We start from the raw sequence: 56,543 nt of genomic DNA, 5'->3' as shown, positions 1-56,543 counted from the left end.
GTCCGTTCGCCCCGACGAACCAGACCTCCATGCTGCCCGGGATCCGCGACACCGCCGTGACCGAACCGGTCGTCGACGCACTGCCCGCAGGAGCCAGCTCGAAGCGCTGCCAGTTGGCACCCTCGTACCAGTAGGCGCTCTGCACAGACCCGTCAGCGCCGATCCACCAGATCTCCATGCTGCCCGGGATCCGCGACACCGCCGCAATCGAACCGGTCGTCGACGCACTGCCCGCAGGAGCCAGCTCGAAGCCCTGCCAGTTGGCACCCTCGTACCAGAACCGGTCCTGCACCGAACCGTTCGCCCCGACGAAGAACGTCTCCATGCTGGCCGGAATCCGCGACACCGCCGCAACCGAACCACTCGTCGACGCACTACCCCCTGGGGCCAGCTCGAAGCCCTGCCAGTTGGCACCCTCGTACCAGAACCGGTCCTGCACCGAACCGTTCGCCCCGACGAAGAACGTCTCCATGCTGGCCGGAATCCGCGACACCGCCGCAACCGAACCACTCGTCGACGCACTACCCCCAGGGGCCAGCTCGAAGCCCTGCCAGCCGGGATTGCGGGCCTCGAAGGTGAGTTCGTAGCGGCCACCGTCGCCGCTGATGTCGACCGAGGCCCGGATAGCCTCGCCGGCCTCTGCTCGCCGCAGCTCGTCGGCCGAGAACCGCAGCTCCCGTATCCCGACCCTGTCATCGAAGTTCGGCGCGCCGGTGGGCGTGCCCATCGCAGAGTCGATGTCACGGATCAGCGCCGCGACCTTGTCCGCACGGCTGGCGGTGAGGCTGCCGAGCACCGACCCGCCGACCACGCCCTTGACGACCCCGCGCAGGGCCTCTGGGTCGCCGTCGTCGTTCTCCATCAAGCCGACGACGAAGATGGCACTGTCCGGGTCGGTCAGCGGGGCCGGCTGCCCGTTGATCCCCCAAAATGACAGCGCCGCGCCTGGGGCGTCATGCGTCTCCTCGTCGTCCACATCGCCGAACCCGTAGCGGACCACGTCAAAGGCCGGCAGCGGGACCGCGAACCCTTCGACGTTGACGGAGGACGCGAGGTTGACAGCTGTGACGAGCGCGTACGGCTCGTCGGCGCCGACCTCGTCTGTCTCCTCATGGCAATGGATGCTGCGCAGATACGCCTGGATCATCTTTCTGCCCTTTCGTTCCTCGGTGGACAACCTCGCGGCCCATGGGCGAAGCGGGAGAGTGCGAAGTGCGGCGAGGGCCTGATCCGCGCGGGTCAGCCGGACAGTGAGCCCCTCGGGTTTCAACGTTCTACCGGAGTCCGATGACGGACCCCACGTCGACGCGTCCCCTTCGCCCAGAAGCGTTCTTGATTGATTGCGGCTCTATTCCGTCGCCGACGTCACCGTCGCGTAGTAAATCGAAACACGCGGAGACATTCTGCTGGCACCGGGAACCGAACACTTCATCATCATGCGCTTCTCCCGCAGGCGGCGCACCTGGGTGAATCGTCGACTGAACTTGCCCACTCAATAGGGTAGTTCGGCGATAAATAATTGGCGCTTCATTAATTTATGTAACCCTCAGCTTAGTTCAAACCCAAACGGATCTCGTGACGCACACCGAGGGTCGTTCCGGTGCACACAAGGCCGAACTCGCCGTCGTTTACTACTCGCAGAGTGGAGTGGCCGCCAACCCATCTGCCCTGAAAGCGTTTTCTCACCTGGAGGAGAACCGTCCACTCTCTCAATCGTGATTTCCAGGTCATACACGCCCGTCGCGGAGCGGCTACTCTCGAACCGGCCCTTTCACATGCTCACGTCCGGACCGGTCACCACGTGGCCGGCCGTCGCTCAGAGGTACGGGCCCGCGAGGAGCGTCAGCGGAACGCCCACGGCGAACGGCGTCAGGCTCAGGACCCACCACGGCTGGTGCCGGGGTTGGCGGGAGAAGGCGAACGACAGCGCGCCCGCGCCGGCGGCCAGCACCGCGTAGCCCACGTACCACCCGCGCTCCATCGCGTCGCGCCCCCAGAGGCTGATCCCCGCGCTCCTCAGTTCCGCGTCGATCGCCGCCCCGGTGAACTGGTCGCCCCACGCCGCCGTCACGGACGCCACCTGGCAGATCGCCAAGCCCGCCAGCGAGAGGAGCAGGGGCGTGGGGAAGCGCTCCTCCATCGCGTGCCGCGTGCGCCAGACCAGGTAGATCACCACGGCTACGACCGCCGGTGCGACCGAGACGAGGCAGGCCGCCGTATAGAGCGTCGAGTACGCCGCGTCTCCGGCCGCGGAGGGCGCGCCGCTGGTCGCTGCCGCACCGAGAGCCTCGGCGCGGTCGAGGAGCCGCCAGGTCTCGGGGATCACCGCGAACAGGAGCAGCAGCCATACTCCGACCGCCGCGGCGACGAGCCATCGTTGCGCGGGAGCAGTGAAACGACGGAGGTCGAGCACCTGGTCAGGCGTGGTCATGAGCGGATGATAGCCACACGCTCCGGGCCACGACCGAGCTCCGTCCACCGGCCTCGGCAGCGGGATCCTGGCATCGGCAGCGGCAGCCCGGCCTCGTCAGCGGGAGCCTGCCCTACGTTGCCGGGGCCGGGTCGCCCTCCAGTCTGCGGAGGCGTTCCTTGTCGCAGGTGCGGGGGCAGGTGATGCATGCCTCCGCGGGGCGGATCGTGTAGTAGAGGCAGCACCCGAGCCTGGTGCGTGTCGGGTGACGGGCGCCGTCCCTGGTCGTGAGGTGGCGGAAGGCCGCGCCGGCCGGGAAGGGGGCGAGGGGGCCGGGCAGGAGGGTCTCCGTCGCCTGTAGGGCCTCCGTCTCCCGGCCGAGCATTCGGCCGAGGTACCAGATCGCGGAGACGAGGTCGTCGCCTGCCATGCCCCACAGAGCCCGGGGTCCCCGGCGCAGCCGGGGCGCCATCGCGGTCAGCAGGGGGCCCACGTGGTCGGCGACCGCGGTGCGGAGTTCGGTGCGGAGCTCCTCCTCGTCCGCCACGACCCGGGTGCCGGGGAGGCCTGCGGCCGGGTCGCCGGGGAGGCAGGAGAACGTGCCCGGCGTGATGTGCAACACGCCTGCGAGCAGGTCGACTTGGACGTCACGCGGGTCGACGTGCGGCACGCGGCGGTCCAGGTGCCAGGCGCCGCCCATCAACAGGCCGGTGGTCCAGAGGTAGTCGTGCAGGGCCCGGGACGCGGCCACGTCGGGGCGGGGGTCGTGGTCGTGGCGGGCGCGGATGCGTGACGCCTCCGCCTCGACGAATGCGGCGAGGTGGTGCGGGTCCGCCGCCAACTGGTTCGCGGTGGGGCCAAGTTGCGGAGAGTGGGCGCCCGGCCGGGCGAGGGATACTCGCAACGCATCGCAGTGGGCGACGAGGCGCAGGTAGGTCTCGGCGAGCGGGGGCGCACTCTGCGCGGCGGGGCCGGTCGGTGGGGCGGCCGGGGCCACGGTCATCGGCACTCCTTGAACGACAACACACGATCTTCGAGGAAGGTAAGGCTCACCTTATCCAGGATTTCGCAGCTCGCGACCACGCGGCGCGGCGGACGCGGCGCCCAGGTCGGGCCGGGCGGGCCGATCGACACGGTTAGGCTTGCCTAACCTGCGGCGATGGCCGTCGGCGTCGGGCTGCCGAAGCAACAGCAGCGAAGCGGTAGTAACAGAAGTCACCACGGGGGTGGGCCGACGCCCGCGCCGACGGCCCGCCCCCGTCGTCTCCGCGCCCTCGGTCGTCCTTCGGAAGTGGTCCCCATGCGGTTGTACGTCCTCGCCCTCAATCCCACCGACTCGGTCACCGAAGGCTTCCTCCCAGCGGCACGCCGGCTCGGCCTCGGCGTCACTCTGCTCACCGACCGGCCCGAGCCCCACCTGCTCGCCCACCCGGACATCGAGACCCTCCCGTGCGACGTACGCGACTTCCGCGCCGTCATCACCCGCATCGCGACGCACCACGAGCCGGCCGCCGTCTTCACCAACAGCGACCACCTCCAGACCCAGGCCGCGCTGGCGGCCGACTTCTTCGGCCTGCCGGGCAAGGACTGGCGCGCCACCCTGCGCGCCAAGGACAAGGCGCAGATGCGCCGCCACCTCGCAGCGGCCGGAGCCGACGCCGTGTGGTCGGCCGAGCTGCCGCCGGGCACGCCCGCCGACGCCCTGGCCGCCGCTGCCCCGTACCCCTGTGTGGTGAAACCCCGGGAGGGGGTGGCCAGCGAGGACGTCGTGCTCGTCACCGGCCCCGAGGAACTGGCGCTGCGCTGCGAGGAGATCCGGGCGCGGCGGCCGGACGGGGCGCTGGTCGTCGAGGAGTACCTCGCCGGGGAGCTGTACACCCTCGAGACGCTCGGCGACGGGCACGTGCGCCACGTCCTGGGCGGCTTCCACACCGAGCTGTCCGCGCCCCCGTTCTTCATCGAGGAGCGCATGACGTTCGTGCCCTCGCATCCTGCGGCGATCCTCCGGCAGGTACTGACCCAGCTGGACGTCCTCGGCGTCGGGTTCGGCGCCTGCCACACCGAGTTCGTCGTGCGCGAGGGGAGGGCCAGGATCATCGAGGTCAACTACCGGGCGATCGGCGACCAGTGCGACCTGCTGCTGGAGCAGCTGCTCGGCATCCCCCTCTTCGAACACATCCTGCGTACGCACCTGGGTGAGCCGCTTCCCGCCTCGCTCGGCGCCCGTACCGACGGCCGCGCCCTGATCGACTACCCGTGCGCCGGGCACGCCGGCACGCTCACGTCGGCGCCCGGGGCGACGGACCTGCGCAGCGACGGTGTGGCCCTGACGTACCGGCCGCTGCGTGGCACCGGGGAGCGGCACGAGCTGTACGGCACCAACCGGGACTACCTCGGGGTCGTCCGCGCCACCGGCAGCGACCAGGGCGCCGTGGACCGGGTCGTGGCGGACTTCCTCGCCGCGCGGCGCTGGGAGATAACGCCGTGACGGCCCCGGCGACGACGGAGCACGGAAGCGCCGAGGGAGAGCTCGTCCTGCGCGTACTCAGCGCGCTCCTGCGCGAGGACGTGGCCGGGCTGCGCACCCGCAGCACGGTCGTGGAGGCGCCGGACGGCCGCTGGCTGCGCCTGCCGGCAGGCGCCCCGGACGCTGACCGGCCGGCCCACGACGCTCTGTTGCTGCCTGTCGGCGACGACGGCTACCAGTGCGAACTGGCCGCCCGGCTCCCCCTGCTGAGACGCGAGTCCGACGGGATCCGGCTGCACACGTCCGACGCGATCCTCACCGCGCTCGCGCAGCTCGCCGACCCCGCCGACCGGGCCGGCTTCGCCGCCTTCGCCGAGGAGTGCCGCCAGACGCTCGCCACCGTGCGACTGCACGACGCGACCCGCGACGAGGTCGCCACCGCTCTCACCGCCCGCTACGGCAGCGGTCCGGCCGCCTGGACGGGGCCGGCCGGCGGCCTGGCGCACGACACGCTCGCCGCCCGCCTCGACCACCCCGTGTACCCGACGGGCCGCGGCCGGTCGGGTCTCACCGTCGGGCAGCTACGCCGGTACGCACCCGAGTTCCATCCCGCCTTCGCCCTGCGGACGCTCGCCCTGCTCCGGGACGCCGTCACCGTGCGGGGGCCGGACTCCTGGCTCTCACCGTCGGCGGCCGGACTGCCTGAGCTGGAAGGCACCCATCTCGCCCTGCCCGTACACCCGCTGACGTTCGGCGCCCCGCTGCTGGAAGCCCTGCGCGCCACCGGCCTCGAACGGAAGGCGGTCCTGGCCGAGCGGGCCGGCCCGGAGGTCGTACCGACCCTGTCGATGCGCACCGTCGCCCTCACATCCGACCCCACCCTCCACCTCAAACTGCCGCTGGCCACCGCCACCCTCGGCCTGCGCAACCGGCGCACCATCAAGCCGGGCACGCTGGTCGACGGCGCCGCGGGTCAGCGGCTGGTCGAGACGGTGACCGGCCGCGAACCACGCTTTCGCGATTCGATCCTGCACGCCGACGAGACGCGGTACGCGCACGCCGGGCACGAACTGTTCGCCGTCCTCCTGCGCCGCTGTCCGGCCGGACTCGACGATGCCGTCGTCCTGCCGATGGCGGCGCTCCTGAGCCGGGCCCCCGACGGCCGACTGCTCTGCGACCACCTCGCCGACCGCTTCTACGCCGGCCGGACGACCGATCTCCTCGACGCCGTCCTGACTCTGCTCTTCGACTGGCAGACCACCCTCTTCGGATACGGCATCGCCCTGGAGTCCCACCAGCAGAACATCTCCCTGGTATTCGACCGGCACGACCACGGGCAGGCACAACGCCCCCGTCTGCGGCTGTTGTTCAAGGACAACGACGGGCCCCGCGTCAACGCGTCCCGGATGCGCGACGCACTGGGCGAACAGGCGCCTTCTGAAAGCGACTTCGCCGACCCGAGGATCTTCTGTGAAGGCGACGGCCCGGTCGTCGACCTGTTCACCACCATCACCGTCCACCTGTGCGCGGGCGCGTACGCCTTCGGGCTCGCCCGGCACGGCCGCGCCCCGCTCGACGTGCTGCTGCGGCTCGTACGCGACCGGCTGGGCGAGGCCGTCGACCGCCTCGGTACGGCCCCGGGTGAGCCCGGGAACGTACTGCGCAGGCAGGTCCTCGACGCGCCGCGGCTGCCGGTCAAGGCCATGGTCAGCGCAGGGACGCTGCTCACCAAGGAGCGTTCCGGCGCGGCCGACATCAACAAGCACTACACGACCGGGCCCAACTACCTGCTGCGCGGGGCGTGAGGCGTGATGAGGTCGGGGACCGGAACGACTGCGGGGATCAGGACGACGGCGGGGGCTGCCAGGCAGAAGCGGGCGGCCACGGCGCGCGCCGGGCGGCGGCCGAACGCGGGCCGGACGCCCGCAGCGCTGAAGAGACCGGCGCCGTCCAGGGCCCTCGCCCCGACACAGGCGGCGGCGCGGGCGGCCCAAGCCCCGACACGCGCAGCGCTCCTCCTCGCTCCGACCGCCTTCGCCCCGCCGGCCCCGCCGACCCTCCTCGCCCCGCCGGCCCCGCCGCAGCCCGCACCAGCGCGTTCGGGCCGGCCGCCCCCTGCTCGTCGGTACCGCCGTGCCCGTGGGGAGAGCGGTGCCGACCACCGCTCTCCCCACCCCGGTACGCCGCTCCCCCGCATCCGCACCCACACCCGCTGGAGCCGTTGATGTCACTGCCCACCGGCACCGCCCGCGCACACCTCTCGTCACCGGCGGATCTCCCCGGCGCCGACCAGGCCGTGGCGCACACCCTGCTGAACTGTCTGCTCCGTGAGGTCTCGGGGCCCGAGCACCAGACGGCCGTCGTCGACCGCCATCTCCTGCTGCGGCTGCCCCGGCGCGGCGTGCTGCTGCGCGTGGCCCTGCGCCGCACCTCGCTCCTGGGATCCCACCGCTTCCGCGGCCCGGTCTCCGAACGGCACGAGGACGGCTGGAAGGAGGTGGACTGGCTCCGCCTCGCCGAGCACACGCACGCCGAACTCTCCCTGCGTACGGGGGTGGCCAACGACGAGTTCCTTGCACAGGTCCGCTCCAGCCACGAGGGGGTGTCCGCCGCCCTCGCCGCGCCCCGGCCCCCTTCGGCCGCCACGAGCAGCGCCCTCGCCACGTATCTGGCCTCCGAGCAGTCCCTCCTGTTCGGTCACCGCTTCCACCCCACGCCGAAGGCCCGGACCGGCGACCCGGCCGCGTGGTCCTCGTACGCCCCCGAGGCCGCCGCCTCCTTCCCGCTGCGGATGCTCGCCGTGCGCGACCATCTGATCGCCGAGGAATCGGCCGGCGCCGGGGCCACCGACCCGCTCGACCGGCTCCACCCGGTACCCCAGGGCTACCGGCTGCTGCCCGTGCACCCCTGGCAGTACGAGCTGCTGCGCGAACACCCCGCGCTCCGCGAACGCCTCGGCCGTGGCGACCTCCTCGACCTCGGCCCCGGATCGGAACCCTTCACGGCCACGGCGTCCGTCCGCACCCTGTACAACGGCGACACCTTCCTCAAGTTCAGCCTCAACATCCGCATCACCAACTGCCTGCGCAAGAACTCCAGTTACGAGCTCTCCGGCGCCGTGGCCCTGACCCGCGTCCTGGCGCCGGCCCTCGACGGGCTCGCCACGCGCTTCCCCGGCAGCGCGATGCTCCGCGAGCCCGCGTACCGCAGCCTGGCGCTGCCGGGACCGGACGGGCGGCCCGACCTCGGACTCCTGGAGGGCTTCGGCGTCATCGTCCGCGAAGGGCTGGCCGAACGCCTGCTGCCCGGGGCGACTCCGCTGCTCGCGGGGGCCGTCGCCGACGAGTTCCCGACCGGCCCCGGCCACATCTCCCGGCTGCTCGACGGCGGCGGGCCGCAGGCCGCGCTCGGCTGGTGGGCGGCCTACCTCCGGCTGCTGCTGCCGCCCGTCCTGGCCGCGTACTTCGACCACGGCCTCGTACTGGAACCGCACCTCCAGAACGTCCTCGTCTGCGTCGACGCCGACGGACTCCCCGTCCAGGTGCTCTTCCGCGATCTGGAGGGCACCAAGCTCCTGCCCGAGTTCCACGCCGGAACGCTCGCATCGCTCCCGCCCGAGGTCGCGGGCCCGCTCACGTACGACGCGCAGCGCGGCTGGGACCGGGTCGTCTACTGCCTGCTCGTCAACCACGTCTCCGAGCTGCTGGCCGCCCTCGCCGACCTCCACCCGGAGACCGAGACGGCGCTCTGGGCCCAGGTGCGCACCACCCTCCGGGAGTACGCCGACGAGCACGGCTGCCCGCCCCGCCTGAGCGCCCTGCTGGCCGGTGTGCCGCTGCCCGCCAAGGCCAACCTGCTCACCCGCTGGGGGCGCCGGGCCGACCGCGAGGCCCCCTACGTCCGTCTCCCCTCGCCCCTCGGGCCCGTCCGGCAGACCCTGGCCCCGGAGCAGCTCTCCACAACCACCCGTCCCGACTGCCTCGCCGCCCCCAGGAGTGACCGATGACGCCACCCACCCCCGCCGTTCGCGCCCACTCCCTGGCCCTCGCCGGGGACGAGCTGCCCGCCTACCTCTATGACCTGGCCGCCCTGCGCGCCCACGCGGCGGAGGTACGGGCGGCGCTGCCCGAGCGCGTCGAGCTGTACTACGCGGCGAAGGCCAACCCCGAGCCCGAGGTCCTGGTGGCCCTGCGGCCCTACGTGGACGGGTACGAGGTCTCGTCCGGCGGCGAGCTGGCCCATGTGCGCGAGGCCGTTCCCGGGCGGCCACTGGCCTTCGGCGGACCCGGCAAGACACCGGCGGAGATCGCCGCGGCCCTGGATCTCGGCGTGGAGCGCTTCCACGTGGAGAGCGAGCACGAACTGCACCTGCTGGCGCACCTCGCACGGCTGCGAGCGCCCGACGCCCGGATCGCGGTCCTCCTGCGCTTCAACCTGCCGCTAGCGGCCGGGACGCTGGAGGGCAGCGCGCTGGCCATGGGCGGCCGTCCGACCCCCTTCGGCCTCGACCCCGGCCAGGCGGACACCGCCGTCCGTCTGCTCACCGACGGCACCTACCCGCACCTCGAACTGCGCGGGGTTCACGCCCACCTGGCGAGCGGCCTCGACGCACCCGAACAGCTCGCGGTGGCCGATTCGGTCGTCTCCTGGGCGCTCGCCCTGGCGGGGCGTCACGGCGTCCCCCTGCCCGAGGTGAACGTCGGCGGCGGCATGAACGTCGACTACACCCGCCCCGGCGACCGCTTCGACTGGGCCACGTACGGCAAGGGCCTCGGCGCCCTCACCGAGGCCCACCCGGGGCTGCTGCTGCGGATCGAGCCGGGCCGGGCCCTCACCGCCTACTGCGGCTGGTACGCCACCGAGGTGCTGGACGTGAAGCGGAGCCACGGCGAGGAGTTCGCGGTCGTACGCGGCGGCACGCACCACCTGCGCACCCCGGCCGCCAAGAGCCACGACCAGCCGTGCGCCGTGCTCCCCGTGGACACCTGGCCCCATCCCTGGCCTCGCCCCGAGGCGCGGCAGGGCACCGTGACGCTGGCCGGCCAGCTCTGCACCCCGAAGGACGTGCTGTCCCGCTCCGTCCCCGCGCCCGGGCTCCGGGCCGGCGACCGGGTCGCCTTCGCGCTCACCGGCGCGTACGCCTGGAACATCTCGCACCACGACTTCCTGATGCACCCCCGGCCAGGCTTCCACTTCCTGGGGTAGCGCCGACGCCCGGCCGGCCCCCGCCGATCACCGCCGTACCGCTACTGCCCCGCACCCGTGCCCGGCTACGGTGAGCGCATGACCACAACTGTCGCGGCCGACACGGGAGTAGGGCCTCTGCTGCGGGGCTGGCGCGAACGCCGCCGTCTCAGCCAACTGGAGCTCGCACTGCGCGCGGACTCCTCGGCCCGGCACATCAGCTTCGTCGAGACGGGCCGCTCGCGCCCCAGCCAGGAGATGATCCTGCGGCTGGCCGAGCACCTGGACGTCCCGGTCCGCGAGCGCAACTCCCTGCTGCTGGCGGCGGGATACGCACCCACCTACCCGGAGACCCCGCTCGACGACCCGGCGCTGGACACCCTGCGCGCCGGTCTGCTGCGGCTGCTCACCGGATACGAGCCGTACCCGGCGCTCGTGGTGGACGCCACGTACAACGTGGTCGCCGCCAACAACGGCATGGCGATGATCCTGGAGGGCGTCCCGGAGCGGCTGCTCGCCCCGCCGCTCAACGCGATGCGCCTGACCCTCCACCCGGAGGGCCTGGCGCCGAGGATTCGCAATCTGCGGGAGTGGCGTGGCCACCTCCTCGCCCAGATGGAGCGTCAGATCGCCCTGGCCCGCTCCGACGCGCTGCGCGAGTTGTACGAGGAGGTGTCGGCGTATCCGGTGCGGGACGCCGGCGTGGAGCCGGCGGAGCCGGTCCCGTACTTCGCACTGCCGCTCCGGATCGAGCACGACGGCCGGGTGCTGTCGTTCATCTCGTCGATCTCGACGTTCAACACACCCATGGACGTGACGGTGGCCGAGCTGGCCATCGAGACGTTCCTGCCGGCGGACCGGGAAACGGCCGCGTACCTCCGCTCGCTCAGCGCCTGAGCCGCAGGGCGCCGAACTGCAGGGCCGCGAACCCTCCGACGGTGGCCGCCTGCATCAGCCCCCACACCGCACCGGCCGTGGTCGGCGTGAGCCAGAGGGCGAGTGCGGCGATGCTCGCCACGGCCCAGACGAGGTTCGCCTCGATCACGAGGCGGGTGAGGAAGGCGGAGGGCTCGCGCCGGGTGGCGAGCCGGCCGACGGCGGCGGCGAAGGCCAGGAGGAAGGCGCCGAGCAGGAGCAGCAGCGTCCGGTCGACGCCCAGCAGGCGGCCGAGCGGCCCGGACGCGGCCACGTAGGCGAGGCCGTTGACTCCGGTGACCACTGCGTCGAGCGCGAGGAACCGGCGGAGCATCGTGAGCGGCTCGGCTGTGCGGGCCAGGCCGGAGAGGGTGGTCACGGACATGGGAATCAGGCCTCCATCGGGGACGTACACGCTGGTCGGGGGCCGGATCCCGAGGCGGGGTAAGCCGCCTCGGAACCCGGTGTGACCACCATGCCGCTCGCCTCGGAACGGGTCGATTACCCCGGAGGTAATGAGCGCCTCAGCGGTCCGCGGCCTCCTGCGCACCCTCGTCGGCCTCGGCCTCCGTCGCCGTCTCCGCCTCCGCCTCCCACCGCAGCAGGTCTCCCGGCTGGCAGTCGAGCACCTCGCAGAGCGCGGCGAGTGTCGCGAAGCGCACGGCCTTGGCACGGCCGTTCTTGAGCACCGCCAGGTTGGCCGGGGTGATCCCGACGCGGTCGGCCAGCTCACCGACGGACAGCTTCCGACGGGCCAGCATCACGTCGATGTCGACGACGATCGGCATCAGATCACCTCGTCCAGCTCGGCCTTCATCCGGGCCGCCTCGACATCGCGCGCGACCGCCTGCGCGAGCAGCATCCGCAGGACGAGCACGATGAGCGCCACCCCGAGGACCGCCAGCCCGGCCCCGCCGAGCAGCAGGACGATTCCGGGCGCCACGGCCTCACCCGGGGCCAGCACGACTCCGAGCGTGAACACCAGGAGGGCGGCCGCCACGAAGGCGCCGATGATGACGTGTACGTACCGGAAGGCGGCATCGGAGAACACCGTCCCGAGCCGCACCATCGTCACCAGCCGCCACACGCAGACCAGGACGACCTGGGCCGTCAAGACACCCAGCACCACGATCACCAGGAACGGCGCGCGCAGGTACGCGTAGTCCTCGTTCAGCCCGTCCAGGTCGGCGGCGAGCAGCGGCACCATCACCGCCTCAACGAACACCGAACCGGCGAGCAGCACCACGAGCACCGCCCGCAGTGCGAGCACAGTCAGCTTCCCCATCACGTCTCCCTCGATCGACCCACGATCGAAATCTATCGAGAAACGATAGGTTCGGCAAGGTGAGATCCGAGAGCGGGCTCCGGCCGCACAGGCCGGAAGCAGGAGTCACCGAGAGACGGGAACCGTTCAGAGGCAGGAACCGCTCAGAGACAGGCGACCTTCAGCTGGGCGGCCGCGTGATGCGCTCCGGCCAGTTCCTCGTCGCCCCAGTCGCGGCCCCGGTCGATCAACTGCACAGCGATGACGGGCCCCTTCACCGGGTAGCTCCCCACGTCGACCGGTGTGCCTCGGTGCTCGGTCTGGCGCACGGCGAAGCCCGTGTAGGCGGAGTCCGTGTCCTCGGGGTCGGAGAGCACCCGGTAGAAGGTGGGGGCGCCCGCCACATCGCGCTCCCGGTCGCTGCTCGGGACGAAGACGGTCAGCGCGCACTCCTGGAAGCCCTTGCCCAGGTGCCAGGACCAGAGGGCGGTGCCGCCCCTGTCCTCGTCGGGGCTGCCGGACATCGGGACCGCGGTGAACCGCCCGTCGCAGGAACCGTCCTCGGAGCCGCCGGAGTCGACGGTGTACCAGCCCGCGTCCCCGTTCTCGAAGCGTCCGTATTCGCGGTACACCCCCGTCGAGCAGCCGGGACCCGCCCACGCCGTGTAGCGGTAACGGGGGCTCTCCGGCGGCGGCTCCGTACCGTCGGGCGGCACCTCGGTGCCCTGTTCGATCAGGCTCGGCGCACCGCCCACGGGATCGGGCAGGGCATCGGCCCGGCCGGCCGTGTCCGGGCGGCCCCCACCGAGCTCCGCGCGGTCCGCCGACGCGAGGAACGAGACGACGGTGACCAGACCGCCCGCCGCCACCACGATCCCCGCCGCCAGCAGCACCTTGCGCCGCACCGGCAGGGTGGACACCCGGCCGGTCATCGTCTCTCGCGCGATCCACGAACCGTCCCCGGCCGTGGAGCGGGCCACGGATCCGCAGCCGGTACAGACCATCCCCGGCAACGCGCCCCGCCGTTCACTGCCGCAGTGTTGGCACCTCATGGCATGACACCTTGCCAGGGGCGTGGGCCCGGAGGGAGACATCGTGCGCAATTTACTTGCCCGAGCTGCATCACGCGGCCCGGGTCACCGCACGGGCGGACCGCCTCAGCCCAGTTCCTCGGGGCACGGCGTGCCTGGCCGGAACTGGTACGGGGCGGCCAGCCGGTACACACCCGGCCCGGGCGCGAGCAGTTCGGTCCACTCGTCGCCCTCCAGGTCCTCCTCCACCTTGATCAGGCAGCCGTGCAGGTTCTCGAAGGACTTCTCGGCGTCCCCGTCCTGCTCCGAACGGCGCTTGGACTCCTCGGTCTCCTGCGGGCGCTCGACGCTCCGGCCCTCGTCGTCGACCAGGGCCAGCCAGGGCGAGTACGGGATCCGGATCAGCACCCTGCCCGCCGCCTGCACGCGGATGGTCAGCTTGTCGGCCCCCGCCCGCTCCACCGTGGCGGGCGGATCGGCCATCGGCGCCGGGTCGAGGACGCGGTAGAGCGTCCAGTTGGCGTCGCCCCAGATCTCCTTCAGATACGGCTGGCCCTTCGCCACCAGCGCCGCCTCCTGCACCGCCCCGCTGGAGTCCGGTGAACCCTCGGGCAGCACGACGTAGTGCACGGCCCAGCGGTCCAGCCACTGGCGGTAGTTCACGGCGTTCAGCGTGTCGTCGTAGAAGATCGGGTTGCGTTTCATGTCGGCCTGACGGTTCCAGCCGCGGGCCAGATTGACATAGGGCGCGAGCGCGGACGCCTCCCGGTGGCTGCTCGCCGGCACCACTTCGACCCGGCCCCGTTCGGCCCGCGCCCGCTGGAGCTGATTGACCAGCGGGGCCAGTTCCCGGCTCCAGGAGGCGGTGGGGGCGGTACGCACTATGTCGTCGACGCCCTTGAAGCCGATCCAGAAGTTCAGCCCCACGAAGGCCAGCACGAGGGCGTACCAGCGGCGGCTGCGCGGCGCCGTGTACGGCAGCGCCGCGAGCAGGACGACCCCGGCGAAGAGCATCGCCATGCGCGACACGTTCGAGCCGATCTGGGAGTCGACCACGTACGTCAGGAGGGTCCCCACGCCGTACACGGCGGCGGCGGTGCGGACCGAGGCCCAGTCCTTCGGCACCAGTACGAAGACGAGGACCGAGAAGAGGAACGGCAGCGACAGCGTCCCGACCGACATCGGCTGCGTACCGGAGAACGGGAACAGCCACGAGGACAGCGCCACCACGAGGACCGGCGCGAGCCCCAGTGCGTACGCGCCCGGCCGCCGCTTGTTCAGGAACAGGGCGGCCGCCACCACTCCGAGGAACAGCCCGGCGACGGGGCTGCCAGCGGTGGCCAGCCCGGCCAGGGGCGCGGCGACGGCCGCCTTCGCCCAGCGCCTGTAACGCCAGCGGTGCGGCCAGCAGAAGACGGCGGCGACCGCTCCCAGCGCGAACATCATGCCGAGGCCGAACGTCACACGCCCCGAGAGGGCGTTGCACAGGTACGCGAAGGCCCCGGCGAGCGAACAGGCCACGGGATTGCGGACGGCCCGCACCCGCACCAGGATCAGCGCGGTGAGCGCCGCCGACACCGTGCCGACGATCATCATCGTCGTCCGGACGCCGAGGAGGGACATGAGGTAGGGAGACACCACGCTGTACGAGACGGGGTGCATACCCCCGTACCAGGCGAGGTTGTACGCGGTGCCGGGATGACGGCCCACAAACTCGGCCCAGGCGTCCTGCGCGGCGATGTCGCCGCCACTGTTCGCGAAGAAGAAGAACCACAGGACGTGGGTGACCGCGGCGGCAGCCGTCGCGATCGTCACAGGGTGACGGAGCAGGCGCTGCCGGCGGGTCAGGAGTGGCGGGGCGGCCACGGGCTCGGGGGTGCGCGGAGGAGGAAGCGGTATTCGCGTGGCACCACTGCTGCTCGTAACGCTTCCCTCGCCACCGTTCACTCCGGTGACACGGTCCGTCGCACGGCCGGGTCTCGGCTCCGCGGTGGTCACTACGGCTCTCTCCCCGTCCTCCGCCGGCCCCGTACTTCCTCAAGGACGCCGTCCAGGGGCCTTGAGTTGCCTGGGGACGCTAACACGTACCCCGGGCGGGCAGGAGGCGCCGGTGGCGGCGCCTCCTCCTCCACTTCGTCCGCGCCGCGCGGCGGACGGCGAGCGTCAGCCGATGCGCGTCAGCTTGTCGGCGAAGGCCGGCTCCGTGAGATCGCCCTGGAGGGCGACGGGCGCACTGACCTTGCCGACACCGGTGCCGACGGTCACCATGCCGACCTCCGTACCGGCCGCCGCGGTGTGGGAGATCCCCTTGCCGCTGTCCGTGACCGACAGTTCGACCTCCAGGCCCGACCAGCCGACGGCCTTCAGGTTCTTGGTGGCGACGACGGGCGTGCTGCGGCCGAAGCCGTCGTCCACGTACCCGACGACGTCACCCTTCTTCACGACGGTGGCCGAGGTGACGGCCTCCTGCGAGTCCTGGATCAGCTTGAGCCCGTTGGTCAGTGACAGCGCGAGGCTGTCGTAGAGCCGGCCCGTGCCCGCCTGCTGGCCCATGACGACGCCGTAGATCCGGTGCGTCTTGCCGTCCACGACCGTGTTCGCGGACCACAGCAGGCATCCGCCGGCAGGGGTGGAGGAACCCGTCTTGATGCCGCTCACGCCCGGCTCCAGCAGGAGCGTGTTGTTGTTGTAGATCTTGGTGTCGATGCCCTCGATGTCGACCTCGGGCATGTCCACGATCTTGCGGAACACCTCGTTCTGCATGACCGCCTGGGCCAGCTTCAGCTGGTCGTCCGCGGTGGAGACGGTGGTCTTCTCCAGCCCGCTCGGGTCCGTGTACGTGGTCCCGGTCATCCCCAGGTCCTTGGCCGCGTCGTTCATCTTGGCGACGAACTCGGCCTCGGTCGGGGAGTCCCAGCGTGCGAACAGGCGGGCGGCGTTGTTGCCCGACGGGATCATCAGGAGCTGGAGCAGGTCGCGCTGGCTGAGCTGCTGCCCCTTCTTGAGCGGGGCCGTCGACTCGTCCGTCAGCTTGGACTCGTCCTCGGCGCGCTGGTCCACGGTGATGGTCTCACCGGGCTCGTCACCCTTGAGCGGGTGCTCGCGCAGGACGACGTACGCGGTCATGACCTTCGCGACGCTGGCGATCGGGGCGGGCTTCTGCGCCCCTTCGGAACCGAGCGAGCCCACACCGTCGACGATCACCGCGGACTGCCCCTGGCCGGGCCAGGCGAGATCCAGCGCGTCACCCTTGAAGGTGTACGCCGACTCCGCCGTCAGCCTCAGTTCGGGCGTCGGCAGCGGGCGCACCATCTGCGCGATCGCAAAGATGATCACCGCGAGCAGAAGCAGCGGTGTCCAGATCTTGACCCTGCGGACCGCGGTGCGGACCGGGGTCTCCTCCGGCGGAGGAGTGTTCGTCAGTTCGGCGAGGAGGTCGAGCGGCGGCTTGGGCGGCAACGGCTGCTGCCGGGTCCGCTCGGCGCCGCCGAGCGCCGGGGCGGGTGCCTCGGCGGCCGTCGGCGAGGCGGCCCAGCTCGGGGCCGCGGGACGACCGGGGCCGTCCTTCCTGCCCGGCGTGACGTCCGGGGTGACCGTGGGCCCGATGGCGGAAGCGGCGGCCGGACGCACGTCGTCGGAGCGCAGCGGCACGAAGGTGCTGGTGCGCTCGGCGGCCGACTCGGGCTTCGACGCGTCGGGCTTCGACGCGTCGGGCTTCGACGCGTCGGGCTTCGACGCGTCGGGCTTCGACGTCTCCGGCTTCGACGTCTCCGGCTTCGACGTCTCCGGCTTCGACGTCTCCGGCTTCGACGTCTCGGGCTTCGACGTCTCGGGCTTCGGCGGGAGGATCTTCAGCGCGGTGGTCGGCTGGTCGACCCGCGGAGGCTTGACCGCCTTGAAGACCGCCGTCGGCTGATCGACGCCCCGCCGCTCCTCCACGGGGCCGGCGGGCTCGGCGGGCTCGGCGTCGTCGCCGGACTTCGCAGACTCCGCGGACGCTGCCGGCCTGGGCAGCCTGGCGGGCTCGGCGTCGTCGGCCGGATCGTCGTCCGCGGGCTCAGCGGGCACGGCGGCCTCAGCCGGCTCGGGAGCCTCGTCGGCGTCGGCATCCGCATCGTCGTCGTCGGCGGCGGACTCATCGGAGTCGGCAGGGGTGTCGTCGGCGTCGTCGCCGGACGTGGCCGGATCCGTCGGCTCGTCGGCATCCCCGGACACGTCCGGCTCCGTGAGCTCGTCGCGACTCCTGGGCACCCGGGGCTCGTCCGGATCGGCGTCCGCGTCCGAAGGCGCGTCCGCAACCGGAGCCTTCGACTCACCGTCGTCCTCGCCGCCGCTCGCGACCCACGCGGCGACCGCCGCGCGCAACCGCGAGTCGTCAGGTTCGGGGCCGGCGTCCGGCTCTGCGTCCGGCTCAGCCGTCACCGCAGCCTCAGCGGCCTCGTCGGCGTCCGAAGGCGCCCCGGGCTCACCTGACGGCGTGGAGCCCGCCTCGGGGCCGTCCACGGCGCCTCCCGAACCCACGGAACCTTCCGCACGGCTCTCCGCGTCTTCGTCCGCGGCCGCCTTGGGGGTCTGCGTACGGAACACCGCCGTCGCGTCGTCCGCCGGAGCGGCCGGTTCACGGAACACGGCGAGTCGCGGATCACGTTCCTCCGGAGCCGTCCCCGAAGACGTCCGCTGCTCCGATTTGTCGGGGGACTCGCCCGCCACCGATGCCTCCTCCATGCGCTGCGGGAGCAACCCCGCGCTGTCCGAACCATCTACCAGTGTCCTGTGTGAACCCCTGGCCGGACTGCTAGACGAGAACGACATACCTACTGGTTCCCGTACATAGCACCCAGGCGCTCTCGACAGACCAATGTGAGAGGGGTCACCCTGTCACTCATCCACGCGGGGAGGCATGGATGGGCAGGAGCCGCAGAACAATTCCGGAGGAGCTTCTGCTGCTCGCTCTGGACCCGACCACGGGTACCACAGCGCAGCCGCAGTCGCTCGACCTCGGCCTGGCCGGGGCACAGCTAGTAGAGCTGGCTCTGGCAGGACGGATAGCCCCTGACGGGGATCGTATCGCCGTGGTGATGCCACGGCCGACAGGAGATCCGACTCTGGACTCCGCACTGGAACTGCTGCGCCGTCGCGGCAGCCCGGTCCGGGCCGTCCACTGGATTGGCGGGCCCCGGCTGGGGCTGCGCCAGATCTACCTCGCTCATCTGGAGCGGTGCGGCATGGTTCATGCCGTGGCGGGCCAGATGTGCGGAGTGCTGCCGACGACTCGCTACCAGGCGACGGACACGGCAATCAGCCGGGACATCAGAAACCGGCTGGACAGCGCGATCCGCACCGGCGTACCGCCGGACCCGCGGACCGCGGCGCTCGCCGCTCTGGCCCACGCGGTCGGACTCGGCAAGCACCTGTACCCCGGGAACGAGGGGCGCTCATCGCGCTCCCGGCTCCGGGACCTGATCAGGCACGACCCCATGGGCGGACTCGTGGCACATGCCGTGATGGACGTCCAGAACGGGGTGGCCGTACAGCCACGCCGTACCCAGCAGGCGGCAGGCGTGCCGTTGCAGCCAGGGGCGCAAGCGCGCCGCGGCAGCATGGCGCACACCTCCGTCCACTGACCGCGCAGACGACCGCGCGGACAACCGAATACCGCCGCACCGACGTCCCCACAGACCCGGTTCGGGAGCCGCACCACGCGCGGGGCAGCCGGTCCACCGGCTGCCCCGCGCGCCTGCGTGTGGCCATTTCCCAGCGCGCCCGTGGTCATGGGTGGCAATCTGCTGAGCAGTAGATACGCACAGCTACATAGCCGGAGGTGCACTTTCCGTGCCTGCCAACGTCAATCCCACCGTCAGGCGACGCCGGTTGGGCCAGGAACTGCGCCGCCTGCGCGAGATCAAGGGCATGACGGCCGAGGAGGTGGCGGAGCGCCTGCTGGTCTCGCAGTCGAAGATCAGCCGCCTGGAGAACGGCCGCCGCTCCATCAGCCAGCGAGACGTCCGCGACCTCTGCGGGGTGTACGAGGTCGAGGACCACCGCGTCGTCGACTCGCTCATGCAGATGGCCAAGGACTCCCGCCAGCAGGGCTGGTGGCACGCGTTCGGGGACATCCCGTACAGCGTGTACATCGGCCTGGAGACCGACGCGGAGTCCTTGCGGGTGTACGAGCCCCAGGTCGTACCGGGCCTGCTGCAGACCCGGCAGTACGCCGAGGCGCTGATCAACGGCGCCCTGCCGGAGTCCGCGCCCACCGACATCGAGAAGCGGGTCAGCGTCCGGGCCCGCCGGCAGGACCGGATCAACGCGCCGGAGCAGCCGCTGCGTCTCTGGGCCGTCATCGACGAGTCCGCGCTGCGCCGGATGGTCGGCGGCAAGCAGGTGATGATCGACCAGCTGGAGCACCTCATCGAGCAGTCCAGCCTGCCCCATGTGACCGTGCAGGTACTGCCGTTCAGCATGGGCGCGCACCCCGGCATCAACGGGCAGTACGCCATTCTGGAATTCCCGGACGCCGCGGACTCCAGCGTGGTCTACATCGAGGGCGTCACCAGCGACCTGTACCTGGAGAAAGCCAATGATGTGCAGCGATACAGCGTCATGTACGAGCACTTGCGCGCACAGGCGCTGAATGTGGAACAGACCCGGGAGTTCATCAGCGGGATCGCCAAGAGTTACACCAGCTGATTCCAGTCACACCGTGACGTCTGTTTTGTGAGAAATACGGTATGCCTGGTGAGGGGTGGCGGCACACTACACTGCCGTCACCTCTCGGCGGAAGACTCACAGGGGATATGCCATCCGGTCGAGTGAATGGCTCCGACACGCAGGGAAGTTGGCGAGTAGCGTCGATCACGCCAACAGGAACGCGGTTCGTTCCGCTCGCACAACTCTCTGAACCGGAGTGAAAATGGCTATTTTTCAGGGCGCTACGGACATGTGGACGAAGTCCTCGTACTCGGGCGGCAACGGCGCGTGCGTCGAGGTCAAGTCCCCGCTCACGCAGGCCATTGCCGTGCGCGACTCGAAGGCTCCCGAGGGCCCCTCGCTCACCTTCGTGTCCGGTGCGTGGAATGCCTTCGTGCGGGATGTCGCAACGGGCGTTGCAGACGCCTGACCGGTGCTGCCCGCAGAACCAGGCGCATCAACGACTGGAGCCCTCTCGACTGGTCCGCCGTCCTGGCCGAGAGGGCTCGGCCCAACCGGCCGTCACCGTGACCGCCGCTGCCGACACATCAGCTGACGGGCGTCAGCGCAACTGATCCACGTACCGGTCCGTCCCCGGCACGGTGGGAATGAACGGTGCCACCAGCTCGACCCGCCCCAGGCCCGACGCGGCGACCGCCCCGTCGAGCCCCGTGAAGTGCTTCGCCCAACAGGCACGCGGGTCCTCCTGGAGGAACCACAGCAGGGTCAGCCGGGTGTCCACCCCCTCGACCTGCTTCACATAGGTCATCCGGTCCCCGGGCAGTGGCGTGGGACGGAAGACCGTCACCATCGCCGCCGGTGACCCGGCGAGCCGCTTCGGCAGATGCCGGGAGCGCAGCCACTCCAGCAGCTCCGCGCGCCGCTCCGGCCCCTCGGCGTCGACGACCTGGAGCACGAGCCCCGCGTACGGATGGTCGAGCGCGTGGAAGTCACGTGGTCCCGCGGCCCCGTCCCGGTAGACGGTCGCCTCGTGGTCCTGGAAGGCCGTGAAGACGTGGGTGCGGTCCTGGTAGACCCGCCCGTCCCGGTTGAGCCGCTTGTTGATCCCGACGGTCCACTTCATGTGCTCGTCGTAGCGCCCCTCCGTCACCCAGTACGTGGACAGGTAGCACCCGGCTCCGACGGGCCGGGCCACCGCGGACTCCTCCGGGTAGCGCAGCTCCTGGAGCTCCCGGGTGGCGACCCAGCGCCGGCCGGCGGACATCCAGGGCATCGCCATCGCGCCGGCGTAGAAGTGGTCGTCCTCGTACCAGCGGTTGTACGCGTACTCGTGGCCCGGGTGCGGCTCGACCATGGTGATCAGCGCGTGCCCCGGGTGGACTCCGTACGGCCCCACCGCCGCCAGCTCCGCGTACACGTCGCTCCGCGTGCCCTCGCTCATGCCGTTCCCCTTCCCTGCTTCGCCAGGGCGTCCTACTCTGACGCTCCGTCAGAAGAACTGCCAGAGCCGGGAGGCGCCCATGTTGCTCACGGGGAAGACCGTCGTCGTGTCGGGTGTGGGCGCCGGACTCGGGCATCAGGTCGCCGCGGCCGTCGTGCGGGACGGGGGCCGCGCGGTGCTCGGGGCGCGTACGGCGGCGAACCTCGCCAGGACGGCCGCCGGGGTCGACCCGGCGGGCCTGCACACGGCCGCCCTGCCGACCGACATCACCGACGAGGAGCAGTGCGAGGCGCTCGCCGCGCTCGCGGTCGATCGGTTCGGGGGAATCGACGCGGTGGTCCACGTGGCCGCCCTGGACACCCACTTCGGGGGCCTGGAGGACGCCGACTTCGCCGCCTGGCAGTCGGTGCTCGACGTCAATCTGCTCGGGACGCTGCGGATGACGAGGGCCTGCCTGCCCGCACTGAAGGAGCGCGGCGGCGCGGTGGTCATCATCGGGACGCAGTCCTCGGTGGCCGCCCCGACACAGGTGCGGCAGGCGGCGTACGCGGCCTCGAAGGGCGCGCTGACCTCGGCGATGTACTCACTGGCACAGGAGCTGGGACAGCACCGGATCCGGGTGAACACGGTGCTGCCCGGCTGGATGTGGGGGCCGCCGGTGCAGGCGTACGTGAAGTTCGCCGCGCACACCGGGGGCGTGACCGAGAAGGAGGTGCTGGCCGGCCTCACCGCGCGCATGGCGCTGCCCGAGCCGGCCACCGACGGGGACGTGGCGGAGGCCGTGGTGTTCCTGGCCTCCGACCGGGCCCGGTCGATCACCGGGCAGTCGCTTCTGGTCAACGCCGGAGAGCTGATGCGCTGACAGCAGGGACAGTTCTCCTCCTAGCCAGGCCGCACGGGACCCGCATCCCGTGCGGCCTCGTCGTACGTGCTCACCCAAGACGGGCTTCCGGCCTCTGCACAGCCTGACGAAGTGCGTGCCCATCGTGTGGCCGCTGTGAGGTGCGCAACAACGCCTAGCCAGGTCAAGAACAAGTAAAATCGTTCGGCTTGCTGATTCGCGTTCATATTTCTGATCGTGGGCACACCTTGACCGGGGACCCGAACAGACGGTTCAATCCCCGAAGTCCCCGCTCCCGCACGGGGTCACCGCTGAGCGGCCGTACTGACGAAGCGCGTTCCCGTTCACAAGGCGGACCCCTGGAGGGGGCATGAACAGTCTCGACTGGGCCGTGCTCATCGGCTACTTCGGTGTGATGGTCGCGATCGGACTCTGGTCGCACAAGCGCGTCGACAACGTCAGCGACTTCTTCACAGCCGGCGGCAAGATGCCGTGGTGGCTCTCGGGCATCTCGCACCACATGTCCGGCTACAGCGCGGTGATGTTCACCGGGTACGCGGGTATCGCGTACCAGTACGGCGTCACGTCCTTCGTGACGTGGTCGCTGCCGATCGCCATAGGCATCGGCATCGGCGCGAAACTCTTCGCGCCCCGGCTCAACCGGCTGCGCTCGCGACTGCACGTCGCGTCCCCGCTCGAATATCTCAAGACCCGCTACAACATCCAGACCCAGCAGGCGCTGGCCTGGTCCGGGCTGCTCCTGAAGATCGTGGACGTCGGCGCCAAGTGGGCGGCCATCGCCACGCTTCTCTCCGTCTTCACGGGCATCACCCTCACGCAGGGCATCTTCATCACCGGTGCCATCACGGCCGTCTACTGCACGGTGGGCGGACTGTGGGCGGACGCGCTCACCGAGCTCGGCCAGTTCATCATCCAGCTCTTCGCCGGGCTCGCGATGCTGGTCATCGTCCTCAAGGAGCTGGGCGGCTTCAGCTCGCTGTGGACGGTGTGGGACAAGCTGCCCGAGGGCCACACGGACCCGACGGCGGGTCCGTACACGGTGACGTTCCTGCTGGCGTACCTGTTCATCAAGACGTTCGAGTACAACGGCGGCATGTGGAACCAGGCCCAGCGCTACATGGCCACGGACTCCCCGCGCTCGGCCACCCGTTCGGCCCGGCTCTCCGCGGTCCTGTGGCTCATCTGGCCGGTCGTCCTCTTCTTCCCGATGTGGGTGGCCCCGCTGCTCGTCGACGCGCAGAAGCCGGACGCCTCGGACTCGTACGCCCTGATGACCGAACAACTGCTGCCGCACGGGCTGCTGGGGCTGGTCGTCGTCGGCTTCTTCTCGCACACGATGGCCATGTGCTCCTCGGACGCCAACGCCATCGCGGCCGTCTTCACCCGTGACATCGCGCCGGTCTTCTCCAAGGCGGCGCGCACGTGGAGCAACCGCAGCGGCCTGATGGCGGCGCGACTCTCCACGCTCGCCTTCCTGGCCCTGTCGATGGCACTGGCGACGCAGATCAACTCGCCGACGTTCAAGGACATCATCTCGGTCGTCATCAAGTGGGTGGCCGGTCTGATGGGCCCGATCGCGATCCCGTTCATGCTGGGCCTGCTGCGCCGGTTCCGGAAGTCGGGGCCGACGGCGGCGCTCACCAGCTGGGCGGCGGGGCTGCTCGCGTTCTTCTTCACCAACTACAACCTCGACGGTTCGGTGAAGACGGATGTGGCACTCCAGTACCAGGTGGCCCTGCCGCTGGCGATCTCGCTGGTGCTCTACATCGTCATCGGCTTCATCAAGCCGGAGGACACACCGGAGCGCGACGCGGTCATCGAGCGGATCAACACGGACGGCGACGACGGGGGCGCGGCGGTCGGTGCGGGGATTCCCTCGCAGGCCGGCCCCGCCGACCCGGTGGTCCGTGGAGGCGTGAAGGACTGACCTGCCGGGCGACCGGAGGCGCGGGAGGAAGAGGAGGGGGTGGCGGGCCTGAGGGCCGCCACCCCCTCCTTGTCATCCGCGCGGGTAGCGGGCCAGCCAGCCGGCGGCGACGGCCGTCGGGCTGTGCAGGGCGGGGCCCTGGGTCATCTCCATCGCGAAGTCGTCGGCGAGCTGGAGGACGGTGGACCGGCCCTCCAGCTCGGCGAGCCAGGCCGGCGGCAGGGCGGTCTCACCGTGCAGCGCGCCGAGCAGGGCGCCGCAGACGGCCCCCGTGGACGCGGAGGGGCCGCCGTGGTTCACGGCGAGGCGCAGCCCGTGCCGGACGTCCTCGCCGACCAGGGCGCAGTACAGGGCCACGGCGAGGACGTCCTCGGCGGAGTCCGTCGCGCCCAGTGCCTCGATGAGGGCCGGTCCCGGGATGCCCTGCCGTACGGAGCCGAGGGCCTTCTTGAGGGCTTCGGTGACCGGCTCGTGGCCCGGACGCCCGGCGAGCAGGGCCAGCGCGTGCTGCACGGCCCCGTCCAGCGTCTCACCGCGCGCCAGTCCGTGGACGATCACGGCCAGGGCTCCGGCGGCGAGCTGGGCGGTGGCGTGGCCGTGGGTCTGGGCGGCGCACTCGACGGCCAGCTGGAGGACGAGTTGCGGCTCCCAGCCGACCAGGAGCCCGAAGGGTGCCGAGCGGGTGAGGGCGGCGGAGTCCCGTGCGGCGGGGTTCTTCGGCTGGTCGAGGGTGCCCATGACGGTGTCGCCGAAGCCGATGAGACATTCGCGGGTGGGGGCGCGGCGGGTGTACAGCCACTCCTCGCGGGCGAGCCAGCCGTCGTCCGCGCGGCGTTCGTCGGGACCCCAGTCACGCTGGGTCGCCGCCCAGCGCAGATGGGCGCGGTGCACGTCGGTGGGCGGGTGCCAGGCGCCGGTGTCGCGGCGGACCTGGGCGCGGATCAGCCCGTCGACGGTGAACAGGGTCAGCTGTGTGACGGCGGTGACGGCGCCTCGTCTGCCGTGCACGGGGACGAAGTCGGCGACGGCTTCGGCACCGTGGGCCTCGCGGATCTGCTCCAGCGTGAGCCCGGTGACACCCGCGCCGAGCGCGTCACCGATGGCGCCGCCGAGAAGGGCGCCGCGTACCCGGCTGCGGAAGTCCTGCTGTTCGACACGGCCCCAGACAGCTGTGGTCACTGTGCTCACCGTGCCCCTTCCCTCCGAATACCGGCGTGCGACTGCGCAAGCACTGTAATCGAACGGGTACGGCGTGATCAGGGGCGGAACGGAATGTACGGAGTAGCTCGCCGGAGCAGCTTTTGAACGGCATTCCCCATGGTTTTCCGGAATGGGAGACGTGCCCGGCCGGAACGCTTCCCGCGTTCCGGCCGGGCACTTCCCGTATCCGTTCCGGCCGTCAGCCGAACTGCCCGACCTTGTAGTCGCCCGCGGGCTGCTGAAGGATGACGTTCAGCCGGTTGTAGGCGTTGATGACGGCGATGAGCGACACCAGGGCGACGAGCTGCTCCTCGTCGAAGAACTTGGCGGCGTTCGCCCAGACATCGTCCGGGACGCCGCCCGCGGCGTCGGCGATGCGGGTGCCCTGCTCGGTGAGCTCCAGCGCGGCGCGCTCGGCATCGGTGAACACCGTGGCCTCCCGCCACACCGCGACCAGGTTGAGGCGCGTCGCGGTCTCCCCGCGGTGCGCGGCGTCCTTGGTGTGCATGTCGGTGCAGAAGCCGCAGCCGTTGATCTGGCTGGCGCGGATCTTGACCAGTTCCTGCGTCGTGGCCGGCAGTCCCGAATCCGTGACCGCCTTCCCCGCCATGTTGAAGTGCTTCATGAGGGTCGCGGCGAGCGGGCTGCCGAAGACGTTGAGACGCGCGTTCATGACGACTCCTGTGTGCCGTTGCTGATGCTTGTACCTCTTCGACGGAGGCGCCCGGCGCGATGTGACATGACTTGCCCGACGAAGGGCCCGATGTGACGGGCCTCACTCGACAACGGGCAGGGCGGGGTAGTCCGTGTAGCCCGTCTCCCCGCCCACGTACATCAGGTACGCGTCCCGCACCTGGTTCATCGGGGCGCCGGTGCGCATCCGGTGGATCAGGTCGGGGTTGGCGAGGAAGGGGCGGCCGAGGGCGATCAGGTCGGCTCCGGCGGCCAGGAGCCGTTCGCCGTGGCGGATGCCGCCGTCGTCGGGGATGCGGTCGGCCGGCAGCACGGGGTTGGCGATGAGCGTGCCCGGCCAGTCCTTCCGGATCTGCTGGAAGACGGGGTGGTCCGGGTCCGCGTACCCGAGGTGGACATAGGCGAGTCCGCTGTCCGCGAGGGCGGGGACGAGCGCCCCGTAGATCTCCTCGGTGTCGCCCTCCTCGATGCCGTTGACCGTGTTCCCCGGCGAGAGGCGCAGGCCGACACGGCCGGGGCCGAGCGCGCCGACGACGGCCTCGGCCACCTCGATCACGAAGCGGATGCGGCCGGCCGCGGAGCCGCCGTAGGCGTCGGTGCGCCGGTTGGTCCCCTGGGCCAGGAACTGATGCAGGAGGTGACCGTTCGCGCTGTGCACCTCGACGCCTTCGAAACCCGCCTCGATGGCGTTGCGCGCGGCCCCGGCGAAGTCCGCGACGGTGTTCTTGATGTCCTCGACGCTCATTTCCCGGGGGACGACGGAGGGCCGGAGGCCGGACGGGGTGTGGATCGTCTCCGGGAGCGGGACGGGCGAGGGGGCGACGGGTGTCAGCCCGCTGGTGTCGGGGTGCCCGACGCGACCGCCGTGCTGGATCTGGAGGAACATCAGGCCGCCCCGGGCCCGGACGGCCTCCGTGACGCGGCGCCAGCCCGCGACATGGCCGGGACCGTGGATCGCCGTGGTGTTCGGGTAGGTCCGGCCCACGGCGTTCGGTGCGGACGCCTCCGCGATGATCAGCCCGGCGGAGGCGCGCTGGGCGTAGTAGGTGGCCATGAGCGGGGTCGGTACGCCGTCGGCGGTGGCACGGCTCCGGGTCAGCGGGGCCATCACGAGCCGGTGGGGCAGGGTCAGGGGGCCGAGTCCGGCCGGTTCGAAGAGCTTCGGGGAAGCGGATGCGTCGGTCATGCCGTCACGGTAAGAATTGACACCGGTGTCAGGTTCAAGTCCGAGAGGGCTTCGGGTCCCGGCGGGCCACGGGTCCGAGGAGCCCGAGGCCCGAGAAGGCGAGGAATCCCGTGCGGATCGGTGAGCTGGCCAGACGTACGGGAGTGAGCGAGCGCTCCCTGCGCTACTACGAGACCCAGGGGCTGCTCACGGCCGACCGCACACCCGGCGGCCACCGGGACTACCCGGACGGCGCGGTCGACCGGGTGATCCGCATCCAGGAGTTCTACGCGGCCGGGCTGCGCAGCTCCAAGATCGCCCAGCTGCTTCCCTGCGTACGCGACGCGGACGGCGGCCCGTCGGCGATCGCCACCCCGCGTCTGGTCGGCGATCTCACCGTGGAACGTGAGCGCATCGACCGGATGATCGGCGAGCTGCTGCGTTCGCGGGAGGTGCTGGACGACGTGATCGCCACGGCTGCCGAGGAGCTCCCGGCCGAGCGCCGCGGTCGATGAGCCGGCCGCGCCGCCGGGCAGCGGCCCGGCAGCGCGCGGCCGGCCCCTTCTCAGCCGGGCAGCACCGGCAGCAGCTCCGGCAGATGACCGTCCGATGAGGCGGCTGCCTTGACGCGCTCCTCGGGCACCTCGCCGTACAGCGTCGTGCGGGGCTTCGCCGGCCGGCCCGCGAGGTCGGCGATGGCCACGAGGTCCTGGACGGAGCGGTACGAGCCGTAACTCGATCCGGCCATACGGGAGATGGTCTCCTCCATCAGGGTGCCGCCCACGTCGTTGGCGCCGGAGCGCAGCATCTCGGCCGCGCCCTCGGTGCCGAGCTTCACCCAGCTGGTCTGGATGTTGGTGATGTGCGGGTGCAGGAGGAGCCGGGCCATCGCGGTGACCGCGCGGTTGTCGCGGTCGGTCGGGCCCGGGCGGGCGATGCCCGCCAGGTAGACCGGCGCGTTGGTGTGGATGAACGGCAGTGTCACGAACTCGGTGAAGCCGCCGGTCTCCTGCTGGAGGTTCGCCAGCGTCCGCAGGTGTCCGAGCCAGTGGCGCGGCTGGTCGACGTGTCCGTACATCATGGTCGACGAGGAGCGCAGACCCACCTCGTGCGCGGTCCTGATGACCTCCAGCCAGGTGGCCGTCGGCAGCTTGCCCTTGGTCAGGACCCAGCGGACCTCGTCGTCGAGGATCTCGGCCGCCGTGCCGGGGATCGAGTCGAGACCGGCTTCCTTCGCGGCGGTCAGCCAGTCGCGGATGGAGAGTCCGGTGCGGGTGGCCCCGTTGACGACCTCCATCGGCGAGAAGGCGTGCACGTGAATGCCGGGGACGCGTTCCTTCACGGCCCGGGCGATGTCGAAGTAGGCCGTGCCCGGCAGGTCGGGGTGGATGCCGCCCTGCATGCAGACCTCGACCGCGCCGACGTCCCACGCCTGTGCGGCACGGTCGGCTACCTGGTCGAGCGAGAGGGTGTAGGCGTCGGCGTCCGTACGCCGCTGGGCGAAGGCGCAGAAGCGGCAGCCGGTGTAGCAGACGTTGGTGAAGTTGATGTTCCGCGTGACGATGTACGTGATGTCGTCACCGACCACGTCCCGGCGCAGCGCGTCAGCGATCCGGCACAGTTCGTCCAGCGCCTGGCCGTCCGCGTGCAGCAGGGTGAGCGCCTGGTCGTCGGTGAGCTTCGTCGGGTCGTCGGCGGCCTGGCTCAGGGCCTGTCGCACGTCGCCGTCGATGCGGGACGGCACCATGCCGGGGGCCGCCGCCTCGCGGAGGGCCTCCCAGTCCCCGTACACCTCGTCGAAGTCGTCACGCCGGTCGCCCGTGCGGCCCTCGGTGTCGATGGTGCGGTGCAGGTCGGTACGGCCGGACGCGTTGAAGCCCTCGTCGGGCTCCTGCCAGGGCAGCCCGGCGGGAATCGTCCCCTCCTTCGCGAGGCCCGTCTCCGGGTCGGCGAGGGCCCGTACGTGCGGGAGGAGCCGGGGGTCGAGCCACGGCTCGCCGCGCTGGATGAACTCCGGGTAGATGGTCAGCCGTTCACGGAGTCGGAAGCCGGACTCGGCCGTCCTCGCCGCGAGTTCCTCGATGTGGGGCCAGGGGCGTTCGGGGTTCACGTGGTCGGGGGTGAGCGGCGAGACGCCGCCCCAGTCGTCGATCCCGGCGCCGATGAGGAGGGCGTACTCGGCGTCGACGAGGTTCGGCGGGGCCTGGATGCGGGCGGACGGGCCGAGGATGTGGCGGGCGACGGCGATCGCCGCGGCCAGCTCCTCCAGCTCGGCGTCCGGCATTCCGCGCATCGCCGTGTCCGGCTTGGCGCGGAAGTTCTGCACGATGACTTCCTGGATGCCGTGGTAGGCGCGGGCCGTCTTGCGCAGCTCGAAGAGGGAGTCGGCGCGCTCCTCGTACGACTCGCCGATGCCGATCAGGATGCCGGTGGTGAACGGGACGTTGGACCGGCCCGCGTCCTCCAGCACCCGCAGCCGTACGGCGGGCTCCTTGTCCGGGGAGCCGTGGTGCGGGCCGCCGGGCTCGGACCACAGGCGGGTCGCCGTCGTCTCCAGCATCATGCCCATGGACGGCGCCACGGGCTTGAGCCGCTGCAGATCGGTCCACGTCAGCACGCCCGGGTTGAGGTGCGGGAGGAGACCCGTCTCCTCCAGGACACGGATCGCCATCGCCCGTACGTACGCGAGCGTGTCGTCGTACCCCTCGGCCTCCAGCCACTCGCGCGCTTCGGGCCAGCGGTCCTCGGGCCGGTCGCCGAGGGTGAACAGCGCTTCCTTGCAGCCCATCTCGGCGCCCTTGCGGGCGATGTCGATGACCTCGTCGGGCGAGAGGAACATCCCGTGGCCCTCGCGCCGCAGCTTTCCCGGCACCGTCACGAACGTGCAGTAGTGGCACTTGTCCCGGCACAGCCGGGTCAACGGGATGAAGACCTTGCGCGAGTACGTGATGACACCCGGCCGGCCCGCCGCGTCGAGCCCGGCGTCGCGCACCCGGGCGGCGGACCCGGCGAGATCCCGCAGATCGTCGCCGCGCGCCTGGAGCAGCACGGCGGCCTCGGTCACATCGAGGGCGACCCCGTCCCGCGCGCGCTTGAGAGCACGTCGCATGGCGTTGCTTGTCGGGCGTCCACTCTGATGATCGGTCATGGATCGAGCATACGAGCAAGGCTCGCGCGACGGTCGAGCCTTCCGGCAGGCCGCGGATACCCCGATTCCTGGCGCCTGGACCGATATGCCCTGCTTGCCCCGTAGGCTCGGCCCGGTGATGGAAACGATCGTCCTCGGTATCGGCGAAACACTCATCCGCGACGACCGCTACTGGGCGTCCTGGGCCAACTGGCTGGGCATCCCCCCGCACACACTCAGCGCGCTGGTCGGCGCGGCGGTCGTGCAGGGCGGCGAGGGTGCCGACGCGCTGCGGCTGCTGCGCCCCGGCATGGACGTCGCCGAGGCCGCGCACGCACGCGCGGCGGCCGGCCGGGGCGAGCACCTGGACGAGTCGGACCTCTATCCCGACGTCCGCCCCGCACTCGCCGAACTGCGCGCCCTGGGCCTCCGCGTCGTGATCGCGGGGAACCGGAGCGCACGCGCGGGTGAACTGCTGCGCGCCATGGACCTCCCGGCCGACCTGGTCGTCACCTCGGAGGAGTGGGGCGTCGCCAAACCGGACCCGGGCTTCTTCGCCCGCGTCCTGGACGCCGCGGAGGCCGACCCCCCGTCCACCCTGTACGTCGGCGACCATCCGGCCAACGACCTGTTCCCGGCCAGGTCCGCGGGACTGCGTACGGCCCACATCCGCCGAGGCCCGTACGGCCACTGGTGGGCCGAGCACCAGGACGTGACGGAGACGGCGGACTGGCACATCACGACCCTGACGGAACTCCCGTCCCTCCTCGGCGAACCCGTCACGGACAGGCCCGCGACCCAGGCCCCGGTGCGGACCCGGGCGCTGCGGTCGGTGTAGCCGCCGTACCGGCCCCCGGTCCGGAGCCCCGGCTCCGCCGTGATGGGATGCGGCACATGACAGAGCCGTCGCTGCGCGCCCGTGTGGAGCACTACTACGCCACCGTGCCCCTGGTGTTCGCCGAGGCCGAGGAGGCTGTCGCCCGCATCTACGCCCGGCTGGGCTTCCGCGCGGCGGGCACCACCCTGCTGATCGCCAACCAGCCCGCCCGCTCGTAACTGGCCGAGGGAGGGCCCGTCACGGGGCCAGCGACCGCCAGATCCGGTCCGGCAGGACGCGGGCCGCCTCGTCGAGGTCGACGTCGTCCATGCCCGAGAGCCACCGGCGGGCGACGGCCACGACCGGCCCGAGGACCAGCGATTCGATCAACGGCGTCGGCAGCGGCGCGAGTTCGCCGGACTCGATGCGCGGCTGGAGCCACTGGCCGAACGCCGAGAGCCGGGCCTCCTGCGTATCGCGGATCTCCTTGGCCCGGGTCATGGTGTGCTGGTCGGCCGTGGAGGAGTGCAGGAGCAGCGCGGCGTCCCGGTGTTCCTCGACGAAGGCCAGATAGGCACGCACGAGACCGTGGATGGCCCCCTGCGTGGTGCGGGCCTCCTGCAGGGCCACCAGCAGCTGCCCCAGCAACCGGCTGAGCCAGCGGTGCATCAGCTCGGCGACGAGGCCGTCGATGCTGCCGAAGTGGTGGTACAGGCTGCCCAGGCTGACACCGCTGGCCTTGGTGATCGCGCCGACCGTGATGCCCCGCTCGCCCTCGGCACCGTAGAGGCGCAGAGCGGCGTCGAGGAGCAAGTCGGCAGTCACCGCGCCGCGTTGCTGTTTGGGGCTCATGGAGATCCTTACCGCTTCTAGAGTAGATTTCTAGAAACTGATTCCAATTCTACGGGGCTGACGTGTTCGAGCTGGAGGGCAGCGGGGCCGAACCGCTGGAAGCGGGCGACCCGCAAAGGATCGGGTCCATACCGCTCGCGGGGCGACTCGGGGCCGGTGGCATGGGGCGGGTCTACCTCGGCGTCCACGAGGGCCGTTACGTGGCCGTCAAGCAGTTACTCTCCTCGGTCGTCGGCGAGGACGGCGACTTCCTGCGCCGGTTCGGGCACGAGCTCGACAACCTGGCCCGGCTGCCCGCCGAGGCCACTGCGCCGCTGCTCGCGAGCGACCGCACGGCGATGCCTCCGTGGTTCGCCACGGCGTACGTCCCCGGGCTCACCCTGCGACAGGCAGTCGAGCTGCACGGCGGCCCGCTGCCCGCGCGCTCCCTGTGGCTGCTGCTCCGGGAGACGGCGAGCGCACTGGCGTCGGTGCACGCGCTGGACATGGTTCACCGGGACATCAAACCGTCCAACGTCATGCTGACCCTCCACGGGCTCACCCTCATCGACTTCGGCGTCGCCCGGGCCACCGAGCAGAGCCAGCTGACCAGGACCGGCATGGTCGTGGGAACACCCGCCTACATGGCACCCGAACAGGCTTCGGGGTCACGGGGCCTGAGCGGCGCGACCGACGTGTTCGCGCTCGCCTCGGCGCTCACGTACGCCGCGTGCGGCCGGCCGCCCTTCGGCGAGGACTCGGGTCACGGCGTGCTCTACCGCATCGTGCACGAACAGCCCGACCTCGGTCCGTTGCGGGACCTGGACCCGGATCTGGCCGACCTCGTCGCGGCCTGCCTGGACAAGGATCCCGACGGTCGTCCGACCGCCGCCGAGATCCTTGGACAGGTCGCGCGGAAGGGGCCGTTCACCGGACCGCTGTGGCCCGCCGTCGTCTCGGAGCGCCTGGCGGCACGGGCCGCCTTCGCCGCGACCACGCAGAAGACCGACACACCGACCGTCCCGCTCAAGGGCAAGAAGCCGGACTCGACGCCGGAGCCCGGCCCGGCCCCCGGCAGCGCCGGGCGCCCCGAGCGCCGCCGCAAGCGCGCCTTCCTCGCCGTCGTCCCCGTCGTCGTCACGGTGGGCGGCACGACCCTCGCTCTCCAGCTCCTCCCGTACGTCTCCTCGCCCGGTGCCACGGAGAAGACCGGCCCGTCGGCCTCCGCCTCCGCACCGGCCGCCCCCGGGGGCGCGTCGGGCACCTCGGGCGGTGGCCCGTCCGGCCCGGCGTCCCCGGGCGCGTCGCCGAGCGGGGGCGGGGAGAAGGACGGAGACAAGGCGGGCGACGGGGACGAGGGCAAGGCAGGGGGCAAGGAGACCGGCGGGGAGGGCGGCGCGGAGGGCGGCGGAGGCGCTGAGCGGGTCGGGGCAGGCGGAGCGGACGGCTCCCGGACCGCGGACGGCGGCGCCGGGACCGGCGACGACGGCTCGGGCGATGACGGGGGCTCCGGCGACTCCGGCGCGGCCGCCTCTTCCGGCGGGGGCGGCCCTGCCCCCTCCTCGGCGGCGCCGCCGCCCGCCTCCGGCACCTATCGCTACCGCAACGGCGACACCGACGGCTGCGTCACCCAGACGTACGGGGGCTCGGACCTCGGCTCCTGCACGGACTCGACCGCGCGGTGGACCACGCGGAGCCGCTCGGACGGCAGTTTCCAGCTCGTCAACCAGCAGACCGGGCAGTGCCTGTACGCCAACATGCTCGGCCAGGCGGTCTTCGTGGGCGACTGCGCCCAGGACGCCGGCCGGATCTGGCGTACCAGTTCGGGCGGCCGGCTCCTGAGCGTCTTCAACGGCGGCTGCCTCGACCTGGGCACGACCAGTTTCCTGGTGACGTCGAACTGCGCAGGAGAGGCGTCACAGCGCTGGACGAGGGAGAGCTAGCGCGGCGGCGCCGTACCACCGAGAGCCAGTGCCGTGCCGGGCGAGGGGAAGCCGGGAGCGGCACTTACGGGGGGGGAGAGTCCCAGGGTGGCGCCGGCCGGGCGAACCCGGCCGGCGCCGTACGAGGGAGGCCCTGGGGCTCCGCTGGGGAAGTAGGCCGGGGGGCCTACTTCCCCAGCACCGCCTTCATCACGTTCCTCGCGATCGGGGCACCGAGCCCGCCACCGGAGATGTCCTCGCGGGAGATGTCCATCGCCGTCGGGTCGATGAAGACCGCGACCGCGACCGACTGCCCGTCGGGCTTCTTGCCGTACGAGACGAACCAGCCGTACGGGACTTCCTTGCGCACGTCCACACCGCGCTGCGCGGTGCCGGTCTTGCCGCCGACCGTCACACCGTCGATCAGGGCGCGCTGGGCGCTGCCCTCCTTGGCGGTGAACTCCATCATCTCCTGGACCTTCTTGGCGGTCTCCTCGGAGACGGCCTGGCTCATGAGCTGCGGCTCGTTCTGCTCCAGGGAGGAGACGTCGGGGCCACGGAGTTCGTCGACGATGTACGGCTGCATCAGCTTGCCGTTGTTGGCCATGGCCGCCGTGACCATCGCCATCTGCATCGGGGTGCTGGTGAGGGAGCCCTGGCCCATACCGGTCAGCGCGGTGCCCGGCTTGTCCAGTTCCTCCGGGTAGAGGCTCTTCGTGGCGAGCATGTCGCCGAAGTCCTCGGAGTAGACGTCGGAGTTGAAGCCGAACTTCTCCGCCGTCTCCCGCATCTTGTCGTCGCCCAGCTTGGCCGCCGCGTCGAGGAAGACGTTGTTGCAGGAGAACTGCATGGCCACCTTCAGGGACGCGTTGTTGCAGGCCGCGTCCCCCGCCTCACTGCTGATCTTGTTCGAGGAGAGGGGGAGCTGGTAGGGCGAGGCCGCGTCCGTCTTCGCGTCGACGTCCGTGACGACCCCGTGCTCCAGGGCGGCGGCGGCCGTGAGGATCTTGAAGGTGGAGCCGGGCGGGAAGGTCTCGCGCAGGGGCCGGTTGGCCAGCGGCTTGCCCTTGTCCTTCACGAGCGCCTGGAACCTGTCGCCCTCCTTGAAGGAGTTGCCGGCGAAGACCGCGGGATCGTACGAGGGGGTCGAGGCCAGCGCGAGGACCTTGCCGGTTGCCGGGTCGAGGGCGACGACCGCCCCCCGGGCGTCGATGTCGGTCAGCCCCTTGTACGCGGCCTCCTGCGCCTTGCGGTCGATGGTCGTGATCACATCGCCGCCCCGCCGCGGCTCGCCGGTGAGGATGTCCTTGGCGTGCCGGAAGGCGAACCGCTCGTCCTGGCCGCTGAGCACCTGGTCGTACGTCTTCTCCAGGAGCGACATGCCCTGCGCCTGGGAGGCGTAACCGGTGATCGGGGCGTACATCGGCCCGTCCTTGAACGTCCGCCGGTACTTGAACTCGGCGCCGGCCACGGCCTTCGAACCGGTCACCGCCTTGCCGCCGACGATGATGTCACCGCGCGGGGTGGCGAACTGCGTGATCTTGACGCGCCGGTTGTGCTCGTGGTTCGCGAGCTCCTCGCGCTCGGCGAACTGCAGCCAGTTCGAGCGCAGCAGCAGGGCAAGCATCAACAGCCCGCAGAAGATGGCGATGTGCCGCAGCGGCCTGTTCAATGGCTCCCCCAACTCCCAGGCGGCCGCTCACGGCGGTGAGGCGGTCCGCGCTTCGATCTCCAGTGTTGAAGGATGCCACTTCGGTTCACCCGGTTGCAGCGGGAGGGGTTCACCCGGTCGCGGATACCGGGCTTTGTCCGGCTATGACCGCACCCTCAAGGTCAAAAGTTTGTCAGGTCTCTGTCACGAACGTTCATTCGGTGCCATCGTCACCGGCGCACCCCCCACGAACCGAGTGAAGGAGAGACCGCGTGAGAACCACGCTGCGTGCTGCGGCACTTGTCGCCTCTGCCGCCATGGCTGTCGTCGCCGTACAGGGCGCCCCCGCCAGCGCCGACTCCACGGCCGCCGACCGCGAGGCCGGGGCCACCGCACTTCCGCTCAGCGCCTCCGCCAGGGCAGCCGCCATCAAGGACGCGCAGGCCGGGGCCGGGGCCACGGCGCGGAAGCTCGGGCTCGGCTCCCAGGAGGAGCTGGCCGTCCGCGACGTGATCAAGGACGCCGACGGCACCGTGCACACACGGTACGAGCGGACCTACGACGGCCTTCCGGTCCTCGGTGGCGACCTCGTCACCCACACCCGCAAGGACGGTTCGCTCAAGGGTGTCTCCCGCGCGCACGCCGCGAAGATCTCCCTCGCGACGACGACGGCCGCCGTCGCGGCGGCCCCGGGCTCGCGCAAGGTCGTCTGGGCGGCGGACGGCAAGCCGGTCCTCGCCCACGAGACCGTGGTCACGGGCACCCAGGCCGACGGCACCCCGAGCGAGCTGCACGTCGTCACCGATGCGACGAGCGGCAAGAAGCTCTACTCGTACGAGGGCGTCCACAACGGGTCGGGGACGAGCCAGTACAGCGGTTCCGTGACGCTGGGCACCACGCTGAGCGGCTCCACGTACAACCTCACCGACGCGGGCCGCGGCGGGCACAGGACGTACGACCTCAACGGCGGCACGTCGGGCACGGGCACCCTCTTCACCGACGCGGACGACGTCTGGGGCAGCGGCACCCCCGCCAACCGCCAGACGGCCGCTGTCGACGCCGCCTACGGCGCCGGTGTGACCTGGGACTTCTACAAGTCGGAGTTCGGCCGCAACGGCATCGCGGGCGACGGCAGGGCCGCCTACTCGCGCGTCCACTACGGAAACGCGTACGTCAACGCGTTCTGGTCCGACAACTGCTTCTGCATGACGTACGGCGACGGCGCCGGCAACCTCAAGCCGCTCACCTCGCTGGACGTCGCCGCGCACGAGATGACCCACGGGCTCACCGCGGCCACCGCCGGCCTGAAGTACAGCCGGGAGTCGGGCGGTCTCAACGAGGCCACCAGCGACATCCTGGGCACCTCGGTGGAGTTCTACGCCGACAACTCCTCCGACGCCGGTGACTACCTCATCGGCGAGAAGATCGACATCCGCGGCAACGGGACACCGCTGCGCTACATGGACCGCCCCAGCCGGGACGGCTCGTCGGCGGACTACTGGTCGCGGACGGTCGGCAGGCTCGACGTGCACTACTCGTCGGGCCCGGCCAACCACTTCTTCTACCTGCTGTCCGAGGGCAGCGGCGCGAAGACGGTCAACGGCGTCGCGTACGACTCCCCGACCGCCGACGGCTCCACCGTGACGGGCATCGGCCGGGACAAGGCCTACAAGATCTGGTACAAGGCCCTGTCCACCTACATGACCTCCTCGACCGACTACGCGGGCGCCCGTGCGGCGACCCTGCAGGCGGCGGGCGACCTGTACGGGGCGGGAAGCGCCGAGCAGCAGGGCGTGACCTCGGCCTGGAACGCGATCAACGTGAAGTAGCACGGACGCGACGGAGAACACGGCAGGGGCCGGACCGCACCCGCGGTCCGGCCCCTGTCCCGTGCCCCCTTACAGGTACGCCGCGTAGGCGTCGAGCACCCGCAGCACACCGGGGGCGGGCTCCGGCGGGAGCTGGAGGACGACCTCCTCGATGCCCAGATCCGCGTAGTGCGCCAGCTTCCCCGGGTTCGGAAGGACCGCGTACGGCACGACCTGGAGGTGCTGCGGGTCCCGGCCCGCCGCCTCCCAGACCCTTCGCAGTTCCGGTACGGACTCCGAGAGGCCGCGTCCACCGATCGGCAGCCAGCCGTCCGCGCACTCCGCGATCCGCGCGAACAGCTTCGGCCCGGCGGCGCCGCCGATCAGGGTGCGCGGCCCGGTCGCAGAACCGCGCGGCTTCTGGACCGGCTTCGGATACGCCAGGCTCGCCCGCACCGCGCCGAACTCGCCCTCGTACGCCGTCGGCTCGTCCGCCCACAGCGCCCGCATCAGGGCCAGCCGGTCGTAGCCCAGCGCCCGCCGCGTCGACCAGCCGACCCCGTGGTCGGCGGCCTCCTCGGCGTTCCAGCCGAAGCCGAGGCCGAGGGTGAAACGGCCGCCGGAGAGATGGTCGAGCGTGGCGATCTGCTTGGCCAGATCGATCGGGTCGTGCTGGGCGATCAGCGTGATACCGGTCCCGAGCGCGAGGCGTTCCGTCACGGCGGCCGCCTGGCCCAGCGCCACGAAGGGGTCCAGCGTCCTGCCGTACTCGGCGGGCAGGTCGCCGCCCGCCGGGTACGGCGACTCCCGGCTCACCGGAATGTGGGTGTGCTCGGGCAGATACAGCCCGGCGAACCCCCGCTGCTCCAGTTCACGCGCGAGCGCGACCGGGGTGATCGTCTCGTCGGTGAGGAAGATCGTTGTGGCGAGCCTCATGCGAAGGCACCTCCGTCGTCGGCCGGTGGGGCTCAAACGTATGCCGTCGCGTTCTCCGGGGCCGGGCGTTCACCCGAACGGCCGCCGAGGGGTGGCCCTTCCCGGTGGTGTCCCGGACCGTCGTGGAGGGACCGATCGCCGATCGTGAGGGGCTGAGTTTCGATGCGAACCCGGGCACGGACCTGGAACGGCACGTGGAGCGGGGCGCCGACCGGTGCGCGGGCGGCGCGGCGGGCGGCCGGGGCGGCGGTGCTGGCCGCGGTGCTGGGCCTGACATCGGCGGCCTGCTCGTCCGGCGGCGCTCAGGGCGGCGGCGCGGCCGAGGCCTCCGCGGACGTGGCGGCGGCCCAGGCGAGGGCCGCGGCTCCGGCGGGCAAGGGCGAGCTGGTCGTCTCGTACACGCAGGGGCTGACGACGGCCGACCGGGAGACCGAGGCGCTCCTGCGCGGGAACAAGGCGCTGGAAGGCATCGCCGACTATGTGAACCGCCGCGTCGCACTCCCCTACGACGTGCCCGTCGAGGCGAAGAGCTGCGGTACGACGGACGCGTACTGGGACCCGACGACGCGGGCGATCACGTACTGCTACGAGCTCCTGGAACGGGTCGAACCGGCCTTCGGGGCGTCCGACGCCGCCGGCCTCGTCGGCCTGACGCAGGGCGTCGTCGTGCACGAGCTGGGCCACGGACTCATCGCGATGAACGGCCTGTCGTTCGAGGGGGACGAGGAGGAGGCCGTGAACCAGCTCTCCGCCCTGATCCTCACCTCGGGCGACGACGACACGAAGCTCGTCACCGGCATCGCGGACGGCTGGGCGGTGATGGCCGGCCAGGGCCCGCAGAGCGACACCCGGACCGCGTTCGCCGAGGACCACGCCGTGGGCCGGGCGCAGTTCCAGGCGTGGGCCTGCTGGGTCTACGGCTCGGACCCCGAGGGGTACGCGGGTCTGGTCGGCCCGGACATGCTGCCCGAGAAGCGGAGCAAGGGCTGCGTGAAGGCGTACGAGAACGTGGCGAAGACCTGGGACAAGGCCCTTGAGCCGATTCTCAAGTGACCTGGGTGACCTTGCCCGAGGCCTGCGGCCCTAGACGGTGGCGGGCCTCCGCAGGAACGCCAGCCGCGCCCGCTTCTCCGGCTTCTCGACTTCCGGGCCCAGCTCGAAGCCGGCTCTGACCATCCGGGCGATCGCCCGCTCGTTGCGCGCGTCGGGCTCGACGACGACGCGCAGGTGCGCCGGATCGCTGAAGACGTAGCCGACGAAGACGGAGAGCAGACCGCCGGTGAAGCCCGGCTGCGCGGTGTCGCCGGGGCCTATGAGGAGGTGCACGCCGTAGTCACCGGGCTGCACCTCGTAGCACTCGCCGAGCGGGTCCTCCGCCGGGTCGTACGTCTGGAAGATCGCGACCGGGACGTCGCCCCGGAGGGCCAGGAAGCCGTGGTGCGTGGTCAGCGAGTCCAGGAAGGTGTAGGCCTCCAGGACCTCTTCGCGGCTGTAGTCGGTCATGCCCCAGAAGCGGGCCCGCTCCTCGGAGACCCAGCCGTGGATCAGGTCGATGTCGGCGGCCGGGTCGATGGCGACGAGACGTACGGTCCCGAGGCCGTCGGCCTCCTGCTCGTACACGGTCTCGCGCTGGGCCGGGACGGAGGCGCGGGCGGCTGCGGTCACTTCGGTTGTCTCCTCGGGTCGGTCGCGGTGCGGCTCGTCGGGCCGGTCGCGGTGCAGCAGGTTCCAGTCGGTGACGACGGGGGCGAGCTCTCCCCGTGTCCAGAGCGGCAGCTGGTCACGGTGGTGGGCGTCGCCGGGAATCCCGGACGCCCCGTACGGGGTCACCCACAGGCTGTCCTCGCGGCGCGCCAGGTCCCATACGTAACGGGCGGCCGGGCCGCGGGCGCTGCGGTCGGTGATGCCGGGAACGCTGGAGGTGGACAGCACGCAGTCGTGGTCGCCCGCCAGTCCCGGCCGGCTCGCCCCGGGGTCGGGATCGGCGCCCGGCCACGCCTGCCAGGGCGCGAGGCGGTGCACCTCGCCCCAGGGCGGGGGCGGGTTCCCGTCGCCGTACCGGGCCGCGACGGCCTCCACGGCCCCGGTCACCGCCGCCAGCCGGTCCTCGTACGGGAAGAGCTGATGGCCGATCAGCGTCTCCAGGGCGTACCCGACCCTCGGGACGGCGGCGAGCCAGGGGAGGAACAGTTCGGGGTGGGCGCCGCTGCGGACGGGATCGGCCTCGCCCGTCACGGCGGCGAGTGCGGGGTGGGCCGCCAGACGGTGCACCACCTCCGCGCGCAGCGCCGAGTACAGCGTGGCGTCCGTGCTGTCCGCGTCCATGTGGCGGTCCCAGCGCAGCAGCCTGGCGCGCAGACCGGACGCCTCGGGGCCGATCTCCGCTCCGGACGTCTCCGCCAGCAGTGCCAACAGCGGCCGGGCGGAGGCGAGATGGGTGTCGATGTGCACACCGGCCATGCCCTTGGCGGTCCATCGCTCCTGGCCGTCGAGCAGCTCACGGATGCGGTCGGCCCGGTGCGCGGGGGCGAACTCGACGCCGAGCGGGGCGGCCAGTCCGCGCTCGTTGGCCATGACCGCCGTACCGGTGGCATCGGCGCCGGACCCGCTCCGCGGCATGGGCGCGTGGCGGCCGCGCCAGGCGTACGCGGGGTCGTGGGCGGGGACGACGCGCAGCTGGTTGTCGCGGGGGCGCAGCGGTACGTACCCGGCGACGCGGTGCAGGGTCGCACCGGTCGTGTCGGCGGCGAGCACCACGTTGACGGGCTCGACCCAGCCGTCGAGTGCGGTGTCGAGGTCGGCGACGGTGCGGGCCCTCAGGAGCGCGGGCAGCACCTCGAAGCCGAGCTCACCGGTGACGCGGGGCGGGTAGCGGAGTGCGAGGGGGGACGCGTCGGGCGCGGAGTCCGGGCCTCCGGCGATCACCGGGCCGCGTGCGGTCTCGACGATCTCGACCGTCACCGGCTCGCCGCCCGCCACCGTGATCGTCTCGGTGTGCGCGGTGGCCGTCTCCCAGCCCTCGGGGCCGAGCGCTTCGACGCCGCCGTCCGGCGTACGCCGCAACTGCTCGCGGTACAGGTCCTGGTAGTCGGCCATCGCGTTGGTGATGGCCCAGGCGACGCCGCCGGTGTGGCCGAAGTGGGCGAGGCCGGGGACGCCGGGGACCGCGAGGCCCACGACGTCGAACTCGGGGCAGGCCAGGCGGATCTGCTGGTAGACGCCCGGGTCCTCGATGAAGCGGTGCGGGTCGCCCGCGACGACGGGGGCGCCGGAGACGGTGCGCTCCCCGGTGAGGAGCCAGCCGTTGCTGCCGGAGGTGCCGGGGCCGTCGGTGGCGAAGAGGGTGATCGCGTCGTCCCCGAGCCTTCGGGCGACCTCTTCGCGCCAGAGCTTCGTGGGGAAGCCGGCGAACAGGATGTGGGTGGAGAGCCACACGCCGAGCGGTGTCCACGGCTCCCACCGGCCGGGAGCGAGCCCGGTGGCGGCGAACTCCGGTGCCCGAGTGGCCGCTTCGCCGAGTCCGGCGTTCACCCCGTCGACGTACGCGCTCACCCAGGCGGCCGTTCCGGGGTCGGTGCGGGACAGCCGGTCGAAGCAGTTGCGGGCGGTGTCCGCCAGCCGGGCCTGCCGGGCGAACCGGTCCCAGGCGAGCGCGTCTTCGCCGAGGAAGGCGGCCGTGGTGCCCTGGAGCCGGTGGCGTTCGGTCTCCAGCTGCCAGGCGCGGTCGGTCGCCGCGTTGTGGCCCTGCGCGCGGGCGAGTGCGAGAGCGCTGCCCGCCCGCAGATGGGGTATCCCCCAGTCGTCCCTGAAGACGTCGAAGCCCGTCCCGTCGTCACCGAAGGCGTCGAAACCCGCCGCCGCGGCCGTTGATCCGCCCACAGTCCCCATCCCCACTCCCGAGCGCCGCTTCCCGGCGCTTTCCGGCCACTCCCCAGCCCCCGCAATTTAGGTTAGCCTAACCTAAAGGGTATTTCGGGGCAGGGGACAGGGAAGGGAGCAGTCGTGGGTCATGGCTGGGAGGGCGTCGTCCTCAAGCTGATGCGGGGACGCGATTTCACGTTCACCGTAACGGGGGCCGAGCAGGTCACCGAGGACTTCCACCGGGTGCACATGAAGGACGGCGGGCTGCTTGCCGCCACCGGTGGCGCACACCCGACGATGTGGGTGCGCATCTGGTTCGACGCCGCCGGGAAGCCGCACCAGCGCGCCTACACGCTGGTCGACCCGGACCCGGTCGCGGGAACGTTCAGCCTGGAGTTCGCGCTCCACGACGGTGTCGCGAGCGACTGGGCCCGTGCGGCCAAGCCGGGCGACACCATCGACGCGACGCTCCAGGGCACCACGTTCAGTCTCCCGGAGCCCGGCCCCGCCCGGCTCTTCGTGATCGGCGACGCCGCGTCCCTCCCCGCGATCAACTCGCTGCTGGACGCGATCCCGCAGACCCCGGCGACGATCTGGTTCGAGACGACGCACGCCTCCGACGAGAAGCTGCCGTTCCGCCTGGACCCGGCCCACCACACGCTGCACAGGGTCCCCCGCCGAGACGCGGGCGCGCACCTGGTCGCCGAGGTGAAGGCGGCCCTGCCGGACCTGCTCGGCGACGACCGGTCCGACGCGTACGTCTGGATCGCCTGCGACACGGCGACGACCAGGACCCTGGGCGCGTACGCCCGTAAGGACCTGGCCGTCCCCAAGGACCGTGTGAACGCCCTGGGTTACTGGCGCGCGGCCTGAGCCCCGCCGGGCCCGCGGCAAGCGGGCCCGGCAGCGCCGCCTCAGTCCGCGACGACCAGCGCCGGGGTCTCCCGGCCGAGCACCTCGCCGCGGAAGAACGCGGGGCTGCGGCGCTCCATGAGGACCATCAGGACACCGCCGAGGAGCAGCAGTCCGACGGCGATGACGTAGACGGATCCGACACCGAGGACCGAGGAGCCGGAGCCGTACGCCGGGTCCCACATGTCGTACAGGGTCTTGCCGAAGACCGCGGTCAGCAGGATGCCGCCGAGGACCGGGCACAGGCCCTTGTAGACGAAGTCGCGCACCGAACGGAACAGTTCGGCGCGGAAGTACCAGGCGCACGCGAACGCCGTGATCGAGTAGTAGAAGCAGATCATGAGGCCGAGCGCGTAGATCGTGTCGACGAGGACGTTCTCACTGACCAGCGTCATGACCGTGTAGAAGGTGCCGGTCGCGACGCCCGCCGTGACCGTCGCACGGCCCGGGGTCCTGAAGCGCGGGTGGACCTTGGCGTACGAGGCGGGGAGTGCCTCGTACGAGGACATCGCCAGCACCGTACGGGCCACCGGGATGAACGTGGTCTGCAGGCTCGCCGCGGCCGACGCCAGGACCGCGACGAAGAGCAGGATGCCGAGGCCGGGACCCATGACCGGGCCCGCGAGCGCGGCGAAGACGTTGTCGGATGTGTCCGGGTTGGCGAGGCCGAGGCCGGTGTCGCCGGAGCCGACCATCATCTGCGCGGCGATGCCTGTGGCCAGGTAGGAGCCGACGAGGACGACCATCGCGATCAGGGCGGCGCGGCCGGGGGTCTTCGCGCTGCCGACGGTCTCCTCGTTCGTCGTCATGCAGGCGTCCCAGCCCCAGTACATGAAGATCGAGAGCGAGAGTCCGGCCGTGAAGGCGGCGAAGGACTGGACGGCGAACGGGTTCATCCAGGACCAGGAGAAGTCCGGCCCCGTGTCGAACGCGCCGCTGCCGGCCTTCTGGAAGGCCATCGCGACGAAGACGGCGAGAACCACGAGCTGGAGGCCGACCAGGGCGTACTGGATGCCCTTCGTCGCCGTCATGCCCCGGTAGCTGATCGCCGTGGCGGCGGCGATCAGGACGAGACAGGTGAGGATGTGGACGGGCTTGCTGTCGTCCAGGGCGGCGACCGCTTCGCTGCCGCTGATCTCGCCCGCCAGGAGCCAGAAGTACGAGGTGGCGACACCCGCCAGGTTCGACAGGACGATGATCGTCGCGATGACCAGGCCCCAGCCGCACATCCAGCCGACGCGCGGCCCGAACGCCTTCACCGTCCAGGTGAAGGAGGTGCCGCAGTCCGGCATGACCTTGTTGAGCTCGCGGTAGGCGAAGGCGACCAGCAGCATCGGCAGGAAGCCCGCGAGGAAGACGGCGGGCATCTGCACACCGACCTCTCCGGCGGTGGCGCCGAGCGTGGAGGTCAGGCAGTACACGGGGGCGACGGTCGAGACGCCGATGACGGCGCTGCCCATCAGGCCCACGGAGTTGCCGCCGAGGCCCTTGCCGCGAACACCGCCGTCGGCAGGGGTGGTTCCCCGTACCGTGTCTCCGGCCTGTGGCCGCGCGTCCAGCTGAGTCATGAGGAGGACGTTAGGCGCTGCGATATCCACATCCGGAGGGTGAGACTCCACCGTCTCACCCTTTGATTGAATGTGAATGACGGCTTAAGTGTTGAGGAATTCAAGGCACAGGAGGCTCAACGCCTCTCGATGATTGCTCCACGAGCACACGCAGTCGCGTACGGGAACCGTAGCCCTGTCCGCTTCATCCCGATTCAAAACTTTCCCGTGCCTGTCCGCATTGCGAACAGGCACGGCGCTCGGTGCTCACCCCGGCCAGACGATCGCCTGTGTCTCGCTGTACGCGTGCAGGGCGTACGAGCCCACGTCCCGCCCCACCCCGCTCCGCTTGAACCCGCCGAACGGCGCCTCCATGTTCCGGCCGACGGTGTTCACGCCGACCCCGCCCGCGCGCAGCCGGCCGGCGATCCGGAAGGCCCGGGCCACGTCGCCGGACCAGACGTAGTCGAGCAGCCCGTAGTCGCTGTCGTTGGCGAGGGCGATGCCCTCCTCCTCGTCGTCGAACGGGACGACCACGACGACCGGTCCGAAGATCTCCTCCCGCACGACGCGCATGTCGTTCGTGCAGTCGGCGAGAAGGGTGGGGGCGACGTAGAAACCGCGGTCGAGACCGGCCGGGCGGGCACCGCCCGCGACGACCCGGGCCCCCTCCTTCCGGCCGAGCTCGACGTACGACTCGACGCGGTCGCGGTGGGCGGCGGAGATGACGGGACCCACGACGGTGCCCCGCGCGGTCGGATCCCCCACCTTCAGACGGCCCGCGTACGCCGCCAGCTTCCCCACCAGCGCGTCGTACACCCCGCGCTGCGCCAGCACCCGGGTCGGCGCCGTGCAGATCTGGCCGCTGTAGAACGAGAACGTCGTACCGATGCCCGCCACCGCCGAGTCCAGGTCGGCGTCGTCCAGGACCAGCGCGGCCCCCTTGCCGCCCAGCTCCATCAGCTGCCGCTTCATCGAGCGCCCGCACACCTCGGCGATGCGCTGCCCGACCGCGGTCGAACCGGTGAAGCTGACCATGTCCACATCGGGTGAGTCGACGGCGGCCTCCCCCGCGCCCGGCCCCGAACCCGTCACCACGTTGACGACCCCCGGCGGGATGCCGGCCTCTTCGAGGGCGGCGGCCATCGCGTAGACGGAGAGCGGGTCCTGCGGGGCGGGCTTCACCAGCACCGTGTTGCCCATGGCGAGCGCGGGGGCGATCTTCCCCGCCGCGTTGGCCCAGGGGTTGTTGTACGAGGTGATGCACGTGACGACCCCGACCGGCCGGCGCACGGCGAGCGCGCCGAACACACCGGCACGCCCCATCGGCCCCGCCTCGTTGATCTGCGGGCGCACGGCCTCCTCGACCGGCTCCAGCGCCCCCTTCGCGTACCGCCGGAAGCGGGCCGCGCCGACGGCCACCTGCATCCCGGCGGCCGTACCCGTGGTCGCGCCGCTCTCCGCCGATGCGAGCGCGGTGTGTGCGGCGGCGTCCCGCTGGATGATCAGGGCCGCCCGGGCCAGGATCTCCGCCCGGTCCTCGGGACGGCTCCGCGACCAGTCCCCGAAGGCCTCACGGGCGGCCGCCGCCGCCGCGTACACCTGCGCGCGGTCGGCCTCGGGAGCCAGCCCGACGACGCCTTCCGTCGCCGGATCGATCACCTCGTAGTGTCCGTGGCCGGGCTCGACCCACTCCCCGCCCACGAACAGACGCTGCTCCCTGTCCCTCATGCGGTGCTCACCGTCCGGGTGTCCCGGCCGGACCGCAGGACGGTGCCGGGCACCGCGCCGGTCACCTTGTCGTCGCGCAGGGTCTCGACGCCGTTGACGCGGACGGACACGATGCCGATCGCCTTGGAGTCCAGGCGCGGGCTGTCCCCCGGCAGATCGTGGACGAGGGTGGCGGGGCCGGCGTCGATGCGCTCGGGATCGAAGAGGACGAGGTCGGCGTGGAACCCTTCCCGCACCCGCCCCCGCTCCCGCAGGCCGAAGAGCCGCGCCGGGTCGTCGGTGAGCATCCTGACGGCCTCCGTCAGCGGCAGCAGCTTCCGGCCGCGCAGACAGTCGCCGAGGAAGCGTGTGGTGTAGGGGGCTCCGCACATCCGGTCGAGGTGGGCGCCCGCGTCGGACCCGCCGAGCAGGACGTCCTCGTGCTCCCAGGTCCGCCTGCGCAGCTCCCAGGAGGCCGGGTCGTTGTCGGAGGGCATGGGCCACAGCACCGTACGCAGCTCGTCCGCGGCGCAGATCTCGACGAGGCAGTGGAAGGGGTCGAGGCCGCGTTCGGCGGCGATGTCGTCGACGACGCGTCCGCCGAGTCCCTCGTTCGCCGCGCTGTACGTGTCCCCGATGACGTACCGGCCGAAGTGCGCGAGGCGCCGGAAGACTCCGGCCTCCTTGCTGTCGGCGCGGCGGAGCATCTCGGCCCGGGTTCCGGCGTCACGCAGCCGCTCGATGCGCTCGGGGACGGGGAGGGCGAGGATCTCGCCCCAGCCGGGGATGAGGTTGAGGGCGCAGAAGGTACCGAGCGACATGTTCATCGGCGTGAGGATCGGCATGGTGAGGGCGACGATCCGGCCGCCCGCGCGGCGGGCCCGCTCGCTGGGTAGCAACTGGCGGGGTACACGTTCGGGGACTGCGGCGTCGATGGTGAGCACGTTCCAGTTGAGGGGCCGCCCGGCAGCGGCCGTCATGTCCACGAACAACTCGATCTCGTCGTCGGAGAACTGGTCGAGGCACCCCGCGACGATCGCCTCCAGCTGGGTGCCCTCGTGCTCCCCGACGGCCCGGGAGAGGGCCAGCAACTCCTCGGGCAGCGCGTGCCGGGACGCGACGGGCTGCCCGTCGCCGTCGGAGTGGGTGGAGGACTGGGTGGTGGACAGCCCCCAGGCACCGGCGTCCATGGCGTCGTGAAGCAACGCGACCATGGCGGCCAGCTGCTCCCCGCTGGGCTGCCCGCCCACCGCGTCCGGCCCCATCACATGCCGGCGCAGGGCGCAGTGCCCGACCATGAACCCGGCGTTGACGGCGATCCGCCCGTCGAGGGCGTCGAGGTACTCCCCGAATCCGGACCAGGTCCAGTCGACGCCCTCTTCGAGCGCGGCGAGTGCCATGCCCTCGACCCGCGACATCATGCGCCGCGTGTAGTCGGCGTCCTCGGGCCGGTCGGGGTGGAGCGGGGCGAGCGTGAACCCGCAGTTGCCCCCGGCGACGGTGGTGACGCCGTGGTTCATGGAGGGTGTGGCGTACGGGTCCCAGAAGAGCTGGGCGTCGTAGTGCGTATGCGGATCGACGAAGCCGGGCGCGAGCACGAGTCCGGTGGCGTCCTCGCTGGTCACGGCGTCCTCGGTGAGCGTGCCCGGCTCGGCGATGACGGCGACACGGCCGTCGCGGATGCCGACGTCGGCGGTGTACGCGGGAGCGCCGGTGCCGTCCACGACGGTCGCTCCGCGGATGAGGTGGTCGAGCATGACGCTTCCCTTCGTGGTGGGTGTGCCGCCGGGGTGCGTACGAGTTGGCCGCGATACGCACCCCGACGACGAGGACGACGACCCGGGAAGACGCCGCCCGGCATGGGGGTGGGGGGAGTTGCTGCGGGGGGGGTAACGGGGGTTTGCCGGGTGCTGGGGTGGGGTGGGAGCTCGTGGGTGGCGCCGGTGCGGGCTGAGACGCGGCAACGCGGCCCCGCCGGCGTTCGAGGCGCGGGGGCCCGGGGCGGAGCCCCGGTTCGGGAAGGGACGGGCCGGGGAACGCCCGCCGCAGGCGGCCCCCCGACGTACCCCCCGCCTCACACCCCGCCGCCCACCGCCTACGCTCCGCCCGCCCCCGCCCGGAACCGGCTCGTCCGGTGCACCGGGTCCGTGTCGATCTTCGGAATCACGTGCTCACCGATCAACTTGATCGAGTTCATCGTGTCCGACGGCGAGATCCCGATGGGCAGCCCGAAGCTCAACTGATCCGCCCCCGCCTGCTCCCACCGCCGGCACTGCTTCAGCACCTCGTCCGGATCGCCGCAGATCATCAGCTCCTCGGCGATGAGCAGCTCGATGATCTCCGCGGAGTACTCCGGCAGCAGCTCCGGCCACTCCGGCACCCCCTCCGGCCGGGGGAAGGTGTCGTGGTAGCGGAACAGCAGCGACTGCAGATAGTTCAGCCCGCCGCTCACCGCGATCTCCACGGCCTTCTCGTGCGTCTCCGCACAGATCGCCGTGGACGTCACCATCACGTTGTCGTTGACGAAGTCCCCGACCGGCCGGGCCTCCTTCACCGCCGTCTTGTACGACTCGACGACCCACTCCATGTCCGCGACCTTCTGCACGCTGAAGCCCAGGACGCCGAGCCCCTTCTTCGCCGCCATGGCGTACGAGGACGGCGAACCGGCGGCGTACCACATCGCCGGGTGCGAGGCCCCGTACGGCTTCGGCAGGATCTTCCGCGGCGGCAACGACCAGTGCTTGCCCTGGAAGCCGACGTACTCGTCCTGGAGCCACATCTTGGGGAACTCGGCGATGGTCTCCTCCCAGAGCTCCTTCGTGTGGTTCATGTCGGTGATGCCCGGCATGAAGCCCAGGATCTCGTGGCTGCCCGCCCCCCGCCCTGTGCCGAACTCGAAGCGCCCCTCCGACAGGTGGTCGAGCATGGCGACCTTCTCCGCCACCTTCACCGGGTGGTTCACGGGGGCGAGCGGATTGAAGATGCCGGACCCCAGATGAATCCGGTCGGTGGCGTGCGCGAGGTAGCCCAGGTACACGTCGTTGGCGGAGAGGTGCGAGTACTCCTCCAGGAAGTGGTGCTCGGAGGCCCAGGCGTACTTGAAGCCGGACTTGTCCGCCTGGATGACGTACTCGGTCTCCTCGATCAGTGCCTTGTGCTCTGCCTCGGGGTCGGCCTTGGCGCGCGCGGCAGGCACGTACCCCTGCACAAAGAGCCCGAATTCCACGGAGGTTCACCGTCCTCAGTCATTTCTGACACACCGTCAGTTCACGATGCGACCGACTGTTCCACCGACCACCCGACCCGTCAATACCTGACGCCTCGTCAGAAAAGGCTGACCCCGGCCAGCCATCCCCCGTCGATGACGAACGGCTGCCCGGTGATGTACGAGGAGTCCTCGGAGGTCAGGAACAGCGCGAGCGCCGCCACCTCGTCCGGCCGTCCGATCCGCCCGAGCGGCACGAGCTTGCGGTACAGCTCGGCCACCGCCGCACCCGTCTCGTCCGGGTCGGCCGCCGGATCCAGGGCGGAGGGATTGGTCATCGGCGTGTCCACCGCCCCGGGGCACACGGCGTTGACCCGTATCCCCTTGGCCGCCAGCTCCAGCGCCGCCACCCTCGTGAGCCCCACGACCGCGTGCTTGGTCGCCGCATAGGCACCCACGAAGGCCATCCCGGTGAGCCCGGTGTACGAGGCCGTGTTGACGATCGTCCCGCCGCCCGCCGCCTCGATCTCCGGCGCGACGGTCTTGATCCCGAGGAAGGCCCCCACCTGGTTGACCTGCACGATCTGCTGGAACTCCGCCAGCGGCGTGTTCACCAGCTCGTTGAAGCGCAGGATCCCGGCGTTGTTGACCAGCCCGTCGACCTTCCCGAAAGCCGCCTTCGCGTCCTCCACCGCGGCCTCCCACTCCCCCTCCTGGCTCACGTCCAGGTGCACGAACCGCGCGGACCCGTCCCCCAGCTCCTTGGCCAGGGCCTCTCCCTGCGCGTCGAGCACGTCGGCGATCACCACGCGCGCCCCTTCCGCGACGAAGAGCCGTGCCTCCTGCTCGCCCTGTCCGCGCGCCGCACCGGTGATGATCACGACCCGCCCGTCCAGCTTGCCCATGCCCGGTCTCCCTACCTGTCGAGATGAGGTGCGACCTCGGCGGCGAACGCCGCCATCTGGTCGGTGAGTTCGCTACGGCTCCGGCTGCGGAAGCGCACCTGGATCTGATGGACGCCCATCGCCGCGTACTCCCGCAGCGACTCGGCGATCACCTCCGGCTTCCCTGTGAGGGCGCGCCTGCCGACGGCCCAGTCCGGCTCGCCCACGTACAACGGCTCGGTGATCGCCCCGACGACGATCGGCTCCCGCACCCCCGCCTCCTCTCGCAGGGCGAGCAGCCGGGCGATCTGCGCGGGCAGCCTGCTTCTGGGATCGCCCTGGGGCAGCCACCCGTCACCCCGCACGGCCGCCCGCCGGACGGCGGCGGGCGAGGACCCGCCGACCCAGACGGGTACCCGCTCCTGCGCGGGGCGCGGCAGCTGGCCGAGCCCGCCGAAGGCGAACCGTTCCCCGGTGAACTCCGGATACTCCGCCGGTCCCAGCGCGGCCTTCAGCGCGTCGATGCTCTCGTCCAGCAGACCCCCGCGCCCGTCGAAGTCCACGCCGAGCGCCTCGAACTCCTCCCGCACGTGCCCGGCCCCGACCCCGAGGATCAGGCGCCCACCACTGAGGTGGTCGAGCGTGGCGTACTGCTTGGCGGTGACGAGCGGATGCCGCAGCCCCACGACGGCGACATGGCTCATGAGCAGGACCCGCTCGGTGACCCCCGCGAGAAAGGCCAGGGTGGCGACGGGGTCGTACCAGACCGTGCTCATGGCCTCGGCGAGCCGCGGCGGCACACCGACGTGGTCACAGCAGGCCAGATAGCCGAACCCTGCCCGGTCGGCGGTGCGCGCGATCGCGACGAGATCGGCGGGGGTGGCCCCGGCCTCCCACCTCTCCGCATAGATGGTGCTCTGCGACTGAATCGGCAGCTGCATTCCGTACGACAGCGGCCCGGCGGACGATATCGGCACCGACCGGCCTCCTTCCCCAATTGCCCTGACGCCCCGTCACATGACGGACGGGCGGGGCCATCGTCGTACCTGACGCACCATCAGGCAAGGGGGTCACGGGCTGAGGGCCCGACGAAGGGCGACGGCCTCCGGGCGGGGGAGGAGAGGGTGGCGATCAACGCAACCCCTGCTCCGCGATCACCGGATCACGAGGGAGCGACCCCGGCGAACCGTTCACGCCGGGGCACGTGGGGCGGAGCCGGCTCGCTGGGTGCGGGGATCGGAGCACCGCCGGACCGGATCCCGCCCGGACGTCCGCCCGTCGTTGTGGACGGGCGGACGTCACGGACGGGGGCTGTCCGCGCAGCCGGTGCAACACCGGGTCCGGATCAGCAGTTCGGGATGACCGTGCCGTTGTTGTCGCGGGCCTCGTCGTTGCCCCAGCGGGAGAGGTAGTACGCCGAGACGTAGGCCCCGTAGCCGTTCTTGCCCGCGTAGACCGTGTCCAGGTCCGTCTTCAGCCACCAGTGGTTGTAGCTGCCGCCCGAGCCGATCTGCTGGCCCCACACCTTGCAGTAGACGTAGTTCGTCCCCGCGTTGAGGACGCCCTGGGCGTCGTTCGTGTTGGCTGCGGCGTAACCGGTGGCGTTGGCGAAGGTGTCGACCCAGTACTTGCCGCCACCGCCTCCACCGCAGCCGTTGTCACTGGTCAGGTACCGGCTGTAGTACGAACCGGGGTACGGGGCGAGCGACTGGCCGTTGATCACGATGCTCTGGCCGACGCCGTTGTACAGCTGCTCGTAGTGGATGTGCGCGCCCGAGCTGTTGCCGGTCGAGCCGGTCACGCCGATCTGCTGGCCCTGGGAGACCTGGGCTCCGTTGGCGACGGAGTAGGAGGCCAGGTGGAAGTAGTACGTCTTCCAGCCACCGCCGTGGTCGACGGCGATGTAGTTGCCCGCGCCGGTCGGCTGGGAGTAGCGGTAGGCGGTGCCGCCCGCGGAGGCGAGGACGGCCGAGCCCGCCGTGGCTCCGCCGTCCGTGCGGACGAAGTCGAGCGCCTGTCTGACCTCGGCGGAGTGGTGGCTGTAGGTCCACTGCTGGCCGCAGCCGAACGGTGCCTTGAAGTTCGGTGCCGCGGCGGCGGGGGTCGCCGTGGCCGTGACGGCGAGCAGGCCGGCGAGGAGGGAGAGCAGGGCGAGCAGAGAGAGACGTATCGAGCCTGTACGTGTGCGCATTCGTCCTCCGGGTCGAGACGTGAGAGCGGTGCGGAACATCAAGCGGAACATCAAGCGGAACAAGGAGCCGGGCATCGGGCGGGCATCGGTGGGGCGTCGAGCCGGGCATCAATCCGCGTTGAACGGACTTAAGAGTGCCGGAGCTTCGGCTTCACCACTAGACCCCGAACGCCCCAGGAGACCCAGAGGGTGTGCCCTGCCCGGCGCACCCTCTGCCGGTGCGTCAGCTCTGATGCCAGACCAGCGTGTAGCGCCAGAACAGACGACGGCGCAGCCGGGCGCCCGGCAGAACCTGACGGGCGCCGCGCGCGATGTCGCGGAAGCCCATGGCCGCCGGCCGGGTGGGGGCGGTCATCGACACCGGCCGTGGCCGCGTGCGCCCCTTGTTCCTGATCCAGGCCATGGCGATGTTCATCGGAATGGCGACGGCGCCGAGGAGGTGATCGCCGGCCGACTCCGCGCGGGCGACTCCGACCACGACCAGGGTTCCGCCCGGGGCCAGGTGCCGGCGGAAGAGGGCGAGGGCTTCGCCGAACGGCAGATGGTGAAGCGTGGCGACGCACGTGATGACGTCGTACGGGCCTGCCGGGAGATCGGTCAGCGCGTCCCCGACGGTGAAGGTGACCGGAGCGGCTGACCCGGTGCGTTCCCGTGCCCGGGCGACGATCGTGGGGTCGGCGTCGACACCCCGCACGCGTCCCGCGCGTGCGGCGAGGAGCCGGGCCAGGTCCCCGCTGCCGGACCCGACGTCCAGGGCACTGTCGAAGCGCCCGGGGAGCTGCCGCAGGATCCAGCGATGGTAGTGGGCGTTGTGGTCCCACGGGTGGGCGGCGTGGAAGCGTTCAAGTGCCCGGAGAACACGGGGCGGCAGTGTCGTCACGGCAGAAGTCCGCGGTGGCCCGAGGCAGCGGCTGCGCAGCCGTCGGGCAGGGCGACGAAGTCCGCTGCCGTCCTCATCGGCTGAAGCGGCCACGGGGACGCCCGGTCGCGCCAGGCCGATGGCGCGCACGTGAGACCTGCGGCCCGCCAGGCGGGCAGCCGGCCGGTGAGTGCGGCTGCGGCTTCGTCGAGGTCCATCACGCGGTCCATGACGTGATTATCGCGATGCCGGGGCGCCCGGCACCGGGAACGGGCGTCTGACGGAGGGCGGGCCCGGTTCCGGCCGGGCCCGCCCGTCAGCACCTCGGCGCGGCCCTACTTCCGGTAGAGCGTCTCTATCTCCGCCTCGAAGTCCCTCGCGATCGCGTCCCGCTTCAGCTTCAGGGACGGCGTCAGATGGCCGCTCTCCTCGGTGAAGTCCGCGGGCAGGATGGTGAACTTGCGGATCGACTCGGCGCGCGACACCAGCCGGTTCGCCTCGTCGACCGCGCGTTGCAGCGCGCCGCGCAGTTCCTCGTCGTTCACGAGGTCCCGCAGGGGGATGTCCTGCTTCTTGCGCATCTGGCGCCAGTGCGCGAGGCCGTCCGGCTCCAGGGTGATCAGGGCGGTGATGAACGAACGGTTGTCGCCGACCACCATGCACTGGCCGACCAGCGGATGGGCCCGCAGCCAGTCCTCCAGCGGTGCCGGGGTGACGTTCTTGCCGCCCGTCGTGATGATGATGTCCTTCTTGCGGCCGGTGATCGTGAGGTAGCCGTCCTCGTCGAGCGCGCCCAGGTCTCCGGTGGCGAACCAGCCGTCGTCCAGGTACGGGACCGCCGTCCCGCGCTCCGCGTCCCAGTAGCCCTGGAACACCTGGCCGCCGCTCAGCAGGATCTCCCCGTCGTCCGCGATCCGTACGGCGGTGCCCGGCAGCGGCCAGCCCACCGTGCCGAGGCGGGGTTTGAGGGGCGGGGTCACCGTGTGGGCGGCGGTGGTCTCCGTCAAGCCGTACCCCTCGAAGATCTCGATGCCGGCGCCCGCGTAGAACGCTGCGAGGCGGTGACCCAGCGGGGAGCCGCCGCAGATCGCGTACCGCACGTGGCCGCCGAGCGCCGTCCTGATACGCCGGTAGACCAGCGGGTCGTAGAGCGCGCGGGCCATGCGCAGGCCGAGGCCCGGGCCGGGGCCCGTGCCGTGTTCGGCGGCCTCGACCGCCTCGCCGTAGCGCCGGGCGATGCGGGCGGCCCGGTCGAAGGACGAGGCCCGGCCCATCTTCTCGGCCGTGGCCCGGCCGGTGTTGTACACCTTCTCCAGCACGTACGGGATGGCCAGCAGGAACGACGGCTTGAAGCCGGCGAGGTCGGCCAGCAGGTCCTCGGTCTGGATGGAGGGCGCGTGTCCCAGTCGCACCCTCGCCCGCATACACCCGATGGCGACCATCCGGCCGAAGACGTGGGAGAGGGGAAGGAAGAGGAGCGTGGACGCGGGGTACTTGGAGACGGACTTGAAGACCGGGTGGAGCAGCTCGATGGCGTTGTCCACCTCGGCGAAGAAGTTGCCGTGGGTGAGGACGCAGCCCTTGGGGCGGCCCGTGGTGCCCGAGGTGTAGATCAGGGTCGCCGGGGTGTCCGGTCCGAGAGCCGCCCGGCGGGCGGTGACGGCCTCGTCCGGCACGTCCCTGCCGAGGGTCTTGAGCCTGCCGATGGACCCGGTGTCGAACTGCCACAGATGCGCGAGGTCGCCGAGCTGCTTACGCTCCTGGCTGATCACCCGCGCCTGTTCGGTCGTCTCGACTGCGCAGGCGACGACGCCGGCGTCCTGGAGGATCCAGCGCGCCTGGAACGCGGAGGAGGTCGGGTAGATGGGGACGGTGACAAGACCCGCGGCCCAGGAGGCGAAGTCGAGCAGCGTCCACTCGTAGGTCGTACGGGCCATGATCGCGACCCGGTCGCCCGCTCGCAGGCCCTCGGCGATCAGCCCCTTGGCCACGGCGGTCACCTCGTCGGCGAACTCGGCGGCCGTCACGTCCTGCCAGCTGTCGTCGGACTGCTTGCGGCTGAGCACCGCATCGGCGGGTGCCTCGCGGGCGTTGAGGTACGGGATCTCGGCGAGCGAGCCCCGGCGGACGGGCGGGGCGAAGGCCGGTACGGAGACCTCTCGTACGGTTCCGTCGGCCGCCCTGACCTTGGTCGGCTCGACGAGAACGGGGCGGGAGGGGTCGACGGGGGCGGGGGCGGAGTCTGGCGTCGGCACGTGCGGCTCCTCATCGGGGTGGGGCGGGGGCGGGTGGCCGCCGGGTCCCTCCGGCGGCCGGGTCGTCCTCGGTCGGTCGCCCTCGGGCGCGGGGCCCGGTCGGCCGCAGCGGCCTCAGGGGCGCCAGTGCGTCAGGGGCGAAAGGCACGTCAGGGGCGTCAGGGGCGTTCCAGGATGGCCGTGACCCCCTGCCCGCCCGCCGCGCAGATCGAGATCAGACCGCGGCCCGGTCCGTCCCGTTCCGCGAGGAGTTTGGCGAGGGTGGCGACGATCCTGGCTCCCGTCGCCGCGAACGGATGGCCGGTGGCCAGCGAGGAGCCCGCCACGTTCAGCTTGTCCCGGTCGACGGGGGCGAGGCCCTGCTCCTCCCAGGCCGCGAGCGTGGCCAGCACCTGGGAGGCGAACGCCTCGTGGATCTCGAACAGGTCGAAGTCCTCGACGGTGAGACCGGCGCGCTCCAGCAGCCTTGGCACCGCACGGGCGGGTGCCATCAGCAGTCCGTCCTCGCCGTTCACGTGGTCGACGGCCGCCGTCTCGTAGAGGGAGAGGTACGCGAGCGGTTCCAGACCGCGCCGCTCCGCCCACTCCTCACTCGCCAGCAGGACCGTGGCGGCCCCGTCGGTGAGGGGCGTCGAATTGCCCGCCGTCATGGTCGCGTCGGGGTGACCGGCGCCGAACACCGGCTTCAGCGTGGCGAGTCTGTCCACCGTCGAGCCGGGCCGCAGGTTCTGGTCGCGGGCCAGACCGCGGTGCGGAACGACGAGGTCGTGCAGGAAGCCGCGTTCGTACGCGGCGGCGAGCCGCTGGTGGCTGGTGG

Annotated in this window: 45 protein-coding genes and 1 pseudogene (1 of these 46 only partly in view); 17 read left to right on the top strand and 29 right to left on the bottom strand. The window is 71.4% G+C overall.

Annotated elements, in window-relative coordinates:
* The 3 genes and pseudogenes from AB0C82_RS20000 to AB0C82_RS19990 form a co-directional block, all read right to left on the bottom strand.
* A pseudogene (locus AB0C82_RS20000) lies at positions 1-1,147 on the bottom strand (hypothetical protein); the annotation flags it as partial.
* A 669-nt stretch (positions 1,148-1,816) separates the two neighbouring features.
* On the bottom strand, positions 1,817-2,431 hold the full coding sequence (locus tag AB0C82_RS19995) for a hypothetical protein (protein WP_362843581.1): 615 nt from the start codon (positions 2,429-2,431) through the stop codon (positions 1,817-1,819).
* 112 nt (positions 2,432-2,543) lie between these two features.
* Complete coding sequence (locus tag AB0C82_RS19990; RefSeq protein ID WP_362843578.1) at positions 2,544-3,413, bottom strand: (2Fe-2S)-binding protein; 870 nt, start codon at positions 3,411-3,413, stop codon at positions 2,544-2,546.
* A 297-nt stretch (positions 3,414-3,710) separates the two neighbouring features.
* Here AB0C82_RS19990 and AB0C82_RS19985 point away from each other — a divergent pair, with 297 nt between their 5' ends.
* The 5 genes from AB0C82_RS19985 (at position 3,711) to AB0C82_RS19965 (ending at position 10,958) form a co-directional block, all read left to right on the top strand.
* On the top strand, positions 3,711-4,898 hold the full coding sequence (locus tag AB0C82_RS19985; protein WP_362843575.1) for an ATP-grasp domain-containing protein: 1,188 nt from the start codon (positions 3,711-3,713) through the stop codon (positions 4,896-4,898).
* The gene (locus AB0C82_RS19980) at positions 4,895-6,682 is read left to right on the top strand and encodes an IucA/IucC family protein (RefSeq protein WP_362843572.1); all 1,788 of its coding nucleotides are present in this window, start codon (positions 4,895-4,897) and stop codon (positions 6,680-6,682) included. Before AB0C82_RS19985 ends, AB0C82_RS19980 begins: the two co-directional genes overlap by 4 nt.
* Positions 6,683-7,101: 419 nt before the next feature.
* On the top strand, positions 7,102-8,883 hold the full coding sequence (locus tag AB0C82_RS19975) for an IucA/IucC family protein (protein WP_362843569.1): 1,782 nt from the start codon (positions 7,102-7,104) through the stop codon (positions 8,881-8,883).
* Entirely contained in the window at positions 8,880-10,082 is a 1,203-nt protein-coding gene (locus AB0C82_RS19970) for a type III PLP-dependent enzyme (protein WP_362843566.1), read from the top strand. The genes AB0C82_RS19975 and AB0C82_RS19970 overlap by 4 nt, the downstream gene beginning before the upstream one ends.
* Positions 10,083-10,160: 78 nt before the next feature.
* Complete coding sequence (locus AB0C82_RS19965; protein WP_362843563.1) at positions 10,161-10,958, top strand: helix-turn-helix transcriptional regulator; 798 nt, start codon at positions 10,161-10,163, stop codon at positions 10,956-10,958.
* On the opposite strand, the gene AB0C82_RS19960 is transcribed toward AB0C82_RS19965, so the two are convergent.
* The 6 genes from AB0C82_RS19960 to AB0C82_RS19935 all read right to left on the bottom strand — a co-directional run bounded on the left by AB0C82_RS19960 (position 10,948) and on the right by AB0C82_RS19935 (position 17,981).
* Entirely contained in the window at positions 10,948-11,361 is a 414-nt protein-coding gene (locus AB0C82_RS19960) for a hypothetical protein (RefSeq protein WP_362843560.1), read from the bottom strand. The two genes, AB0C82_RS19965 and AB0C82_RS19960, sit on opposite strands and share 11 nt — an antisense overlap.
* Before the next feature lie 139 nt (positions 11,362-11,500).
* The gene (locus AB0C82_RS19955; RefSeq protein WP_362843557.1) at positions 11,501-11,764 is read right to left on the bottom strand and encodes a helix-turn-helix transcriptional regulator; all 264 of its coding nucleotides are present in this window, start codon (positions 11,762-11,764) and stop codon (positions 11,501-11,503) included.
* Complete coding sequence (locus tag AB0C82_RS19950; RefSeq protein WP_362843554.1) at positions 11,764-12,261, bottom strand: DUF2975 domain-containing protein; 498 nt, start codon at positions 12,259-12,261, stop codon at positions 11,764-11,766. The genes AB0C82_RS19955 and AB0C82_RS19950 overlap by 1 nt, the downstream gene beginning before the upstream one ends.
* Positions 12,262-12,404: 143 nt before the next feature.
* The gene (locus AB0C82_RS19945; protein WP_362843551.1) at positions 12,405-13,292 is read right to left on the bottom strand and encodes an adhesin; all 888 of its coding nucleotides are present in this window, start codon (positions 13,290-13,292) and stop codon (positions 12,405-12,407) included.
* A gap of 105 nt (positions 13,293-13,397) precedes the next feature.
* Positions 13,398-15,170 (bottom strand): MFS transporter, encoded by a 1,773-nt coding sequence (locus AB0C82_RS19940; RefSeq protein ID WP_362844209.1) that lies wholly within the window; start codon positions 15,168-15,170, stop codon positions 13,398-13,400.
* Positions 15,171-15,434: 264 nt separating this feature from the next.
* Positions 15,435-17,981, bottom strand: coding sequence for a serine hydrolase (locus AB0C82_RS19935; protein WP_362843548.1), 2,547 nt, complete (start codon positions 17,979-17,981; stop codon positions 15,435-15,437).
* Between the two features lie 194 nt (positions 17,982-18,175).
* On the opposite strand from AB0C82_RS19935, the gene AB0C82_RS19930 reads away from it, so the two are divergent.
* The 3 genes from AB0C82_RS19930 to AB0C82_RS19920 all read left to right on the top strand — a co-directional run bounded on the left by AB0C82_RS19930 (position 18,176) and on the right by AB0C82_RS19920 (position 20,391).
* Positions 18,176-18,895: a GPP34 family phosphoprotein gene (locus AB0C82_RS19930; RefSeq protein ID WP_362843545.1), complete on the top strand. Its 720-nt coding sequence runs from the start codon at positions 18,176-18,178 to the stop codon at positions 18,893-18,895.
* 208 nt (positions 18,896-19,103) lie between these two features.
* Complete coding sequence (locus AB0C82_RS19925) at positions 19,104-19,961, top strand: helix-turn-helix transcriptional regulator (protein WP_362843542.1); 858 nt, start codon at positions 19,104-19,106, stop codon at positions 19,959-19,961.
* A gap of 223 nt (positions 19,962-20,184) precedes the next feature.
* Positions 20,185-20,391, top strand: coding sequence for a DUF397 domain-containing protein (locus tag AB0C82_RS19920; RefSeq protein ID WP_362843539.1), 207 nt, complete (start codon positions 20,185-20,187; stop codon positions 20,389-20,391).
* A 132-nt stretch (positions 20,392-20,523) separates the two neighbouring features.
* On the opposite strand, the gene AB0C82_RS19915 is transcribed toward AB0C82_RS19920, so the two are convergent.
* A complete protein-coding gene (locus AB0C82_RS19915; RefSeq protein WP_362843537.1) occupies positions 20,524-21,363 on the bottom strand; it encodes a hypothetical protein in 840 nt (279 codons plus the stop codon).
* A gap of 79 nt (positions 21,364-21,442) precedes the next feature.
* On the opposite strand from AB0C82_RS19915, the gene AB0C82_RS19910 reads away from it, so the two are divergent.
* Together AB0C82_RS19910 and AB0C82_RS19905 are read left to right on the top strand one after the other, a co-directional pair.
* Positions 21,443-22,225 carry an SDR family oxidoreductase gene (locus AB0C82_RS19910; protein ID WP_362843534.1) on the top strand — a complete coding sequence of 261 codons (783 nt, stop codon included), beginning with the start codon at positions 21,443-21,445 and terminating at the stop codon, positions 22,223-22,225.
* Positions 22,226-22,574: 349 nt separating this feature from the next.
* On the top strand, positions 22,575-24,152 hold the full coding sequence (locus AB0C82_RS19905; RefSeq protein ID WP_362843531.1) for a sodium:solute symporter family protein: 1,578 nt from the start codon (positions 22,575-22,577) through the stop codon (positions 24,150-24,152).
* 72 nt (positions 24,153-24,224) lie between these two features.
* On the opposite strand, the gene AB0C82_RS19900 is transcribed toward AB0C82_RS19905, so the two are convergent.
* The 3 genes from AB0C82_RS19900 to AB0C82_RS19890 form a co-directional block, all read right to left on the bottom strand.
* Positions 24,225-25,340 carry an ADP-ribosylglycohydrolase family protein gene (locus tag AB0C82_RS19900; protein WP_362843528.1) on the bottom strand — a complete coding sequence of 372 codons (1,116 nt, stop codon included), beginning with the start codon at positions 25,338-25,340 and terminating at the stop codon, positions 24,225-24,227.
* Between the two features lie 211 nt (positions 25,341-25,551).
* Positions 25,552-26,025 carry a carboxymuconolactone decarboxylase family protein gene (locus tag AB0C82_RS19895; RefSeq protein WP_362843526.1) on the bottom strand — a complete coding sequence of 158 codons (474 nt, stop codon included), beginning with the start codon at positions 26,023-26,025 and terminating at the stop codon, positions 25,552-25,554.
* A gap of 102 nt (positions 26,026-26,127) precedes the next feature.
* Positions 26,128-27,231 (bottom strand): alkene reductase, encoded by a 1,104-nt coding sequence (locus AB0C82_RS19890; protein ID WP_362843523.1) that lies wholly within the window; start codon positions 27,229-27,231, stop codon positions 26,128-26,130.
* Positions 27,232-27,341: 110 nt separating this feature from the next.
* On the opposite strand from AB0C82_RS19890, the gene AB0C82_RS19885 reads away from it, so the two are divergent.
* Positions 27,342-27,725 (top strand): MerR family transcriptional regulator, encoded by a 384-nt coding sequence (locus AB0C82_RS19885; RefSeq protein WP_362843520.1) that lies wholly within the window; start codon positions 27,342-27,344, stop codon positions 27,723-27,725.
* Positions 27,726-27,775: 50 nt separating this feature from the next.
* Here AB0C82_RS19885 and AB0C82_RS19880 read toward each other — a convergent pair whose 3' ends face one another.
* Positions 27,776-30,358, bottom strand: coding sequence for a bifunctional FO biosynthesis protein CofGH (locus AB0C82_RS19880; protein WP_362843517.1), 2,583 nt, complete (start codon positions 30,356-30,358; stop codon positions 27,776-27,778).
* A 118-nt stretch (positions 30,359-30,476) separates the two neighbouring features.
* Here AB0C82_RS19880 and AB0C82_RS19875 point away from each other — a divergent pair, with 118 nt between their 5' ends.
* Together AB0C82_RS19875 and AB0C82_RS19870 are read left to right on the top strand one after the other, a co-directional pair.
* Positions 30,477-31,175, top strand: a complete 699-nt coding sequence (locus AB0C82_RS19875; protein ID WP_362844206.1) for an HAD family hydrolase — start codon at positions 30,477-30,479, stop codon at positions 31,173-31,175.
* 56 nt (positions 31,176-31,231) lie between these two features.
* Positions 31,232-31,393 (top strand): hypothetical protein, encoded by a 162-nt coding sequence (locus tag AB0C82_RS19870; protein ID WP_362843514.1) that lies wholly within the window; start codon positions 31,232-31,234, stop codon positions 31,391-31,393.
* Between the two features lie 19 nt (positions 31,394-31,412).
* Here AB0C82_RS19870 and AB0C82_RS19865 read toward each other — a convergent pair whose 3' ends face one another.
* Positions 31,413-32,006: a TetR/AcrR family transcriptional regulator gene (locus tag AB0C82_RS19865; RefSeq protein WP_362843511.1), complete on the bottom strand. Its 594-nt coding sequence runs from the start codon at positions 32,004-32,006 to the stop codon at positions 31,413-31,415.
* 62 nt (positions 32,007-32,068) lie between these two features.
* Between AB0C82_RS19865 and AB0C82_RS19860 the strand changes: the two genes are divergently transcribed.
* Positions 32,069-33,928 (top strand): protein kinase, encoded by a 1,860-nt coding sequence (locus AB0C82_RS19860; protein ID WP_362843508.1) that lies wholly within the window; start codon positions 32,069-32,071, stop codon positions 33,926-33,928.
* A gap of 166 nt (positions 33,929-34,094) precedes the next feature.
* On the opposite strand, the gene AB0C82_RS19855 is transcribed toward AB0C82_RS19860, so the two are convergent.
* A complete protein-coding gene (locus AB0C82_RS19855; protein WP_362843506.1) occupies positions 34,095-35,579 on the bottom strand; it encodes a penicillin-binding transpeptidase domain-containing protein in 1,485 nt (494 codons plus the stop codon).
* Positions 35,580-35,875: 296 nt separating this feature from the next.
* On the opposite strand from AB0C82_RS19855, the gene AB0C82_RS19850 reads away from it, so the two are divergent.
* Positions 35,876-37,387: a M4 family metallopeptidase gene (locus AB0C82_RS19850; RefSeq protein WP_362844204.1), complete on the top strand. Its 1,512-nt coding sequence runs from the start codon at positions 35,876-35,878 to the stop codon at positions 37,385-37,387.
* A gap of 69 nt (positions 37,388-37,456) precedes the next feature.
* Here AB0C82_RS19850 and AB0C82_RS19845 read toward each other — a convergent pair whose 3' ends face one another.
* Positions 37,457-38,302 carry an LLM class F420-dependent oxidoreductase gene (locus AB0C82_RS19845; protein ID WP_362843504.1) on the bottom strand — a complete coding sequence of 282 codons (846 nt, stop codon included), beginning with the start codon at positions 38,300-38,302 and terminating at the stop codon, positions 37,457-37,459.
* A gap of 162 nt (positions 38,303-38,464) precedes the next feature.
* Between AB0C82_RS19845 and AB0C82_RS19840 the strand changes: the two genes are divergently transcribed.
* The gene (locus AB0C82_RS19840; protein ID WP_362843501.1) at positions 38,465-39,355 is read left to right on the top strand and encodes a DUF4344 domain-containing metallopeptidase; all 891 of its coding nucleotides are present in this window, start codon (positions 38,465-38,467) and stop codon (positions 39,353-39,355) included.
* 30 nt (positions 39,356-39,385) lie between these two features.
* On the opposite strand, the gene AB0C82_RS19835 is transcribed toward AB0C82_RS19840, so the two are convergent.
* The gene (locus AB0C82_RS19835; protein ID WP_362843498.1) at positions 39,386-42,190 is read right to left on the bottom strand and encodes a GNAT family N-acetyltransferase; all 2,805 of its coding nucleotides are present in this window, start codon (positions 42,188-42,190) and stop codon (positions 39,386-39,388) included.
* 114 nt (positions 42,191-42,304) lie between these two features.
* Between AB0C82_RS19835 and AB0C82_RS19830 the strand changes: the two genes are divergently transcribed.
* Positions 42,305-43,036 (top strand): siderophore-interacting protein, encoded by a 732-nt coding sequence (locus AB0C82_RS19830; RefSeq protein ID WP_362843496.1) that lies wholly within the window; start codon positions 42,305-42,307, stop codon positions 43,034-43,036.
* 41 nt (positions 43,037-43,077) lie between these two features.
* Here the strand turns inward: AB0C82_RS19830 and AB0C82_RS19825 are convergent, their stop codons facing one another.
* From AB0C82_RS19825 to AB0C82_RS19775, 11 genes are all read right to left on the bottom strand, one after another.
* Entirely contained in the window at positions 43,078-44,643 is a 1,566-nt protein-coding gene (locus AB0C82_RS19825) for an APC family permease (RefSeq protein ID WP_362843493.1), read from the bottom strand.
* 246 nt (positions 44,644-44,889) lie between these two features.
* Positions 44,890-46,353, bottom strand: a complete 1,464-nt coding sequence (locus tag AB0C82_RS19820; RefSeq protein ID WP_362843491.1) for an aldehyde dehydrogenase family protein — start codon at positions 46,351-46,353, stop codon at positions 44,890-44,892.
* The gene (locus AB0C82_RS19815; RefSeq protein WP_362843488.1) at positions 46,350-48,089 is read right to left on the bottom strand and encodes a D-aminoacylase; all 1,740 of its coding nucleotides are present in this window, start codon (positions 48,087-48,089) and stop codon (positions 46,350-46,352) included. Before AB0C82_RS19815 ends, AB0C82_RS19820 begins: the two co-directional genes overlap by 4 nt.
* A gap of 338 nt (positions 48,090-48,427) precedes the next feature.
* Positions 48,428-49,558, bottom strand: a complete 1,131-nt coding sequence (locus AB0C82_RS19810) for an LLM class flavin-dependent oxidoreductase (RefSeq protein ID WP_362843485.1) — start codon at positions 49,556-49,558, stop codon at positions 48,428-48,430.
* Positions 49,559-49,656: 98 nt separating this feature from the next.
* Complete coding sequence (locus AB0C82_RS19805) at positions 49,657-50,442, bottom strand: glucose 1-dehydrogenase (RefSeq protein WP_362843482.1); 786 nt, start codon at positions 50,440-50,442, stop codon at positions 49,657-49,659.
* An 11-nt stretch (positions 50,443-50,453) separates the two neighbouring features.
* Positions 50,454-51,398 carry an LLM class F420-dependent oxidoreductase gene (locus AB0C82_RS19800; RefSeq protein ID WP_362843479.1) on the bottom strand — a complete coding sequence of 315 codons (945 nt, stop codon included), beginning with the start codon at positions 51,396-51,398 and terminating at the stop codon, positions 50,454-50,456.
* Positions 51,399-51,766: 368 nt separating this feature from the next.
* Entirely contained in the window at positions 51,767-52,612 is an 846-nt protein-coding gene (locus tag AB0C82_RS19795; protein ID WP_362843476.1) for a M23 family metallopeptidase, read from the bottom strand.
* 223 nt (positions 52,613-52,835) lie between these two features.
* On the bottom strand, positions 52,836-53,492 hold the full coding sequence (locus AB0C82_RS19790) for a class I SAM-dependent methyltransferase (RefSeq protein WP_362843474.1): 657 nt from the start codon (positions 53,490-53,492) through the stop codon (positions 52,836-52,838).
* Positions 53,489-53,701: a hypothetical protein gene (locus AB0C82_RS19785; RefSeq protein ID WP_362843471.1), complete on the bottom strand. Its 213-nt coding sequence runs from the start codon at positions 53,699-53,701 to the stop codon at positions 53,489-53,491. The genes AB0C82_RS19790 and AB0C82_RS19785 overlap by 4 nt, the downstream gene beginning before the upstream one ends.
* 105 nt (positions 53,702-53,806) lie before the next feature.
* Positions 53,807-55,726 carry an AMP-dependent synthetase/ligase gene (locus AB0C82_RS19780; protein ID WP_362843469.1) on the bottom strand — a complete coding sequence of 640 codons (1,920 nt, stop codon included), beginning with the start codon at positions 55,724-55,726 and terminating at the stop codon, positions 53,807-53,809.
* A gap of 158 nt (positions 55,727-55,884) precedes the next feature.
* On the bottom strand, positions 55,885-56,543 hold the 3' portion of the coding sequence (locus AB0C82_RS19775; RefSeq protein WP_362844201.1) for an acetyl-CoA C-acetyltransferase. It continues 619 nt past the right edge of the window; the window shows 659 of its 1,278 coding nt (coding positions 620-1,278); its start codon lies off the right edge, out of view; the stop codon is at positions 55,885-55,887.

The organism is Streptomyces sp. NPDC048560, assembly GCF_040650955.1.
Classification (GTDB): Bacteria; Actinomycetota; Actinomycetes; order Streptomycetales; family Streptomycetaceae; genus Streptomyces.
This window is presented reverse-complemented; position numbering and strand designations above follow the sequence as displayed.

Coding starts and splice junctions, on each gene's coding strand:
- AB0C82_RS19910 (WP_362843534.1), top strand. CDS start 21,443: ATGTTGCTCACGGGGAAGACCGTCGTCGTGTCGGGTGTGGGCGCCGGA.
- AB0C82_RS19990 (WP_362843578.1), bottom strand. CDS start 3,413: ATGACCGTGGCCCCGGCCGCCCCACCGACCGGCCCCGCCGCGCAGAGT.
- AB0C82_RS19785 (WP_362843471.1), bottom strand. CDS start 53,701: ATGGACCGCGTGATGGACCTCGACGAAGCCGCAGCCGCACTCACCGGC.
- AB0C82_RS19835 (WP_362843498.1), bottom strand. CDS start 42,190: ATGGGGACTGTGGGCGGATCAACGGCCGCGGCGGCGGGTTTCGACGCC.
- AB0C82_RS19975 (WP_362843569.1), top strand. CDS start 7,102: ATGTCACTGCCCACCGGCACCGCCCGCGCACACCTCTCGTCACCGGCG.
- AB0C82_RS19820 (WP_362843491.1), bottom strand. CDS start 46,353: ATGAGGGACAGGGAGCAGCGTCTGTTCGTGGGCGGGGAGTGGGTCGAG.
- AB0C82_RS19850 (WP_362844204.1), top strand. CDS start 35,876: ATGGCTGTCGTCGCCGTACAGGGCGCCCCCGCCAGCGCCGACTCCACG.
- AB0C82_RS19880 (WP_362843517.1), bottom strand. CDS start 30,358: ATGACCGATCATCAGAGTGGACGCCCGACAAGCAACGCCATGCGACGT.
- AB0C82_RS19965 (WP_362843563.1), top strand. CDS start 10,161: ATGACCACAACTGTCGCGGCCGACACGGGAGTAGGGCCTCTGCTGCGG.
- AB0C82_RS19930 (WP_362843545.1), top strand. CDS start 18,176: ATGGGCAGGAGCCGCAGAACAATTCCGGAGGAGCTTCTGCTGCTCGCT.
- AB0C82_RS19815 (WP_362843488.1), bottom strand. CDS start 48,089: ATGCTCGACCACCTCATCCGCGGAGCGACCGTCGTGGACGGCACCGGC.
- AB0C82_RS19970 (WP_362843566.1), top strand. CDS start 8,880: ATGACGCCACCCACCCCCGCCGTTCGCGCCCACTCCCTGGCCCTCGCC.
- AB0C82_RS19870 (WP_362843514.1), top strand. CDS start 31,232: ATGACAGAGCCGTCGCTGCGCGCCCGTGTGGAGCACTACTACGCCACC.
- AB0C82_RS19895 (WP_362843526.1), bottom strand. CDS start 26,025: ATGAACGCGCGTCTCAACGTCTTCGGCAGCCCGCTCGCCGCGACCCTC.
- AB0C82_RS19905 (WP_362843531.1), top strand. CDS start 22,575: ATGAACAGTCTCGACTGGGCCGTGCTCATCGGCTACTTCGGTGTGATG.
- AB0C82_RS19955 (WP_362843557.1), bottom strand. CDS start 11,764: ATGCCGATCGTCGTCGACATCGACGTGATGCTGGCCCGTCGGAAGCTG.
- AB0C82_RS19915 (WP_362843537.1), bottom strand. CDS start 21,363: ATGAGCGAGGGCACGCGGAGCGACGTGTACGCGGAGCTGGCGGCGGTG.
- AB0C82_RS19865 (WP_362843511.1), bottom strand. CDS start 32,006: ATGAGCCCCAAACAGCAACGCGGCGCGGTGACTGCCGACTTGCTCCTC.
- AB0C82_RS19995 (WP_362843581.1), bottom strand. CDS start 2,431: ATGACCACGCCTGACCAGGTGCTCGACCTCCGTCGTTTCACTGCTCCC.
- AB0C82_RS19960 (WP_362843560.1), bottom strand. CDS start 11,361: ATGTCCGTGACCACCCTCTCCGGCCTGGCCCGCACAGCCGAGCCGCTC.
- AB0C82_RS19805 (WP_362843482.1), bottom strand. CDS start 50,442: ATGGGCAAGCTGGACGGGCGGGTCGTGATCATCACCGGTGCGGCGCGC.
- AB0C82_RS19950 (WP_362843554.1), bottom strand. CDS start 12,261: ATGGGGAAGCTGACTGTGCTCGCACTGCGGGCGGTGCTCGTGGTGCTG.
- AB0C82_RS19840 (WP_362843501.1), top strand. CDS start 38,465: ATGCGAACCCGGGCACGGACCTGGAACGGCACGTGGAGCGGGGCGCCG.
- AB0C82_RS19845 (WP_362843504.1), bottom strand. CDS start 38,302: ATGAGGCTCGCCACAACGATCTTCCTCACCGACGAGACGATCACCCCG.
- AB0C82_RS19890 (WP_362843523.1), bottom strand. CDS start 27,231: ATGACCGACGCATCCGCTTCCCCGAAGCTCTTCGAACCGGCCGGACTC.
- AB0C82_RS19875 (WP_362844206.1), top strand. CDS start 30,477: ATGGAAACGATCGTCCTCGGTATCGGCGAAACACTCATCCGCGACGAC.
- AB0C82_RS19985 (WP_362843575.1), top strand. CDS start 3,711: ATGCGGTTGTACGTCCTCGCCCTCAATCCCACCGACTCGGTCACCGAA.
- AB0C82_RS19795 (WP_362843476.1), bottom strand. CDS start 52,612: ATGCGCACACGTACAGGCTCGATACGTCTCTCTCTGCTCGCCCTGCTC.
- AB0C82_RS19945 (WP_362843551.1), bottom strand. CDS start 13,292: ATGAGGTGCCAACACTGCGGCAGTGAACGGCGGGGCGCGTTGCCGGGG.
- AB0C82_RS19920 (WP_362843539.1), top strand. CDS start 20,185: ATGGCTATTTTTCAGGGCGCTACGGACATGTGGACGAAGTCCTCGTAC.
- AB0C82_RS19825 (WP_362843493.1), bottom strand. CDS start 44,643: ATGACTCAGCTGGACGCGCGGCCACAGGCCGGAGACACGGTACGGGGA.